General features: G+C 62.8%; 47 protein-coding genes and 1 tRNA gene. 20 read left to right on the forward strand and 28 right to left on the reverse strand.

Translation table 11 applies throughout. The annotated features are described in order from the left end of the window. Positions 1-780 precede the first annotated feature (780 nt). A complete protein-coding gene (locus BLT09_RS31735) occupies positions 781-1,209 on the forward strand; it encodes a CBS domain-containing protein (RefSeq protein WP_091600429.1) in 429 nt (142 codons plus the stop codon). A 205-nt stretch (positions 1,210-1,414) separates the two neighbouring features. On the opposite strand, the gene BLT09_RS31740 is transcribed toward BLT09_RS31735, so the two are convergent. Next, the gene (locus BLT09_RS31740; protein WP_091600430.1) at positions 1,415-2,194 is read right to left on the reverse strand and encodes an alpha/beta fold hydrolase; all 780 of its coding nucleotides are present in this window, start codon (positions 2,192-2,194) and stop codon (positions 1,415-1,417) included. A 134-nt stretch (positions 2,195-2,328) separates the two neighbouring features. On the opposite strand from BLT09_RS31740, the gene BLT09_RS31745 reads away from it, so the two are divergent. From BLT09_RS31745 to BLT09_RS31770, 5 genes are all read left to right on the forward strand, one after another. Next, entirely contained in the window at positions 2,329-3,258 is a 930-nt protein-coding gene (locus BLT09_RS31745; RefSeq protein ID WP_091600431.1) for a LysR family transcriptional regulator, read from the forward strand. Positions 3,259-3,515: 257 nt separating this feature from the next. Beyond that, positions 3,516-4,676 (forward strand): efflux RND transporter periplasmic adaptor subunit, encoded by a 1,161-nt coding sequence (locus BLT09_RS31750; RefSeq protein WP_091600432.1) that lies wholly within the window; start codon positions 3,516-3,518, stop codon positions 4,674-4,676. Continuing rightward, on the forward strand, positions 4,676-7,807 hold the full coding sequence (locus BLT09_RS31755; protein WP_091600433.1) for an efflux RND transporter permease subunit: 3,132 nt from the start codon (positions 4,676-4,678) through the stop codon (positions 7,805-7,807). Before BLT09_RS31750 ends, BLT09_RS31755 begins: the two co-directional genes overlap by 1 nt. Positions 7,808-8,153: 346 nt before the next feature. Beyond that, positions 8,154-8,969 carry an SDR family oxidoreductase gene (locus BLT09_RS31765; RefSeq protein ID WP_091600435.1) on the forward strand — a complete coding sequence of 272 codons (816 nt, stop codon included), beginning with the start codon at positions 8,154-8,156 and terminating at the stop codon, positions 8,967-8,969. 26 nt (positions 8,970-8,995) lie between these two features. Next, on the forward strand, positions 8,996-9,490 hold the full coding sequence (locus tag BLT09_RS31770) for a MaoC family dehydratase (RefSeq protein ID WP_268929563.1): 495 nt from the start codon (positions 8,996-8,998) through the stop codon (positions 9,488-9,490). A 5-nt stretch (positions 9,491-9,495) separates the two neighbouring features. Here BLT09_RS31770 and BLT09_RS31775 read toward each other — a convergent pair whose 3' ends face one another. After that, complete coding sequence (locus BLT09_RS31775; RefSeq protein WP_139172724.1) at positions 9,496-10,440, reverse strand: hypothetical protein; 945 nt, start codon at positions 10,438-10,440, stop codon at positions 9,496-9,498. Between BLT09_RS31775 and BLT09_RS31780 the strand changes: the two genes are divergently transcribed. Together BLT09_RS31780 and BLT09_RS31785 are read left to right on the forward strand one after the other, a co-directional pair. Beyond that, positions 10,405-11,049 (forward strand): TetR/AcrR family transcriptional regulator, encoded by a 645-nt coding sequence (locus BLT09_RS31780; protein WP_091600437.1) that lies wholly within the window; start codon positions 10,405-10,407, stop codon positions 11,047-11,049. The genes BLT09_RS31775 and BLT09_RS31780 overlap by 36 nt on opposite strands. A 239-nt stretch (positions 11,050-11,288) precedes the next feature. Further along, a complete protein-coding gene (locus BLT09_RS31785) occupies positions 11,289-11,534 on the forward strand; it encodes a DUF680 domain-containing protein (protein WP_091600438.1) in 246 nt (81 codons plus the stop codon). Between the two features lie 83 nt (positions 11,535-11,617). Here the strand turns inward: BLT09_RS31785 and BLT09_RS31790 are convergent, their stop codons facing one another. Genes BLT09_RS31790 through BLT09_RS31815 form a run of 6 tightly spaced genes read right to left on the reverse strand, consistent with a single transcriptional unit; the run spans position 11,618 to position 17,447 of the window. Next, entirely contained in the window at positions 11,618-11,848 is a 231-nt protein-coding gene (locus BLT09_RS31790; RefSeq protein ID WP_023797528.1) for a hypothetical protein, read from the reverse strand. A gap of 51 nt (positions 11,849-11,899) precedes the next feature. After that, on the reverse strand, positions 11,900-12,481 hold the full coding sequence (locus tag BLT09_RS31795) for a sarcosine oxidase subunit gamma (RefSeq protein ID WP_091600439.1): 582 nt from the start codon (positions 12,479-12,481) through the stop codon (positions 11,900-11,902). Continuing rightward, the gene (locus BLT09_RS31800; protein WP_091600440.1) at positions 12,474-15,482 is read right to left on the reverse strand and encodes a sarcosine oxidase subunit alpha; all 3,009 of its coding nucleotides are present in this window, start codon (positions 15,480-15,482) and stop codon (positions 12,474-12,476) included. The genes BLT09_RS31795 and BLT09_RS31800 overlap by 8 nt, the downstream gene beginning before the upstream one ends. Then, positions 15,479-15,775: a sarcosine oxidase subunit delta gene (locus BLT09_RS31805; protein ID WP_091600441.1), complete on the reverse strand. Its 297-nt coding sequence runs from the start codon at positions 15,773-15,775 to the stop codon at positions 15,479-15,481. The genes BLT09_RS31800 and BLT09_RS31805 overlap by 4 nt, the downstream gene beginning before the upstream one ends. Beyond that, positions 15,775-16,185, reverse strand: coding sequence for a hypothetical protein (locus BLT09_RS31810; RefSeq protein ID WP_091600442.1), 411 nt, complete (start codon positions 16,183-16,185; stop codon positions 15,775-15,777). Before BLT09_RS31810 ends, BLT09_RS31805 begins: the two co-directional genes overlap by 1 nt. 8 nt (positions 16,186-16,193) lie before the next feature. Further along, a complete protein-coding gene (locus BLT09_RS31815; RefSeq protein ID WP_091600443.1) occupies positions 16,194-17,447 on the reverse strand; it encodes a sarcosine oxidase subunit beta in 1,254 nt (417 codons plus the stop codon). Between the two features lie 260 nt (positions 17,448-17,707). On the opposite strand from BLT09_RS31815, the gene BLT09_RS31820 reads away from it, so the two are divergent. Further along, a complete protein-coding gene (locus tag BLT09_RS31820; RefSeq protein WP_091600470.1) occupies positions 17,708-18,466 on the forward strand; it encodes an SDR family oxidoreductase in 759 nt (252 codons plus the stop codon). Positions 18,467-18,575: 109 nt separating this feature from the next. After that, on the forward strand, positions 18,576-18,962 hold the full coding sequence (locus BLT09_RS31825; protein ID WP_091600444.1) for an SET domain-containing protein: 387 nt from the start codon (positions 18,576-18,578) through the stop codon (positions 18,960-18,962). A 62-nt stretch (positions 18,963-19,024) separates the two neighbouring features. Here the strand turns inward: BLT09_RS31825 and BLT09_RS31830 are convergent, their stop codons facing one another. Next, on the reverse strand, positions 19,025-19,432 hold the full coding sequence (locus BLT09_RS31830) for a DUF6766 family protein (protein ID WP_236473439.1): 408 nt from the start codon (positions 19,430-19,432) through the stop codon (positions 19,025-19,027). A 22-nt stretch (positions 19,433-19,454) separates the two neighbouring features. Then, positions 19,455-19,964, reverse strand: coding sequence for a YciE/YciF ferroxidase family protein (locus BLT09_RS31835; RefSeq protein ID WP_091600446.1), 510 nt, complete (start codon positions 19,962-19,964; stop codon positions 19,455-19,457). 405 nt (positions 19,965-20,369) lie between these two features. On the opposite strand from BLT09_RS31835, the gene rpsU reads away from it, so the two are divergent. The 4 genes from rpsU to BLT09_RS31855 all read left to right on the forward strand — a co-directional run bounded on the left by rpsU (position 20,370) and on the right by BLT09_RS31855 (position 23,984). Continuing rightward, positions 20,370-20,642: a 30S ribosomal protein S21 gene (gene rpsU / locus BLT09_RS31840; RefSeq protein ID WP_023675331.1), complete on the forward strand. Its 273-nt coding sequence runs from the start codon at positions 20,370-20,372 to the stop codon at positions 20,640-20,642. Between the two features lie 153 nt (positions 20,643-20,795). Then, positions 20,796-21,641: a tetratricopeptide repeat protein gene (locus BLT09_RS31845; protein ID WP_091600447.1), complete on the forward strand. Its 846-nt coding sequence runs from the start codon at positions 20,796-20,798 to the stop codon at positions 21,639-21,641. Between the two features lie 154 nt (positions 21,642-21,795). Beyond that, complete coding sequence (locus tag BLT09_RS31850) at positions 21,796-22,269, forward strand: DUF992 domain-containing protein (RefSeq protein WP_091600448.1); 474 nt, start codon at positions 21,796-21,798, stop codon at positions 22,267-22,269. A 278-nt stretch (positions 22,270-22,547) separates the two neighbouring features. Then, positions 22,548-23,984: an MFS transporter gene (locus BLT09_RS31855; protein WP_091600449.1), complete on the forward strand. Its 1,437-nt coding sequence runs from the start codon at positions 22,548-22,550 to the stop codon at positions 23,982-23,984. Between the two features lie 33 nt (positions 23,985-24,017). Here the strand turns inward: BLT09_RS31855 and BLT09_RS31860 are convergent, their stop codons facing one another. The 8 genes from BLT09_RS31860 to ubiE form a co-directional block, all read right to left on the reverse strand. Then, complete coding sequence (locus tag BLT09_RS31860) at positions 24,018-24,320, reverse strand: DUF6958 family protein (RefSeq protein ID WP_091600450.1); 303 nt, start codon at positions 24,318-24,320, stop codon at positions 24,018-24,020. Next, complete coding sequence (locus tag BLT09_RS31865) at positions 24,313-24,849, reverse strand: GFA family protein (protein WP_091600451.1); 537 nt, start codon at positions 24,847-24,849, stop codon at positions 24,313-24,315. The genes BLT09_RS31860 and BLT09_RS31865 overlap by 8 nt, the downstream gene beginning before the upstream one ends. Continuing rightward, positions 24,846-25,481: a TetR/AcrR family transcriptional regulator gene (locus BLT09_RS31870; protein WP_091600452.1), complete on the reverse strand. Its 636-nt coding sequence runs from the start codon at positions 25,479-25,481 to the stop codon at positions 24,846-24,848. Before BLT09_RS31870 ends, BLT09_RS31865 begins: the two co-directional genes overlap by 4 nt. A 182-nt stretch (positions 25,482-25,663) precedes the next feature. Continuing rightward, positions 25,664-26,881 carry a bifunctional phosphopantothenoylcysteine decarboxylase/phosphopantothenate--cysteine ligase CoaBC gene (coaBC, locus tag BLT09_RS31875; RefSeq protein WP_091600453.1) on the reverse strand — a complete coding sequence of 406 codons (1,218 nt, stop codon included), beginning with the start codon at positions 26,879-26,881 and terminating at the stop codon, positions 25,664-25,666. A 19-nt stretch (positions 26,882-26,900) separates the two neighbouring features. After that, positions 26,901-27,308 (reverse strand): type II toxin-antitoxin system VapC family toxin, encoded by a 408-nt coding sequence (locus tag BLT09_RS31880; RefSeq protein ID WP_236473441.1) that lies wholly within the window; start codon positions 27,306-27,308, stop codon positions 26,901-26,903. After that, the gene (locus tag BLT09_RS31885) at positions 27,305-27,565 is read right to left on the reverse strand and encodes a FitA-like ribbon-helix-helix domain-containing protein (RefSeq protein WP_091600454.1); all 261 of its coding nucleotides are present in this window, start codon (positions 27,563-27,565) and stop codon (positions 27,305-27,307) included. The genes BLT09_RS31880 and BLT09_RS31885 overlap by 4 nt, the downstream gene beginning before the upstream one ends. A 72-nt stretch (positions 27,566-27,637) precedes the next feature. Further along, the gene (gene ubiB / locus BLT09_RS31890) at positions 27,638-29,212 is read right to left on the reverse strand and encodes a 2-polyprenylphenol 6-hydroxylase (RefSeq protein ID WP_091600455.1); all 1,575 of its coding nucleotides are present in this window, start codon (positions 29,210-29,212) and stop codon (positions 27,638-27,640) included. A gap of 70 nt (positions 29,213-29,282) precedes the next feature. Beyond that, a complete protein-coding gene (gene ubiE, locus BLT09_RS31895; protein WP_091600456.1) occupies positions 29,283-30,059 on the reverse strand; it encodes a bifunctional demethylmenaquinone methyltransferase/2-methoxy-6-polyprenyl-1,4-benzoquinol methylase UbiE in 777 nt (258 codons plus the stop codon). A gap of 148 nt (positions 30,060-30,207) precedes the next feature. Between ubiE and BLT09_RS31900 the strand changes: the two genes are divergently transcribed. From BLT09_RS31900 to BLT09_RS31910, 3 genes are all read left to right on the forward strand, one after another. Next, positions 30,208-31,182: an adenosine deaminase gene (locus tag BLT09_RS31900; RefSeq protein ID WP_091600457.1), complete on the forward strand. Its 975-nt coding sequence runs from the start codon at positions 30,208-30,210 to the stop codon at positions 31,180-31,182. A gap of 163 nt (positions 31,183-31,345) precedes the next feature. Next, positions 31,346-31,975, forward strand: a complete 630-nt coding sequence (gene upp / locus BLT09_RS31905) for a uracil phosphoribosyltransferase (RefSeq protein ID WP_023797505.1) — start codon at positions 31,346-31,348, stop codon at positions 31,973-31,975. A gap of 109 nt (positions 31,976-32,084) precedes the next feature. Further along, positions 32,085-32,636 carry a TIGR02281 family clan AA aspartic protease gene (locus BLT09_RS31910; RefSeq protein ID WP_091600458.1) on the forward strand — a complete coding sequence of 184 codons (552 nt, stop codon included), beginning with the start codon at positions 32,085-32,087 and terminating at the stop codon, positions 32,634-32,636. Positions 32,637-32,697: 61 nt separating this feature from the next. Here BLT09_RS31910 and deoA read toward each other — a convergent pair whose 3' ends face one another. The 6 genes from deoA to BLT09_RS31940 form a co-directional block, all read right to left on the reverse strand. Continuing rightward, positions 32,698-34,017 (reverse strand): thymidine phosphorylase, encoded by a 1,320-nt coding sequence (gene deoA, locus BLT09_RS31915; protein ID WP_091600459.1) that lies wholly within the window; start codon positions 34,015-34,017, stop codon positions 32,698-32,700. Further along, positions 34,017-34,835: a purine-nucleoside phosphorylase gene (locus BLT09_RS31920; protein ID WP_091600460.1), complete on the reverse strand. Its 819-nt coding sequence runs from the start codon at positions 34,833-34,835 to the stop codon at positions 34,017-34,019. The genes deoA and BLT09_RS31920 overlap by 1 nt, the downstream gene beginning before the upstream one ends. A 31-nt stretch (positions 34,836-34,866) precedes the next feature. Beyond that, on the reverse strand, positions 34,867-35,259 hold the full coding sequence (gene cdd, locus BLT09_RS31925) for a cytidine deaminase (protein WP_091600461.1): 393 nt from the start codon (positions 35,257-35,259) through the stop codon (positions 34,867-34,869). Positions 35,260-35,337: 78 nt separating this feature from the next. After that, the gene (locus BLT09_RS31930; protein WP_091600462.1) at positions 35,338-36,309 is read right to left on the reverse strand and encodes an ABC transporter permease; all 972 of its coding nucleotides are present in this window, start codon (positions 36,307-36,309) and stop codon (positions 35,338-35,340) included. Position 36,310: 1 nt separating this feature from the next. Further along, on the reverse strand, positions 36,311-37,450 hold the full coding sequence (locus tag BLT09_RS31935) for an ABC transporter permease (RefSeq protein ID WP_027153023.1): 1,140 nt from the start codon (positions 37,448-37,450) through the stop codon (positions 36,311-36,313). Next, complete coding sequence (locus tag BLT09_RS31940; RefSeq protein WP_091600463.1) at positions 37,447-38,979, reverse strand: ABC transporter ATP-binding protein; 1,533 nt, start codon at positions 38,977-38,979, stop codon at positions 37,447-37,449. The genes BLT09_RS31935 and BLT09_RS31940 overlap by 4 nt, the downstream gene beginning before the upstream one ends. 163 nt (positions 38,980-39,142) lie before the next feature. Here BLT09_RS31940 and BLT09_RS31945 point away from each other — a divergent pair, with 163 nt between their 5' ends. Continuing rightward, positions 39,143-39,352 (forward strand): SlyX family protein, encoded by a 210-nt coding sequence (locus BLT09_RS31945; RefSeq protein WP_091600472.1) that lies wholly within the window; start codon positions 39,143-39,145, stop codon positions 39,350-39,352. A 318-nt stretch (positions 39,353-39,670) separates the two neighbouring features. Here BLT09_RS31945 and BLT09_RS31950 read toward each other — a convergent pair whose 3' ends face one another. From BLT09_RS31950 to BLT09_RS31960, 3 genes are all read right to left on the reverse strand, one after another. Continuing rightward, positions 39,671-40,660, reverse strand: coding sequence for a BMP family lipoprotein (locus BLT09_RS31950; RefSeq protein WP_091600464.1), 990 nt, complete (start codon positions 40,658-40,660; stop codon positions 39,671-39,673). A 186-nt stretch (positions 40,661-40,846) separates the two neighbouring features. Next, a complete protein-coding gene (gene msrA, locus BLT09_RS31955; RefSeq protein ID WP_091600465.1) occupies positions 40,847-41,509 on the reverse strand; it encodes a peptide-methionine (S)-S-oxide reductase MsrA in 663 nt (220 codons plus the stop codon). Between the two features lie 67 nt (positions 41,510-41,576). Beyond that, positions 41,577-41,894, reverse strand: a complete 318-nt coding sequence (locus BLT09_RS31960) for a hypothetical protein (RefSeq protein WP_091600466.1) — start codon at positions 41,892-41,894, stop codon at positions 41,577-41,579. Positions 41,895-42,311: 417 nt separating this feature from the next. On the opposite strand from BLT09_RS31960, the gene BLT09_RS31965 reads away from it, so the two are divergent. Further along, positions 42,312-42,401 (forward strand) — tRNA-Ser (locus BLT09_RS31965). A 1,742-nt stretch (positions 42,402-44,143) separates the two neighbouring features. Beyond that, positions 44,144-44,494, forward strand: coding sequence for a hypothetical protein (locus tag BLT09_RS31970; protein WP_091600467.1), 351 nt, complete (start codon positions 44,144-44,146; stop codon positions 44,492-44,494). A 417-nt stretch (positions 44,495-44,911) separates the two neighbouring features. On the opposite strand, the gene BLT09_RS34730 is transcribed toward BLT09_RS31970, so the two are convergent. Further along, the coding region (locus BLT09_RS34730) for a DUF1127 domain-containing protein (RefSeq protein ID WP_139172725.1) at positions 44,912-45,368 on the reverse strand (457 nt) is incomplete at its 5' end.

Raw genomic sequence — 45,368 nt, forward strand, 5'->3', positions numbered from 1 at the left:
GAACATTCACACCTGGACACTTTCATGCCCTGGTAGACTTATTCTCTCAAAACGTGTCCGCCAAAGTCTCGTTCGAACCCAACATCCCTGGCGGGATGAAAGGCTCAGCAGGACTCTGCCGCCCACGTTTCTCTTTCTTCAATATTCAATTATCAAAGAACAGACATCGCAGACGCGGTGTCGTGGCCCGTACGCTTGTGGCTCGGGGCCGTTCGAGTGTCGCTCACGCGGCTCTCTTGAATTTCGCAGAGGGCAGATCTAGAAGCGAACTTCTTCGTCGCCAGCGGCGCGCCGCCCTCGTTGGTGAGGCGTATATAGTCGGCGCCCATCCAAAGTGTCAACAACGATTTCAATCTTTTTTGCGGAGAACTGTTACGCTTTTGGCGTCTCAGTTCAGGGGCGCACTACACCATGTCTTAGGTGCGATTTGTTACCTATGTCTCCGCGCGGGACCCGGCGGAGGAACCGTCTCCCGTCCTTTCACCCTATATGGGAACAAAACGGGAAGCTTCAAGGGTCACGCCGCCCATGTCCGGTCTGCAAGGCGGTATTTACGGCAAACGGGACCGGAGCCCGATGGTTCCGGCGAATATCTATGGCGGCGCGGCCCAACGGCTGGAACCATTCGGCCCGGCTGTTAGTTCCATCAGCGAAGAACGAGGCCGCCGAGCGAGCGTCGCAGCGCGACAGGCCTGAGGCCCTCAATACGTCTTCCAGACCAATCTCGCTCGACGACTGCCGGCGTTGATGCCGTTCTGGGCGCGAACAGGGAGATTCACCATGAAAGTCGCTGAGATAATGACCCCCAACGTTCATCTCGCCAGTCCTGGCGAGTCGTTGCAGAAAATCGCGAAACGCATGGCGGTTGACGATGTCGGATTCCTGCCAGTTGGAGAAAACGACCGACTCGTCGGAACGATCACCGATCGTGACATCGTCGTGCGTGCGGTCGCCGAGGGCAAGGACGGCAATGCCACGGTCCGCGACGTGATGACCAAGGATGTCAAATACTGCTTCGAGGACGAAGATATCGAGCACGTCGCCCAGAATATGGGTGACATCCAGGTCAGGCGGTTGCCTGTCCTCAATCGCGACAAGCGCCTGGTGGGCGTGGTCTCGCTCGCGGACGCGGTGCTGAAGGAAGATCCGGCAACCGCCGGAATCGCGATGTCCGGTGTCGTCGTACCCGGCGGCGCACACGCGACGTAAAGCGCTCTGCCCGGCTGCGTGGTCAAACTGAGTTCAGCGGCGCATTAGCGCTGTCGCGTCTCAAAGCGACGGCTCTACCGAGCCGTAAATCAGGCCTTCCTGTCATAATGCCGGGGACGTCGATGACGCTCCCGGCTGCTCCAGTATCTTTGCACGTTTCCCACTTGCGCTCTTGGCCGTGGCTCAGAGCTACGTTTGGGCGATGTCAGTTCGGTGCCACCGCGGTATCGCCCGGCACTACACCCTTGGCAGCCTGTTCGATGACGTCGGCTACGGCCTGTGGCTGGGTAAGGAATACCACATGGCTGCCTTTGACCTCGGTGGTGACCGCCCCGATACGATCGGCGGTGCTCCGAAGCAGTTCGGGCGCAATAGCGCCGTCCTCAGTCGCGACAACGTACCAGCTTGGCTTGGTCTTCCACGCCGCCGTCGTCACCTTGGCCTCAAGCGCCTTCATAGCGATCGGCACTTGGGAGTCGCGCAGGAATGCGGCATCGGCATCCTTGGTATCCCCAGCAAAGCCGGCCTTAAACGTCTCAATCTTCAGGAACGCGAAGCCATCGGGCTGCACGTCAGGCTGAAAGTTCGGCGGCGGAGGAATTTCGGCATATTGGTCCAGCGTGGATTGACCGACATCTGGAGCGAAGGCAGCGACATAGACGAGGCCCGCAACATTGGCAGCGTTGCCGGCTTCTGTAATTACCGTGCCACCGTAGGAATGACCGACGAGGATGGCTGGCCCATCCTGCCGGGCGAGCACGCGACGCGTTGCGGCGACATCGTCTTCGAACGACGTGAGCGGATTCTGGACGATCGAGACTTTGTAGCCACGACTTGTTAGTTGGTCGTAGACGCCTCGCCATCCAGCTCCGTCGGCAAAGGCGCCGTGGACGAGAACGACGTTGCGGAGCGGCGCGCTTTGTGCGTCAGCAGCAGTTACCGAAAGCGTCAGCGCACCGACGGCGATCGCTAGGGATTTGATCATGGCAGTTCTCCAGTTGGTTTTGCTGTTGATAGGACAATCATGATCTACCCTGACGGACCTGACTTGATTACCGAGCGGATTAGGACATCAATGTCTCAAAATGAGAGACAATCCGAACTTGCTGGAGGACTCATATGCTGCGCGACTTCAGCGATACGGTCGCTTTTGTAAAGGTGGTGCAGGAAGGGAGCTTCACAGCGGCAGCGCGCGTGCTCAAGGTGCCGAAGACACGGGTCAGCCGGAAGGTGCAGGAGCTGGAATCCAGACTGCGGACACAACTGCTGAATCGGACAACGCGCAGCCTGAAGCTGACTGAAGCGGGCGCGGTATATTTCCAGCACTGCGAACGAGTGGTGAAGAATCTGGAGGATGCGGAGAACGCAGTGGCGGAGTTGCAGCAACATCCGCGCGGATGGCTTCGGATTGCAGCCTCGTACTGGCTGGCAACTCGCGTCCTCACTCCGCTGCTCACCGAGTTTCGCCGCTTCTATCCAGAGGTGTTACCGCAATTGCTTCTTGGGCACGAGGTCGTCGACCTTGTCGCCAAGGACATAGACATCGCTTTCCGGCTCCAGGAAGGCACCCTGCCCGATTCCACGCTAACGGCTCGGCGGCTCGGCGCATTGCCGATGGGCATCTATGGGGCCCCGACCTACCTGGAACGTGCGGGGACGCCACAGCATCCATCGGAGCTGACGGAACATGCCTGTCTGTTGACAGAGTTCTATTTCAATCGTCCGGCAGTAGAATGGCCCCTATCGAGCGGCGGCGAGCGGTCCCAGTTCAAAGTACGAGCAGTGGCCGTCGCCAGCGATCCAGAGGCTCTTCACGGGTTCCTGCTGGAGGGAGTTGGTCTGTTCATGACCAACCATGTGCGCGTCAAGTCGGACGTTGCCGCTGGGAGACTGGTTCGTGTCCTACCCGAGTGGGCAGGGCCCGAACCAACCCTCTATGCGATCCGGCCTGGAGGCGGCGTTCAGCCCCCCAAAGTTAAAGCATTTTTGGACTTTCTCATTCCGAGGCTCGATTTGAAGAGGATTGACAGCAAAGCGAGTCACATCTGAAGTCGATCCTGCCTACCATGCGCTTCTTCCACCGCAACGATTGTTTCAAACTGACCACTACTCCATTGGCTCAGCCGGCTGAGCCAGTTTGACTCAAGCGTAGGGCCCTATCAACGTTACACCGATTTAATGTGCAAGCGAGCGGGAGAATTGCCATAAAGCTTTGATATCGACGGGCCATCCCCTGTGTCGGAGGGTGCTGTCGCGTCTACTTCAGCTTGGGAAGCGTAGACGGGATCTTGCCAACCGGAGTGCCGATGGCCGCCTGGAAACAGATCGTTTTTTCACTTGTGATCCTCGTCGCGGCCGCGGCCGCCTGGGTTCGCTTTTTTCCAGGCGCGCCGGATGTGCTGGCGCGCTGGGGCATCGAATGGGCTGATGCCGCGACGCCTCCGACAGCGACGAGCGCCGTCGACAACGCCGGGCAAGCGGGCCGCCGCAGCGACGCCGGCCAACTGGCGACTATCGTCGCATTGCCGGCGGCCACGGCCGTCATCAATGATCGCCTGCGGGCAATCGGCACCGGCCGAGCCTACGCCTCGGTGACGGTCAATCCCTACAGTTCAGGCCGCCTGGTCGAATTTCTGGTCGAGTCCGGCGCCCATGTCGAAAAAGGACAGATCATTGCCACCCTCGATTCCGACACCGAGGTGATCGCACAGGACCGCGCAAAGGTTGCCTTGCAGGACGCGCAGGCCAAGCTCGACCGGGTCAAATCGTTGCGGGCTTCCAACGCTGCGACGGCGGTCTCCGTTGCCGATGCCGAGGTGGTGCTGGCCAATGCCAAGCTGGCGCTTCGCGATGCGGAACTGGCCTTGCAGCGCCGCTCGATCGTCGCGCCGATCGCCGGCGTCGTCGGCATCCTGCCGATATCAGCCGGCAACTATGTGACCAGCCAGTCGGCGGTCGCCACCCTTGACGACCGCTCCAGCATACTGGTCGAATTCTGGGTGCCGGAGCGCTTCGCCGCCGTCGTCAAAGTCGGCGCGCAATTGTCGGCGACGCCAATCGCCAACCCAAACAAAGCCTATACCGGCACGGTCTCCGCCATCGACAACCACATCGATGAAGCCAGCCGTACCCTTCTGGTCAAGGCAAAGATCGCCAATCCGGCCGATTCGCTGCGTGCCGGCATGTCCTTCCAGATCACCATGAAGTTCCCCGGCGACAGCTATCCTGCGGTCAGTCCGCTGGCGATACAATGGGGTTCGGACGGCGCCTATATCTGGACCATCGTGGACGGCAAGGCCAAGCGGGTTGCGGTGCGCATCATCCAGCGCAACACTGAGACCGTGCTGATCGATGCCCCAATCGTCAGCGGCGACATGGTGGTGACCGAGGGCACCCAGAATGTCAGCGAAGGCGGCGAGGTCCGCATCGCCGGCGAACAACTGCGCGCCGCGGACGCCGACGGCTGATGACCGCAACCAACAACGCAGCCAGCGACACAGGATTCACCGCGCTGTTCATCCGCAGGCCGGTGATGGCCTTCGTTTTGAACACGCTGATCGCGGTCGCCGGCCTTGCTGCCTTTTACGGTGTCGAAATCCGCGAACTGCCGGATGTCGATCGCGCCGTCGTCACCGTCAACACGACCTTTGAAGGCGCTGCAGCCGAGACCGTCGACCGCGAATTGACCGACGTGATTGAGGGCGCGGTCGCCCGCGTCTCTGGTGTGAAGTCGATCTCGTCCACCTCGTCCTTCGGCACAAGCCGCGTCACCATCGAATTCAACGACGGCGTCGACCTCGACGTCGCCGCCTCCGATGTGCGCGATGGCGTCGGCCGCGTCGCCGACCAGATGCCGGATACGGCGGATGCGCCTCGCATCGTCAAGGCCGATGCCAATTCCGAGCCGGTGATGCGGCTGGCTGTCACCTCCGACACCATGTCGGTGCAGGACATGACGGTGCTGGTCCAGGACCAGATCGAGGACGAGCTTGCCGCGGTGCCTGGCGTAGCCGACGTCCAGGTCTATGGCGACCGCGACAAGATATTTCGCATCGATGTCGATCAGAACAAGCTCGCCGGCCTGGGCTTCACCGTCGCCGACCTGAGGACAGCGCTGGCCTCGGTCGCTTTCGATTCGCCTGCCGGCTCGATCACCACGACCAACCAGGATCTGATCGTGCGTCCGACGGCGGACGTGACCACGCCGGAGGAGTTCGAAAACATCATCATCGGCGGCACGACCCGCATTCGCGACGTCGCCACCGTCACGCTCGGCCCCGACATCGGTCAGACCACATTGCGTTCGAACGGCAAGACCGGCATCGGTCTCGGCATCATCCGCCAGGCGGAATCGAACACGCTGGATATTTCGACCGGCGTCAGGGCCGCCGTCGCCGCGCTGCAGGCGGATCTGCCTCAGGGCATGTCGATCAAGGTCACCAGCGACGATGCGGTCTTCGTCAACGGCGCGGTGCATGAGGTCGAGATCGCACTCGGCCTGTCCGTCTCCATCGTGCTGATCGTCATCTATGTGTTTCTCCTCGACTGGCGCGCGACGCTCATTCCTGGGCTTGCGATGCCGGTCGCCATGATCGGGACGATCGCCGCCATCTATCTTGCCGGCTTCTCGGTCAACATATTGACGCTGCTGGCCCTGGTGCTGGCGACGGGCCTGGTCGTCGACGACGCCATCGTCGTTCTGGAAAACATCGTGCGACGCCGCAACGAAGGCATGGGGCCACGTGCCGCAGCCGTGCTTGGCGCTCAGGAAGTGTTTTTCGCCGTCATCGCCACGACGCTGACGCTGGTCGCCGTCTTCGTGCCGATCTCCTTCCTGCCCGGCCAGACCGGCGGCCTGTTCCGCGAATTCGGCTTCGTTCTCGCCATATCGGTGCTTCTGTCCGCCGTCGTGGCGCTGACCCTTTGTCCGATGCTTGCCTCGCGCATGCTGTCGGTTGCCCCGCTTCACTACGAAGGCGGCAGCGGCATCGGTGCCCGCATCGGCCGCGCACTGAACACGCTCTACCGGCGCTGCCTGCGCATCTGCCTCGACGCGCCGTGGATCGTGCTCCTGGTCGCGCTGCTGTTTGCAGCCACCGCCTTCACGCTGTTCGGCACGATTCGCCAGGAACTGACGCCGACCGAGGATCGTGCCGTCGTGCTCATGCGCGTCGACGCGCCGCAAGGCGTCAGCCTCGACTACACGACGCAGCAGATGCAGAAGATCGAAAAACTGATCGAGCCGCTGCGCGATTCCGGCGAAATCCGCAATACGTTCGAGAGCGCCGGCCGCAACGGCGCCTATAATGCCGGGTTCATGGTGATGACGCTGGCGCCATGGGACGAGCGCACCCGCAGCCAGCAGCAGATCATGGCCGACATCAGACGGCTCACCCGGCAGGTGCCGAGCGTGCGCGTCTTTCCGATGCAGCCCAACAGCCTCGGGATTCGCGGCGCCGGCAACGGCCTGCAGTTCGCGCTGGTCGGCAACAACCGTGCGGCGCTCGGCGACGCTGCGGTGAAGATCATCGCCGAGATGCAGAAGGACGCCCGCTTCCAGTCGCCCCGGCTCTCCGTCGACCCGACGCAGCCCCAGCTTTCCGTCGCCATCGACCGCGAGCGCGCTTCCGACCTCGGCATCGACATCACCAGGCTGGCCGATTCCTTCCAGGCCATGCTCGACGGCAATGATGTCGTCGATGTCTATATCGCCGACCGCAGCTACGGGGTGAAACTCGTCTCGACGACCAATCCGATCAACGATCCGACCGATCTGGAGAACATCTTCCTGAAGACGGCCGACGGCCGCTTCGTGCCGATGTCGACCATCGCCACTTTGACCGAGCGCGCCGTGCCGCCCTCGCTGACCCGCGAGCAGCAGCAGCCGTCGGTGGCGATCACCTCCAACCTCAGCGGTGATTTCGCGCTCGGCCAGGCGCTCGCCCGCGCCGAGGCAATCGCCACGCCGCTTCTGCCGTCGGGCAGCCGCATCGTCCCGTTGGCCGAGGCGGCGACACTGGGCGAGACCAACAGCGCCATGATCACCATCTTCGGTTTCTCGCTGGTCATCATCCTTTTGGTGCTCGCCGCCCAGTTCGAGAGTTTCGTCAGCGCGGTCATCATCATGGCGACGGTGCCGCTCGGCCTTGCCTGCGCGATCTTTGCCCTTTTGCTCAGCGGTACCAGCCTCAACGCCTACAGCCAGATCGGCCTGGTGCTCCTGGTCGGCGTCATGGCCAAGAACGGCATCCTGATCGTCGAGTTCGCCAATCAGTTGCGCGACCGCGGGCTCGGCGTGCGCGAGGCGATCGAGCAGGCCTCCACCATAAGGCTGCGGCCGGTGATGATGACAATGATCTGCACCGTGCTCGGCGGCGTGCCGCTGGTGCTGGCGAGCGGCGCCGGCGCCGAGGCGCGCATCGCGCTTGGCTGGGTGATCGTCGGCGGTCTGGGCCTGGCCACCGTCTCGACGCTGTTCCTGACACCGGTCGCCTATCTCCTGCTCGGCCGCTTCGTCACGCCGAAGGTGGAAGAGGCATCGCGGCTGAAACGCGAGCTCGAACAAGCCGCCTACACCAATGTCGAGCCGGCTGAGTAGGCAGGACAATCGCTTCAGCTTAGACCAGTGACCGCTCATTCCGAGCGTTTGCGTTGCCCCTCATCTGCCTGCCGGCATCCTCTGCCCGTATAGGGACGGGGAGAGGGCCTCTCGTCACCGGTTTCGCCAATCACCGGCGTCGCAAGAAGGGCGCCGGCGTTGCGATCAGCTCCTTCTCCCGTCACTATTGCGGGGAGAAGTGCCCGGCAGGGCGATAAGGGGCGGCGCCGACTTCAACAAGTTGATCTCCAATACAAATTGGGCACTATCATTTGCCTGAAGAGATTTGCGGCCCTGACCATGGCAGCCTTTCTTCTGGGCGAGGCACGGGCGCGGAGGAATTGCGATGAGCTATCTGGACGAGCTGTTTTCGGTGGCTGGCAAGACCGCGCTGGTGACCGGGGCTGCGACCGGCATCGGCCGCATGGCGGCGACCGCTTTGGTCAGGGCCGGCGCCACCGTGATGATCGCCTCGCGCAAGGGTGAGGACTGCATCAGGGTTGCCGATGACCTGAACGGCCTCGGCGGCACCGGCCGGGCCCAGGGCTTTGCCGGCGATGTCTCCAGCGAGGCTGGCATCGCGGCACTGGTCGACGAGGTCAAGGCGCGGACCGAGCGGCTGAACATCCTGGTCAACAATGCCGGCGTCTCCTGGGGGGCGCCGCTGGAAAGTTTTCCCTACCATGCCTGGGCCAGGGTGTTCGGCGTCAACGTCACTGCGGTCTTCCAACTGACGCGCGAGCTTCTGCCGCTGCTCGACGCCGCCGCCAGCGATGCCGATCCGGCCCGGGTGATCAATCTGGGTTCGGTGATGGGCACGCAGCCGCTGGCCGACGACGCTTACTCCTACTCTGCCTCAAAGGCTGCTGTTCACCATCTGACGCGCATCTTGGCGATCGAGTTCGCCGCCCGCCGCATCACCGTCAATGCCTTCGCCCCCGGCCCCTTCCAGAGCCGGATGACAGCTTTTGCCACCGCGAGCGAGGAACAGGCAAGACAAGTCGGCGGCCATGTTCCGCTTCGTCGCATCGGCGCGTCGGATGACATTGCCGGCGCAACGCTCTATTTGTGCAGCCGTGCCGGCAGCTATGTCACCGGCGCCATCCTGCCGATCGATGGCGGGCAGTCGGTGCAGCATGGGCTGACACTGTTCAAGGAATGAAGCCGCTCGCGCTCCGGACGGTTGAAATGGAGGACATCAGCGTGGAACCGATCAGTCTCGATGTGCTTCTGGCCAGCGTCGGCAAGGAGGTCGGCGTGTCGCCGTGGCGGGTGGTCTCGCAGCGCATGATCGACCAGTTCGCCGACGCCACCGACGACCACCAGTTCATCCATTGCGACCCGGAGCGCGCCAAGCGCGAGACGCCGTTCGGCGGCACCATCGCGCATGGTTTTCTGTCGCTTTCGCTTCTGTCGGCGATGACCTTCGAGACCATGCCGCCGCTCGAAAACAGCAAGATGGGCGTCAACCATGGTTTTGACTCGCTGCGCTTCCTGGCGCCGGTGAAGACCGGCGCGCGCATCCGCACCCGTTTCGTGCTGGCCGACGTCAAGGTCAGGCCGTCGGGGTGGGTGCAGACCGCGCATGACGTGACGATCGAGATCGAGGGCTCGAAAAAGCCGGCGCTGACCGCGCGCTGGCTGACGCTGACATTGATCGAGCGCGAGCCAGAAGCGGCCTGAACGGTTCAACGAACCTCGCCAGAGATCATCTTCATGTGCCGGCCGACCTGCAGGGCAATGTAGACGACCAGTGCGCAACCGATCGGAAACACGATCTCGTTGAGGCCGGTTGTGATCGCCCGCGGCAATTCAAGCGCAACGCCGTTCGCCGCGGCCGTCTCAATCGTCAGCACCGTGATTCCGCCGCCGAACACCGCGCCTATCGCGGTGCCTGCCAGCGCAAAATGGAGCGGACGGGGTTTTTCCTTCGACGCCAGCGAGGCCAGGATCCAGCCGAGCAGGCCATATTCGATCGCCCGCAGCACGCCCAGCGTGGTGAGCGAGAGGGTGGCCGGTTTTGTGGCCGCATCAAGAGCAGTTACCATGACCTTTTGCGACCCCTTGGCGATGGCCATCGCCAGTGGTGCCGAGATTGCAGCGATCAGGCCGCCGAGCGAGGCTCGTACCTTGGCGATCGCCGTGCCGAGGCTGAGACCGGCGCAGACGAAGAACGCCCACGTCACGCCTTGCGCCAATTCGATCAGGATCAGGGTGGTAGCCGGGTGAGAACCCGCTGCAAGCCTGACAGCCAGAGTAAGCGCCTCCATGGCGAATCCGAGCGCGATCGCCAACCATGCAACCATGACCACCCGCCTGAGGGCCAGCATGGCATCGTGAGAAAGTGGATCTGCGTTTGGCGCAACGGAAGAAAGCTCGGTCATGGTCATCTCGGCCCTAGCAACAAAATCTCTTGGCCGGGCTGCAGCTAACCTCTGGTTGTAACAGTCCGATGTCGCGTCGTTCTGCCCAGGTAACACGTGTGATCGATGTTTGGGCGAAAATGGCTGAGAAGGACGCCGATTTTTGACCGCGCCTTGTCCGATTCCGTACAGCGTATATAATTTAGCCAGCCACAAACAGAAGGCAGGCGAAAATTGCCGCTTAGCGTCCAGACACGCCGCGAGAAACAAAAGGCCGAACTGCGCTCCGAACTTGTCGACGCCGCGCACAAGCTCGTCCAGGAAGAAGGCTATGAAGGCCTCACCATCCGCAAGCTGGCCAAGCGTGTCGGCTATGCGCCGATGTCGGTATATTCCTATTTTGCCGACAAGCAGGACATCTTGTTCGCGTTGGCCGAGGACGCGTTCAAGACTCTGGCAAAGCGTATCGAGGATCACCCGGCCGACGATCCGATCGAGGCGCTGCAAGTGGTGATGACCGAATATGCGGCCTTCGGCCTTGGCAACCCCAACGAGTATCGCACGATATTCATGACCGAGAAGGTCAAGCCCCCGGAAGGCAGGACCTTCGCCGAGATGCAGGAGGGCAACCCGTTGATGAAGGTGCTGATCAAGAGGGTCGAAGCCTGCGTCGCAGCCGGCAGGCTGAAGGGCGATCCGCGCGCCATCGCCACCATGCTGTGGGCGGTCGGCCACGGCACGATCTCGCTGCTGATCACCTTTCCCTACTATCCGTTCGGCGACCAGCAGGCTTTCGTCAAGCGGATGTGCGACTTCACGCTTGCCGCGCTGGCCACGCAGGACGTGCCGCCGCTGACCGAGACGCCGGTCAACTGCTGAAGGGTTTTTGTTCGGTTTCGGATAGCTGACAGGCAAGCGAAACAGGGCGAAGGCCTGGGGAATCAATCTATGCGTGTAGGACCCTGGTGGCCTGGATCGCGACCCGGCGGGCTAGCGCCACGCTCGCCGTCAAAATTTCGTACATGTACAATTTCCGACTTGAACTTCATATTCGCCGGTCGTATATGTACGCTATGTCGTACATGTACAAATCCAGTCGTCCAGCCCGGAGACAGACCATGAAAAAGACAATCCTCACCGTCGCGGCAGTGCTTGCATTCTCGGGCGCTGCCTTCGCCGACCAGAGTCAGCCCGACAAACAGGCGCCGGCCGCGGCCTGCGCCGACACCGGCATCAAGCTCGATTGCGGCGCGACCGGATCGGTCGAGAAGGCAGGCGCGGCCACCCACAAGGGCTCAACGGAAAGCAAGGACCCGCGGCTCGGCATCGACATCGACCCGTGGATCGTGCCCAGCACGTTCTGACGTTCGAAACAAAAGCGACGACAGGAAATCCTGACCGCCTGCTCTCGTGGCCGGCGACCCGGCTCGCCGGAGCCTGATGAATGTTATTTCCTGCGCTTCTTCATTCCGGCCACGATCTTGGCCTTGCCAGGTCTTGCAGGAGCGCCGGGAATCGAAGTCCCGGTGATCGACACCGGATCGCTGGCCGGAAACGTGTCCTCGAGCCCTTCCTCGAGTTCCTCTTCAATGTTTGGTTCTTTGTGCTGCTCGTGTTCGAACGAGCGCACGGCCGGCGTCTTCTGAGCCGCTGGATTCGGCGCGGATTTCGACGGCATCGACATTCTCCCCGACTTGCTCCGGCAAACGGTCGAGCCCAGCGAACATTCCTAAGCCGCTGCGTCGCCGGCCGCCTCCGACAGGAAAGTAAAGACATAATCGGAAAAAGAGCGCCAGCATTCAACCCGGAACGCGTCGGCTGCGATGCGCAACAGCACGATCTCGGCCTTGCCCAGGATGGTGCGCGAAGCCGCGCCCACCGGCAAGACGTCCAGCGACAGATCCTGCGGACAGCCTGAATTGATCGTCGCCGCCGCCGCTGGACCGATGACCGAGATGGCGACGTTGCGATGCGAGATGCCGACCGCCGAATGCAGCACTGTGACCTCGGCGCAATCGGCGAGCGGGTCTTTTCCCACCTCGTCGATGACCAGCCATTCGTCCGGCCCAAGCCACAATGCCGTGCGCCCGGCCTTTGCCGCCGAGGTTTTGGGCTTCCGCGGCAGGTTCACTCCAAGCGCCTTCGAAAGCGCCGCGACCGAGGCGTCCGGCGCGCGCAGCGAAATACGCTGCGCCGGCGGCAACACAGCAAGCGTAACGCCGGTTACGGAAAGCTCCTGACCGGCGAGAGCCGGCCGGCGTTCGACCGACGGCGCAGCGGCGGCAGATTCCTTCGCGGCAGCCTTAGCCATTGAGGCGCTCCCCCTTGTCGTCAAAGAACACCATGCCGGTGACCTCCACCTCGATTGTCGCATTGGGCATCGGCACGTAGAGCGTCTCGCCCATCCGGTCGCGGCCGCCGGCAACCAGGGCCAGCGCAATCGAGCGGCCGCAATTTTCCGACCAGTAGCTCGAGGTGACATGGCCAATCATCGTCATCGGGATCGCCTGCTTCGGATCGCCGACGATCTGCGCGCCTTCTTCCAGCACGACTTTTGGGTCTTTGGTCTTCAGGCCGACAAGCTGCTTGCGCCCCTTGGCGACCAGGTCGGGCCGAGCCATGCCCCTGATACCGACGAAATCGGTCTTCTTCTTGCCGACCGCCCAGTCGAGCCCGGCATCGCCGGGCGTCACCGTGCCGTCGGTGTCCTGGCCGACGATGATGTAGCCTTTTTCGGCACGCAGCACGTGCATCGCCTCGGTACCGTAGGCACAGGCGCCGTGCTTCTGGCCCTCGGCCCACAGCGCTTCCCAGACGGCCTGGCCGTAGTCGGCCGGCACATTGACCTCGAAGCCGCGCTCGCCGGTGAACGACATCCGGAACAGCCTTGTCGGCACGCCGCAGATCCTGCCTTCGCGCACCGACATATGCGGCAGCGCCCCGTCCGACATGTCGATGCCCTCGACCAGCGGCGCGATGATCTCTCGCGACTTCGGTCCCTGCACGGCGATCACCGCCCACTGCTCGGTGGTCGAGGTCAACCATACGTTGAGATGCGGAAACTCGGTCTGGAGATAGTCCTCCATATGGTTCATGACGCGCGGCGCACCGCCCGTCGTCGTCGTCACGTGGAAACGGTCGGCTGCAAGCCTGCCAACGACACCGTCGTCATAGATGAAACCATCCTCGCGCAGCATGATGCCATAGCGGCAGCGGCCGGGCTCCAGTTTCTCCCACGGATTGGTATAGAGCAGCTCCATGAACTTCGCCGCATCCGGCCCGACCACCTCGATCTTGCCCAGCGTCGAGGCGTCGAACAGGCCGGCCGTCTTGCGCACCGTAACACACTCGCGATCGACCGCGGCGTGCATGTCCTCGCCTGCTTTGGGAAAATACCAGGCGCGCTTCCATTGGCCGACATCCTCGAACACCGCACCTTGAGCCTCGGCCCACGGATGGATCGCCGTCTTGCGGGTCGGGTCGAAGAGCGGACCCCGCGCGTGTCCGACGATCGAACCGAAGGTCACCGGCGTGTAAGGCGCCCGGAACGTCGTCAGGCCGACTTGCGGGATCGGCTTGCCCAGCGTCTCGGCGGCGATGGCCAGGCCGTGCATGTTCGAGGTCTTGCCCTGGTCGGTCGCCATGCCATTGGTGGTGAAGCGCTTGACGTGCTCGATCGAGCGCATGCCTTCATGCACCGCCTGGCGGATGTCCTTGGCGGTGACGTCGTTCTGGAAGTCGACGAAGGCTTTTACCGTCGTGTCCGGCCCGGCGCCGGGCGCCGCACCCAGCATGCCGCGCGACCAGCTCTCGCTGGCGTCGACCTTCGGCTTGGTGCCCTTGACGACGTTGGCCCCGGCATTCTTGACGCCCGCATCCTTCGCCGCTTTGGCGCCCGCCGCATAGGCCTCGTCGATCGTCGCCGACAGCCCGTCGGTGCCGTTGCAGGCGCCGACCGAGACGCAATCCTGGGCGTAGGTGCCGGGCACGAAACGCTTGGTCTCGTCGTTGAAGGCGACCTTGCCGCGCGATTGCGAGAACAGATGCACCGACGGCGTCCAGCCGGCCGACATCAGGATGGCGTCGACCGGGATGGTGCGCTCGCCGCCGCCATTCTTCGGCTGCACGGTCATCGACGAAACCCGCAATTTGCCGCCGGCGCGGATCACCGCGCGGCCGAAATTGACCTCGATGCCGAGCGCCCTCGCCTCGTCGATCACCGACCCGGTCGGGTTGTCGCGCAGGTCGACTATCGCCGCCACGCCGATGCCGGCCTTCTTCAGGTCAATCGCCGCCGCATAGGCGGAGTCATTGGCGGTATAGACGCCGACATTCCTGCCGACCGCGACGCCAAAATGGTTGAGATAGGTGCGCGCCGCCGACGCCAGCATGACCCCTGGCCTATCGTTGTCGGCAAACACCATGTGCCGTTCGATGGCACCGGTCGCCAGCACCACGCGTTTGGCGCGGACCTGCCACAGCCGCTCGCGCGGCAGTTCGCGGCCGAGGTTCTGCAGATGGTCGCTGACGCGCTCGACCAGCCCGACGAAATTCTGCGCGTAATAGCCGAAGGCCGTGGTGCGCGACAGCACGCGGACATTGTCCATGGCCCTGAGTGTCGCGACTGCGCCTTGCGCCCAGGCAAAACCGTCCTGGCCGTCGATCATGGCGCCGCTTTCGAAGCGCAGGCTGCCGCCGAAATCCACCTGCTCGTCGGCAAGGATGACGCGTACGCCGGTTTCGGCCGCGGCAAGTGCGGCGGCGATGCCGGCAGCACCGCCGCCCAGCACCAGCACATCGCAATGGGCAAAGCGCGCCGAATAATGGTCGGGATCCGGCTGGTCGGGAGCGACGCCAAGCCCTGCCGCAGCCCTGATCCTGGGCTCGTAAAAGTTTTTCCAGGCGAACTTCGGCCACATGAAGGTCTTGTAGTAAAAGCCCGCCGAAAGCAGCGGCGAGGCGATGTCGCCGAGCGCGCTGACGTCGAAGGCCAATGACGGCCAGCGGTTCTGCGACTGTGCCGTCAGCCCGTCATAGAGCTCCTGCACGGTGGCACGGACATTTGGCGTCCTCCTGGCCGAGTCGCGCTTGATCTCAACCAGCGCGTTGGGCTCTTCCGCCCCGGCGGACAGGAAGCCGCGCGGCCGGTGATATTTGAACGAACGGCCGACCAGATGGACGCCGTTGGCGAGCAGCGCCGAGGCCAGCGTTTCGCCTTCGACGCCGGCATAGGACTGGCCGTCGAAGCTGAACCGCGCGGTCTCTGCCTGCTTGAGGCGCCCGGCGCCGGGAATGCGGAACGTCGCGATCATTCGAAGGCTCCCGGCAGCTTCGCCGGCTTCGGCTCGCCGGCCTTGTAGGTCATCAGGAACCTGTCGCTGACGGTGTCACGCACGGCATTGAAGAACCGCGCGCAGCCATGCATGTGCCGCCAGCGCTCATAGATGATGCCTTTGGGATTCGAGCGGATGAAGAAGAACTTTTCGAAATCGTCGTCGCTTGTCGCGGCCATATCCGCCGAACGCGCGATATGTGCCTCGCCGGCGTTGCGGAATTCGAGTTCCGGACGCTCTTCCTCGCAATAGGGGCAGCGGATGAGAAGCATCAATCGACTTTCTTGGGTTTGATCGACTCACCGTGCGGAGAGGCGTCATGCTTGCCACGGTTTGTCACAACATTTTTTTCGTCAGGACCGTCTTCGATGAGTAGTCCTACTGACCGCAATTTCTCTCTGGCTCGATCGACGTCCACCTGCTTTCGCGGTCCAAAGAACCTAGGCCTTGGATAGGTGTCGTTCAGAAACATGTCCGCGAAAAATTTCGGTAGCATAGACGCCACCACGCAGCCAAAGGTAGGTACTCCGATTACGGCAAACATGGCCCCCATGACAGGATCGACCGTATTTGCCTCGTATCCAATTCGAACCAAAATCTCCCGAACCACCAGCAGTGCGAACAGCACCGTGCCCCCAACGAGGGCCAATCCGAAAAGCAAGGTGTGAGTCTTGCGCGTCATTGCGGTGCTCAGTGCGCCACCGCCGCCGCCGCCGCCTCGTCGATCAGGCGGCCGGTGCGGAAGCGCTCGATGGTGAAGGGCGCGTTGATCGGGTGCGGATCGTCCCTGGCGATGGTGTGGGCAAAGACATGGCCCGAGCCCGGCGTCGCCTTGAAGCCGCCCGTGCCCCAGCCGCAATTGACATAGAGGCCGGGCACCGGCGTCTTGGCCAGGATCGGCGAGCGGTCGGGCGTCACGTCGACGATGCCGCCCCACGAGCGCAGCATCTTCATGCGCGTGAACATCGGGAACATCTCGCAGATGGCGTCGAGCGTGTGCTGCAGGATGTGCAGGCCGCCGGTCTGCGAATAGGAGATATACTGGTCGGTACCGGCGCCGATGACCAGTTCGCCCTTGTCGGACTGCGAGATATAGGCGTGCACCGTGTTCGACATCACCACGCAGGGGAAGACCGGCTTGACCGGCTCGGAAACCAGCGCCTGCAGCGGATAGCTTTCCAGCGGCATCCGCACGCCGGCCATGTCCATGATGACGGACGAATGGCCGGCGGCAACGACGCCGACTTTTTTGGCGCCGATGAAGCCGCGCGTCGTCTCGACGCCGGTGACCGAACCGTTCGGCGCCCGCTTGACGCCGGTGACCTCGCAATTCTGGATGATGTGGACGCCGCGCGCCGAGGCACCGCGCGCATAGCCCCAGGCGACCGCATCGTGGCGGGCGGTGCCGCCGCGACGCTGCAGGGTCGCGCCCATCACCGGATAGCGGGCATCGCGCGAAATGTTGAGCGGCGGGCAGAATTCCTTGGCGGCTTCCGGCGTCAGCCATTCATTGTCGATGCCGTTCAGACGGTTGGCATGGACGTGGCGTTTCAAGACCTGGATGTCGTGCACATTGTGGGCCAGCATCATGACGCCGCGCGGCGAATACATGACGTTGTAGTTGAGCTCCTGGCTGAGCCCATCCCACAGCTTCAGCGCGTGGTCGTAGATGCCGGCGCTCTCGTCATAGAGATAGTTGGAGCGGATGATGGTGGTGTTGCGGCCGGTATTGCCGCCGCCGAGCCAGCCCTTTTCCAGCACCGCGACATTGGTGATGCCGTGCACCGTGGCGAGATAATAGGCGGTGGCCAGGCCATGGCCGCCGGCGCCGACGATGATGACGTCGTACTCCTTCTTCGGCTCTGGCGAGGACCACTGTTCCTCCCAGCCCTTGTGGCCGCGCATGGCCTCGCGGGCGATGGCGAATACCGAGTATTTCTTCAACGTTCCAGCCTCGCAGATAGCGGCCGGACATCCAATCGAGCCCCGGCGCGCGAGGTGTATCACTAGCGAAACAGCGCTGCCACCCTTGCGCTGTTTGCGACGGCGCTTGCCGTTTTGCGCCACGGCCAAAAAGACCTGTCGAGCAACGAGCCGAACGACGCATCCGGACGCCTTCAGGTATCGGGTGGCTCGTGCCGCCTCGATCTGCGACCAAGCATCCGATTGCCGGCGAAAGCTGGCGCGAAAGAAGGATGCAAAAAATGCTCGCACTCGCCAACAAGATCGCCATCGTCACCGGCGCCAGTTCCGGCATCGGCCGCGCCACGGCAAAACTCTTTGCCGAGGAAGGCGCCAAGCTGGTCGTCGCTGCCCGTCGCCAGGCAGAGCTGGACGCGCTCGTCGCGGAAATCGAGGAAGCCGACGGCACGGCGATCGCCCTTGCCGGCGACGTTCGCGACGAAGCTTATGCCAAAGCCCTTGTCGACTTGGCGGTCGAGAAATTCGGCGGGCTGGATATCGCCTTCAACAACGCCGGCTCGGTCGGCAAGACGGGCCCGATTTCGGAGCTGTCGCTGGAGGGATGGCGAGAAACGCTCGACACCAACCTGACCAGCGCCTTTCTCGGCGCGAAATACCAGGTGCCGGCCATGATCAATCGCGGCGGCGGTTCGCTGATCTTCACCTCTACCTTTGTCGGCCATACCGTCGGCATGCCCGGCATGACCAGCTATGCCGCAAGCAAGGCCGGGCTGATCGGATTGACGCAGGTGCTTGCCGCCGAATACGGCGCCAAAGGCGTGCGTGTCAACGCGCTGCTGCCGGGCGGCACCGACACGCCTTCGGCAACATTCAAGACACCCGAATCGCGAGCCTTCGTTGAAAACCTGCATGCCTTGAAGCGCGTCGCCGAGCCTGAGGAGATCGCCCACTCGGCGCTCTATCTGGCTTCTGACGCGTCGAGCTTCACCACCGGAACCGCGCTGTTTGCCGATGGCGGGGTTTCGATCAATCGGACGTGAGGCGTTTCCCGCATGGGCAAGCAAGCCGCTATGTCGCAAAAGCGGTCTTGCTTTCCAGTGCGATTTGGCGATTTCTTCGGACACTTTTGTTCGAAGACGGGCCTAAAACATGCTGCTGATCAGGACCTACATCGCTGCTAGCGCAATCCAGGGCGTCGGCGTGTTCGCCGCCGAGCCGATCAGGAAGGGAGCGTCGATCTGGCGGCTCGATCCGGATCTCGACCGGCTGATCCCGATCGAAAAATATAGGACGGCGCCGCCGCACCTCAGGGAATTGCTCGACAGATATGCCTATCCAAGCCCGGACCGGCCCGGATTCATCGTCTATGAGGTCGACAATGGCCGCTTCATGAACCATTCCGAAAGGCCGAACACTGATTTTTCTCGGTATGGCGGGGCAACCGCGATCCGCGCCATAGCGGCGGGCGAGGAAATAACCTGCGACTACGGCGAGTTCTTCGAGGATTTCGAGCGGCTTCATTTGACCGCGGCATAGAGGAAGCCCGCCGGCCCGAGCCGAAGTATGATCGGCTCCGGGCCACATTTCCAGCCCCCAGATCAGTTCCGATGGGCGTGCGGCTGGTCGGTGTGGCGGCCTTCATACTGCAGATCCAGCTCGCGAATCGCCTCCTTGCCCTTCTCCGAATCGACAAGCCTGAGAAGCGCGTCGATCTTGGCCTCCATACGGTCGGTACTCTCCTTCGATTGCGGCGATCCGACGAAGAGCAGGAACGCCAGGCCACCGACCTGCCAGAGCAGCTGCAGGAATTCCGACTGCCAGTTCTCGAGCGTGTCGCGGCTCATCTCGATCAGATAGCCGCCGAATTCGGGCGGTTGGCCAAGCGCTCGCTGCTCGTCGAGATAGGCGAACCAGCCGAAAACCCAGTGGCCGACAAGCGAGATGATGAAGAAGCCGAGGGTAATCCAGGCATAACTGTAAGCCCGCCAGACCGAAGGTCGCTTCACGTTGCTCGCCGGCCTGCTGTGGTCATCGCTTGGCATTGTCGCTGTCCGACGCCGAGCGAGCCAGGAACTGCTCCGTAGTCGCGGGCAGCTTGTTGTGCAGCCACTCGGCCATCGCCTCCTCTTCACGCAGATTTTGTTCGCAGGCCCGGGCGATCTCCGTTTCGCCGAGGGACTCGGCGGTTGCGATCAGGATCGTGTAGGATGCGATCTCCATGTGCTCGAAGGTGTAGCTCGCCAGTGAGCCTTTCATCACCTCGTCGCCGGCGAAGACGCCGCTTAGCGACTGCGCCATCGCCAGCAGCTTGCCGCCGGCGTCCTTCAGCGCGGACGTATCTTCGCCCAGTCTTTCCAGGCAGGTTCCGAGGCGCGCGGCGTGTCCCTTCGTCTCATCGAGGTGCAGCCTGATGCGCTTGCTGAGCTCGGGATAACTCTCCAGCCGATTGAGCTGGCCGTTCAGCATGGTTTCGGCCTGCTCCTCCATCGCATGCGCATCCTTGAGCCATTGGACGAGCCATTCACGGGTGCCTGACATCGGTTTTCCCCTGTGCTTGCTTCGCCGCAACAACCATTGGGGAACGAGGTTGGTTCCTTCGTTGATAGAGCCGGGCGGAGCGTTTTGCCGGGATGGGGCAGCCAAGAATTTATCGGTGTCGGAGAAAACGATCGCTCATCGGCGCGGAGAGCCCGCCCGAGCAGGCGAATATGCTACCAGAGGTCGCGTAATTCCTTGTTTTGTGACGGCAGTTATGCTATTGCTTTGCGCATGGTGTGATTTGCGCCGACGACCCGCCGCTGAGGCGGGTTTTTCGTTTCGGCAGTGGACAGAGCGGCATGATTCTGCTATCAGCCGCCACAATTCGTGGTGTAGACCGCCGCGGAGGCAAGCGACTATGGCCACTTGCCTGTTGTTAACAAAACCCGAAAGACAGGATTGCCCGTGCAGGTACTCGTCCGCGACAACAATGTTGATCAGGCGCTTCGCGCGCTCAAGAAAAAGATGCAGCGCGAAGGCATCTTCCGCGAAATGAAGATGCGCGGACATTATGAGAAGCCTTCCGAGAAGCGCGCCCGCGAAAAGGCGGAAGCCGTTCGCCGCGCCCGCAAGCTGGCACGCAAGCGCGCTCAGCGCGAAGGCCTGCTGCCGATGACGCCGCGCCCGGTGGCGGCTGGTGCCGCTGGTGCCGGCGCTCCGCGTCCGCCGCGGTTCTGACGCCAATTTTTCGTCCTTTTCGAAGGATACCCAAGGTGGCGCGATGCGAAATCGCCGCCACCTTTTTGTTTTGAATTCGACCAGCTCGCGGAGGGCCGGTTCGGAGAGGGAACAGACCTGACGGCGCGGGCGGGCAGTGAGGACAGAGCAGACATGAACGCAATTAGCGTGGAGCGCAGAACCGCAATGTGCGGCTTCGCCCTGACGGCAGCCCTGCTTTCTGGCTTGGCGCTCGCCGGCTGCCAGACAGCCCCGACCGGCGAATTCACCAACATCGACAAGGCACAAGGGTCGGCCGAGAACATCTCCTCGCTGTCGGCTGTCATCCAGCGCAGTCCCCAGGATCCGGAAGGCTACAATGTGCGTGGCTCGGCCTATGGCCGCGGCGGCCAGTATCAGGCGGCGCTCAAGGATTTCAACACCGCCATCCAGCTCAATCCGAATTTCTACCAGGCCTATTCGAACCGCGCTCTCATCCAGCGTTTCCTCGGCGATCAGGCGGCAGCGCTTGCCGACTACAACCGCTCGATCCAGATCAATCCCGACTATGACGCCGCCTATATCGGCCGCGGCAATCTCTACCGCAAAGCCAACCGCATCCAGGAAGCGTTCAACGATTTCCAGAAGGCGATCCAGCTCGACACGACAGACGCGCGCGCCTATCACAATCGCGGCCTGATCTATCAGAGCCAGGGCCAGCACGCTTTCGCCATCGAGGATTTCTCGACAGCCATCTCGCTGGCGCCGGACGCCGCCGATCCCTACAATGGCCGCGGCCTCTCCTATCTCGCCATGAACGACGAGGACAATGCCTTCGCCGACATCAACATGGCGATCAAGCTCGACGGCAAGAATGCCGAGGCCTGGTCCAACCAGGCGCTGATCTACGAGCGGCGCGGCGACAAGGCCAAGGCGGCAAAAGCCTACCGCGAGGCCGTGCGCCTCAGCCCCACCTACCAGCCGGCCAAGGACGGCCTGGCGCGCACCAGCGCCGTCTGACCGACGGCGGCGTTTCGGCCTGACATGGCAGGCCTGCCGTTTGGCATGGCTTCGAAACCTTCAACGACTGACGTCTTGATCGCGCCAAGTTCTCGGCGGAACGCTCGGGACGCTTAGCCGTTGTTCAAGGCTATTCGCGAAAAGGACCGCTCCCATGATCAAGAAACTCGCCTGTGCCGCCGCCCTCGCCGCTACGGTTCTCGCCGCCCCTGCCAGCGCAGGAAGGCTGCAGCTCGGTGTGCTCGACTGCACCATCGACGGCGGCACCGGCTATATCGTGACATCCAACAAAGGCGTGGCCTGCACCTTTCGCCCTCATCATGGCGGTCCCCCGGAAGCCTATACCGGGGTCATTTCCAAGCTTGGCGTCGACGTTGGCAGGACCCACCAGGGCGAATTGATTTGGGCGGTTCTGGCGGCCACCCGCAACCGTGATGCCGCCGATCTTGCCGGCAGCTATTATGGCGTCAACGCCGAGGCCAGCGTAGTGACCGGCGGCGGCGCCAACCTTCTGGTCGGCGGGCTGAACAGCGCCTTCTCGCTGCAGCCTCTCAACGTGCAGGCGCAGACCGGCGTCAACCTGGCAGTCGCCGTCACCTCACTGCAACTGATCCACTCTTTCAAATGAACGCCATAGCGTAGCTCTGCATGCGGCGCGGAACAGGATAGAACTGTTCGGCGCCGCACGACTTTTGGGGAACCGCCGTGCGAGGGAAGATCATCGCTGACGCCATGATCGCCAATCTTGACGTCCCGCCTTCATCAGCACCCTCAGCGCACCCACGAAAAACCGCTTGAGCTCAACTGCGGTTGAGGTTTTACAACCCATCCCCGAAGTGCCATTTGGAGACGAAGAGCGCTCCACCATTTCTTTAATCGGCGTATACGAAAGTTCGGGAGGGCGGGGTGATCGAAACCAGCACAAACAGGGTCGACTGGCGGGCGCTGTGGGCGAGCGGCGATCTGGCGCGCTTCTGCTTCATCAGCCTCGGCATCCTGCTGCACGCCACCAACGAAACCATGGTGGCAACGGTGATGCCGGCGATGGTCGGCGAACTCGCCGGGGTTCAGCTGGTCGGCTGGTCGCTGGCGATCTACGAGCTCGGCGCCATCGTCGCCGGCGCTGCCGCCGGACGGCTGGTGAGCTATGTCGCGTTGCGCACCAACATGGTGGTTGCCGCCCTGCTCTACGCGGCCGGCGCCCTGGTCTGCGCCATCGCGCCGTCCATGCCGCTGTTCCTGGCCGGGCGCCTGATCGAGGGTTTTGGCGGCGGCGCGCTGGTGTCGCTGGCCTTCGTCTCGGTCGAGCGGCTGTTTCCACGCGCCATCTGGCCGCAGCTTTTCGGCGTTATGTCGGCGATCTGGGGCGTCGCCGCCTTCAGCGGGCCGGTGCTCGGTGCGTTGATGACCGAATTGCTCTCCTGGCGCTGGGCTTTCGGCGTCTTCACGCTTGGCGGCACGGCCATGGCGTTGGCGAGCTTCATCGTGCTCGACACGCCCGAGGCAACCCGGCCGCGGTCGATCACTGGAACCGCGCCGCCCTTCCCCTTTGCCGCGCTCGGCTGCCTTGCCGTCAGCGTCGTGCTGATCGCCACGGCCGGTGTCGACATTGCCCTGCTGCGCTCGTCCCTGCTGCTCATCCTCGGCCTGATCGGGCTCGCGCTGTTCGTCCGCATCGACGCGCTGAAGCCGGGCTCGCGGCTGTTCCCGTCGCGGCTGTTCTCATGGCGCTCGCCGGTCGGCGCAGGCATGACCATGGTCGCCGCCTTTTCGGTGGCGACCTGCTCCTTCGCCGTCTACGGGCCGCTGCTTCTGACCAGCCTGCACGGCATTCCGATCCTGACCACCGGCTATATCATCGCCGCCGAATCGATCGCCTGGTCGATCCTGTCGATCCTCGTCGCCAATGCGCCGCCGGAGCGGGAAAGACTGATCATCACCGGCGGCGCGCTGATGATCGCGGCCGGCATCGCCGGTTTCGCCTATGCCGTGCCGGCCGGTTCGATTCCGGTGATCCTGTTTTGCGCCTTGCTGCAGGGCGGCGGCTTCGGCATTGCCTGGCCCTTCGTCACACGCGTGATCGTCGCGTCGGCCAGTGACGGCGAGCAGACGATCGCTTCCGCCGCCGTACCGACCATGCAGCGCATCGGCTATGCGGTCGGTGCCGCGTTGACCGGCATCGTCGCCAATGCCAGCGGTTTTTCCGAAGGCCTGAACCGTGAGGCGGCGGCGAATGTCGCCACCTGGCTGTTCCTCGCCTTCGTGCCGCTCGGGATTCTGGGCTGCCTCGCCGCGCTGAGGATCTCGGGGCCGGCAGCCCGGCCACAGGAAGCAACCGGCTAGACGCTTAGACGACTTGAGATTCAGGTAAGAGTTTTAGATTGGCCCACGCCTGTAGAGATGAACCGGCTTGTGAGGCGCGCGTTTGATGATGCCTTTTGCCTCGAGGTCGAGTTGGACGGCTTTCAACCACCATCCAGCCGTCTTGCCTTGCGGAAAGAGGTCGTCGTGAAGTAGGGGCAGAAGCGCCTCTTTCGCATCTGCGAGCTTCAGTCCAGGCGCCTTGCTCGGCAAGACGGTCAGAAGCGCATTGCGTATGGCCAAGTATTTCGCGCGATCAACCCGTTCGGTCCGCCCGGGGATGTTGACGTTCTCGATCTCGATCTTGTCGTCAGGCATCGATCTTCCCCACCACTTCGACTTTTGGATTCCGGAATCCCATGGCTGCCCACGCCGCCAGAAGCTTTGCGTAGAACGACACCGTATGGCTTTTCAGATTGGGGATGTCGCCCGGCAGGTTGGAAGCATCGGGCAGGTCGCCAGCCATCGTTCGCATTTCGGCTTTCGGCCGCGCCTCATCCGGCCAGAGGTGCAGATAGATACTCAGCCAGTGCGCGCCCTTCATTTCCAGGAAGACCGGCGTATTGCAGCAGGGCGCGACGACCCGGCGTGAGCCCGCATCAGCGGACAGCCGGAATTCACTCAAATGCTCTGCGCCGGACAGGACCCGGACCCGATCCTTGCGATATTCCGCACAAGGCGTCGCGCTGTAAGAGGTAAGGACATTTTTTGCGCCGGGGAGCGTCGCAAGACGATCTGCTGCAGCCCTGCAACTGTTGCACAGGCACTCGGTTACGGCGATCGGTTTCCCCTTTACCTCCAGGCGCACCCGTCCGCAGGCGCAACTGATCTCCTTGGCTTCGCTCATGTTTCGTCCTCCTCCGTGACGTGAAACAGGTGCCGGATGTATCGGTCCAGATGGTCAAGACTTTCCCGGGCAAGGTCGGGGCTGTTCCCCGCCTTTGCCAGGACGAAACCGCCCTGGATGACGGCTTGCGTGTGGCGTGCGAGGCTTTCGGCCGTCCAGTTGCCAGTAATGCCGTGATCCCGCCGCGCGGTCTCGATGTCGGCCTCCAGCGTGGCCGTATGGCCGAAGATGCTTCGTCCACAGGCATCGCGAATGTCAGGGGAGCTTGAGTAGACCTCCTGCGCCATGGTTCCGACCAGGCAGGTGAACTCGGGGAGGTCGCCCGCTATGATCGCCTTACGGAAGGCGACATAGGCGAGAACGCGCTCAAGAGCATCGGCCGGATCGTGATACGGCGCGGCGGCAAAGAAACCAGACGTCGTCTCTGCCCAGAATTCGGCCGCCGCGACTCCCAGCGCGTCCTTGCTGCCGAAATTGTGGAAAAACGCCCCTTTGGTGACGGCGGCGGCTTTGCAGAGGTCATCGACGGAGGTGGCGGCGAAGCCTTTGGCGCGGATGATGTCACGCGCGGCCTCAAGGAGCCTGATACGGGCGCCACCGCGTTCGGGGGATTGTATGGTTGGTCTGGACATGGCCAATACATACCATACGGTCGGTATATGTCAACGACCTGACCCACGCACTGCGCTTCAGAATAGCCCCATCGGCTCTACGTTCAGCCAGATCCCAGATTGCGGCCTAGCCATTCGCCGCATCGAGACGTCCGGAACTCGCAGCGATCGTAACGCCTGACCAAATCTGTGAGTGCCTAGCCCTAGACGATGGTCGTCTTCAGTCGTTCGGCAATCAGGGCGGCAAGCCGCGTCGCCACCTCGTCCTTGCTCATCTCGGGCCATTCGTCGACACCGGCCTTCGAGACGATCCGCACAGTGTTGCGGTCGCCGCCCATCACCCCGCTTTCGTGGGATACATCGTTGGCGACGATGAAATCGGCGCCCTTTTTCCTGAGCTTGGCCTCGGCGTTCCTGACCAGATCCTGCGTTTCGGCGGCGAAGCCGACGACCAGGCTGGGCCGCTTCCTGTGATGGCCGACGCCGGCAAGAATGTCAGGGTTTTCGATCATCTGCAGCGCCGGCGGCCCCTCGCCCGCCACCTTCTTGATCTTCTCGCCGGCCGAAGTCTCGCTGCGCCAGTCCGCAACCGCCGCGACGAATACCGCCGCGTCCGCCGGCAAAAGCTGTTCGACCGCGTCCTTCATCTGGTTTGCGGTTTCGACATGCAGCGTGGTGACGTCAGCCGGATCGGCAATGCCGACCGGACCGGAGACGAGGCGCACATCGGCGCCCAGCCTTGCCAGCGCCGCCGCGATGGCATGGCCCTGCTTGCCGGACGAACGGTTGGCGATATAGCGCACCGGATCGATCGGCTCATGCGTCGGCCCTGAGGTGACGATGATCTTTCTGCCTGCCAGCGGCTTCGGACTGATATCGAGCAGCGCCTCGATCGCAGCGACGATTTCCAGCGGCTCGGCCATGCGGCCTTCGCCCGCCTCGTTGCTCTCGGCCATTTCGCCCTTTGCCGGGCCGACGAATCCGACGCCGTCCTTCCGCAACGTCGCCCGGTTTCGCCGGGTCGCGGGATGCGACCACATTTTCGGGTTCATGGCGGGCGCCATCAGCACCGGCTTGTCGGTCGCAATGAGCACGGTCGAGGCAAGGTCGTTGGCATGGCCGTTGGCGAGCTTCGCCATCAGGTCGGCGGTAGCCGGCGCCACAACGACAAGATCGGCCTCGCGCGACAAGCGGATGTGGCCGACATCGTGCTCGTCATTGCGGTCGAACAAATCCGTGAAGACGTGGTCGGCCGACAGCGCCCCGGCCGACAGCGTCGTGACGAATTCCTGCGCCGCGGCAGTCATCACCACACGCACGGCGGCACCGCGCTCGCGCAGCCGGCGGATCAGGTCGAGCGCCTTGTAGGCGGCGATACCGCCGCCGATGATCAGCAGGATGCGCTTGCCGGAGAGGGTCATGCCCAGTTCTTGTCCGATGTCATGCCGGCTTCAGCGCCGGTTCGATGTCGGTATGGATGAAATCATTGCCCTTGAAAAGCAGCGGCAGGTTTCGTGACTTGGCCAAGGCGTAGGCGAAGCAATCGCCCATGTTGAGATCGGCACGATGGCGGGATCCACGACCAAAACGAGAATAAGCAAGCCGCGCGATCTCAAGCTGCGGCAAATCAAAGGGAACTACCGTCAGCTCAAGACGGTCGATGAGCATTTGGAACTCGCTAGCGTTGACGCTACCGCTTGATCGGCTCACTACGCAATGCGCCTCCAGCAGCGTCGCAGTACTGATCAGTGCAGCAGGTGAGGTTCCGAAAACATCGACGAACGCAGCCGCGTCCGGCTCTGCGCCAATAATTGCGATCAATGCCGACGTGTCGACTGCAATTGTCACAGAAGTCCCTCGTCCCACATGTGGTCAGTAAGTGCCTTGAGATCAAAAGGCCGTTCTAGCTTTCGTCCAAGCGCCAAGATTTCGTCACGCGACGCTTTTAGCCGCCAAGCCCCATTTTCAAGCTTGGTTTTTGGGATCGCCACCTCGCGCAAGGCGTCCCGCGCTTCCTGCTCCATCGAAACGCCACGCGCGGCAGCGCGCTCGCGAAGCACCTGCTTCACGCTTTCGTCAAGATTGCGGATTGTTATCGTGCTCATGCTCTTGCTCCTTGCCCCTTAACATAGGCGATAAGCAACATGACTGCAATGACAGCACTGCTGTCATTGCAGTCAGAGCAACTTCCAGGCGATAAAGACCAGCGTCAGCGCGATAACCCACAGCGCCAGCCGGCCGGAGCGGGTGTGGCGCGCCTCGGCCTTGCCGATGGCGTGCGCCGTCCTTTCGTCGAAACGCAGCCCGTGTTCGGCCATCAGATCGATCTCGCGCGACAGCCGCTCGGTGCGGGCGGCGAGGTCCGGCGCCTGGCGGGCCAGCGCCAGCAACGCGCTGGCCCCGTCGCGTGCGTCGGCCAGCAGGGCACGCGGGCCGAGATTGCCTGATATCCAGCCTCCGACCACCGGTTCTGACGTCTTCCACATGTTGAATGCCGGGTCGAGCGTGCGGGCAACGCCCTCGACCACCACCATGGTCTTTTGCAGCAGCACCAGTTCGGACCGCGTCGCCATGTCGAAGAGGTCGGTGACCTCGAACAGAAGCGCCAAGAGCTTGGCCATCGAGATGGTTTCGGCCGGCTGGCCGTGGATCGGCTCGCCGATGGCGCGGATCGCCTGGGCGAATGCCGCGACGTTATGCAGGCGCGGCACGTAGCCGGCCTCGAAATGCACTTCGGCGACGCGCAGATAGTCACGGGTGATGAAGCCGTAGAGGATTTCGGCGAGGAACCGGCGCTCCTTCTTGCCGAGCCGGCCGGCAATGCCGAGATCGACAGCGACGATGGTGCCATCGGGCTCGACGAACAGGTTTCCCGGATGCATGTCGGCGTGGAAGAAACCGTCGCGCAGCGTATGGCGCAGGAACGACTGGACCAGATTGGCGGCGATCGCCTTCAGATCGTGGCCGGCGGCAGTGAGGCCGGCAATGTCGTTCATCTTGATGCCGTCGACCCATTCCATGGTCAGCACGTCGCGGCCGGTGCGTTCCCAATCGACCGTCGGCACGCGAAAGCCGGGATCGTCCCTGGTGTTTTCGCCGAGCTCCGAAAGCGCTGCCGCCTCAAGCCTCAGATCCATCTCGATCTTGGTGGTCTGCGCCAGCGTCTGGGTCACCTCGACCGGCCGCAACCGGCGCGACGACGGGATGTATTTTTCCTGGAGACGGGCGGCGAGGAAATAGCTTTCGAGATCGCGGAAGAAACGGCGCCGCACGCCCGGCCGGATCACCTTCACCGCCACCCGCGAGCCGACGCCGTTCTGCAAGGTTTCGGCGGTATGGACCTGAGCGATCGAGGCCGCGGCGACCGCCTCGCCGAAACTGGCGTAGAGCTCGCCGACCTTGCGCCCGAGCGAGGCCTCTATCGCCGCAATGGCCTCGGCCTGCGGAAATGTCTGCATCTTGTCCTGCAGCATGGCGAGATCGAGCGCTATGTCGTTGCCGACGACATCGGGCCGTGTCGCCAGGAACTGGCCGAGCTTGACATAGGATGGGCCGAGCCGGACGACGGCCTTGGCCAGCCGATCGCCACGTTCATAGGCAAGCGCGCGGCGGCGGGTGAACAGCCGTGCCACCCGCCAGCCGAATTTCGGCAGGCCGAACAGCTCATCGCCCGGCAACGCCGCGACGACGCCTTCGCGGACCAGCACCCAGCCGGCCCGTACGAGCCTGAAACCAGCGCCGACATTGCTCATGACTGCGCTTGTCCTGCCGGTTTTCTAGACCGGCGAAGGGCAGGTCGCGTATAAAAAATACGGGCCTGCCTCAAAGCTTCCAGCCCGAATGAAGCGCAGCTATGCCGCCGGCATAATTGCGAAACGACACGCGGTCAAAACCGGCGCGGGAAATCATCGCGGCAAAATTCTGCTGATTGGGAAATTTGCGGATCGATTCGACCAGATAGGAATAGGGTTCGTTTTCGCCGGTCACCGCCTTGCCAATCCTGGGGATGGCGTTGAACGACCACGCCTCGTAGACCTTGTCGAGCAGCGGCATGTCGACCTCGGAAAATTCAAGGCAGAGAAAACGCCCGCCAGGCTTCAGCACGCGAAAGGCTTCGGCAAGCGCCACATCGATGCGCGGCACGTTGCGAATGCCGAAAGCGATCGTGTAGGCGTCGAAACTGGCCTCAGCGAAAGGCAGCTCCTCGGCATTGGCCTCGACGAAATCGGTATTTGCCGTGAGGCCCTTTTTCTCGGCCCGGTCGCGGCCGACGGCGAGCATCGAGCCGTTGATGTCGAGAACCGTGGCATGGGCGTTCCTGCCGCTCGCCTCGACGATGCGGAAGGCGATGTCGCCAGTGCCGCCGGCAACGTCGAGAACGCTCCAGCCCGGTCGTTTCGGTGGATTGAGCCATGTGACCATTGCGTCCTTCCACAGCCGATGCAGGCCGCCCGACATCAGGTCGTTCATCAGATCGTAGCGGTTCGCCACCTTGTGGAAAACGTCGTTGACCAGGGACTGCTTCTCGCCTGCCCCTACGCGCTTGAAACCATAGGAGGTTTCCATGCCGCCAACGGCCGTGGTTCTCTCAACCGACATTATTTTTGATCCGCCATAAAACCGGCGGGACCATAGCCGATCGATGATGCCGACGCTATTGTTTAAGGCGCGGTGTTCGGCCGCGCTTCCCGGTCGTGGGATCACGCTTATGGCTCCATGTCCTGGACTGACCTGACGGGATGATTGCATGCCTTTGAAAGCAGAACTGCACTGCCATATCGAAGGGGCAGCGGCGCCCGAACTCGTCATCCGTCAGGCGCAGAAATACGGCAAGGACACCTCGCCCTACATTCAGGACGGCTCCTTCGTCTGGCACGATTTCAGCTCCTTCCTCGCCGCCTATGACTTCTCCTCCGACCTGTTCCGCACAGAAGAGGACTATGCGCGGCTGGCCGATCATTATCTGACCAGCCTCGCCCGCGACGGCGCGATCTATTCCGAGATCTTCACCTCGACGGACCACGCCGGGAAGGCCGGCCTGTCGCCCAAGGCCTATACGGACGCGCTCGGCGAAGGCATGGCGCGCGCCAAGGCCAAGACCGGCATCGAAGGCCGCATGATCGTCACCGGCGTGCGCAATGCCGGCGTCGAATCGATCGAGCAGGCGGCGCGCTTCGCCGCCCGCTGCGGGCATCCGCTGGTCACCGGCTTCGGCGTCGCCGGCGACGAGCGGATGGGCGATCTGGAGGACTATGTCAGGGCCTTCGAAATCGCGCGAGAGGCCGGCCTTGGCATCACCGTCCATGCCGGCGAACTGATGGGCTGGGAGAGCGTCAAGGCCGCGCTCGACCACATTCGCCCCGCCCGCATCGGCCATGGCGTGCGTGCCATCGAAAACCCCGACCTTATCCGGCGCATCGCCGACGAAGGCGTCGTGCTCGAATGCTGTCCGAGTTCCAACATCGCGCTGAGGGTGTTCGACAGTTTCGCCGATCACCCTTTTCCGGCACTGCAGGCGGCTGGCTGCAAGGTGACGCTAAATTCCGATGATCCGCCCTATTTCCGGACGTCGCTGAAGCGCGAATACGACATTGCCGCCGAGCATTTTTCGATGAACGACAAGGCGCTCGCCGCCGTCACCAGAACCGCCATCGACGCCGCCTTCGTCGACAGGAAGACCAAGGCAATGCTGCTGGGCCGGCTCGACGTCAAGGGCAGGTGAATGGGTGAATGGTGAATGGTGAATGGTGAATGGTGAATGGTCCACCCGGCGCTTCGGTCCGTCAACCGCGAGTTTTCCGCTGAACCAAGGACTCGCAAACCTGTTCACTATTCACTATTCACCATTCACTACTCACTTTCACCTGCGCAGCTAGGAGACCACCATGCAGGGCGTCACCGTCGTCGACCATCCGCTTGTCCAGCACAAGCTGACCATCATGCGCAAGAAGGAAACCTCGACGGCCGGCTTCCGGCGGCTGCTGCGCGAGATCTCGCTGCTGCTCGGCTACGAGGTCACCCGCAACCTCGAACTGACGACGACGACGATCGAAACGCCGATCGAGACGATGGAAGCGCCGACGCTGGAGGGCAAGAAGCTGGTTTTCGCCTCAGTACTGCGCGCCGGCAACGGCCTGCTCGAAGGCCTGCTCGACCTGGTGCCGGCGGCGCGCGTCGCCCATATCGGTCTCTACCGCGACCACGAAACGCTGGAAGCGGTCGAATATTTCTTCAAGGCGCCGAGCGATCTCGCCGACCGGCTGGTGATCGTCGTCGATCCGATGCTGGCGACCGCCAATTCGGCGATCGCCGCGATCGACAAGTTGAAGGGACGCGGCGCCACCAACATTCGCTTCCTCTGCCTGCTGGCGGCGCCAGAAGGCCTCGATCGCTTCATCAAGGCGCATCCCGATGTCCCGGTCTTCACCGCTTCCATCGACCGCCAGCTCAACGAGAAGGGCTACATCATGCCCGGCCTCGGCGATGCTGGCGACCGCATGTACGGGACCAAATGACCGTGGCGCCGCTCGTTTACCGATCGTTTACGCAAACGACCGCTTTCTGCATCTGTTAAAGCGGCAAACACCATGCCGCGATAAGCAGGGTCTTCACGAAGGCCGGTCCATGCTGCGCAATCTTCTCATCCTTGGCGTGCTCGCCGTAGCATCGGCGTCGTTCCCGATGCTCTACCAGTCGAATCTGCAGATGTTCGAAGGCCTGCTGAAATCGGCGGTCGGGGCCAGGCCGGCGGTCGAAACGGACCTGAATCTGGCCACGGTTCCCGGCAGGCCGGCGCAGCCGCTCGGCCGCAAGGTCGTGATCCCGGCTGACGCGCGCGGGCATTTCACGTCGGCGTTCAAGCTTAACGGTCGAACGGTCGACGGCATGATCGACACCGGCGCAACGCTGGTCGCCATCAACAGTTCGACGGCGCGCAGGATCGGCGTTTCGCTGAACGCGTCGGATTTCAAGCACCAGGTCAACACCGCCAACGGCGCGATCAAGGCTGCCTTGGTGACCGTCGATCGGCTGCAGATCGGCAAGATCACGCTCGACGGTGTCCAGGCGGTGGTGCTCGACGACAAGGCGCTGCGCACCAATTTGATCGGTCTGAGCTTTCTCCAGCGGCTGGAAAAATACCAGGTCGAGAACGGCTCGCTGCTGCTCGTCCAGTGAACCATGATCCCGAAAAGTGGAAACCGGTTTTCGGAAAGATCATGGTCCAATTAAAAAAACTTCATCCGCGCGGCAGGATCCGCCGGATGACGGTTTTTTCCGCGGGCGGCTTCGAAGCGCCGATCGTATAGGCCGAAAGCACGGCGGCGGCGGCCGCCTCGGCATCCCCGGCATTGCGGGCATGGACCAGCGCCAGCGCCTCGCCGCCCCGCACCTCCGCGCCGACAGGCAGCAGCCGGGTGACGCCGACGGCATGGTCGATCCTGTCGTCCGGCCGGATGCGCCCGCCGCCAAGCCCGACGACGGCAAGCCCGATGTCGCGGGTGGAGATACCGGTGACGAAGCCGTTTTCGGCGGCCTTGACCGCAAATTCCGTCGCCGCCCTCGGCAGGTGTTTTTCCGGGTTCTCGACGAAGTCGGCCGGACCGCCGAGCGCCGCCACCATGCGCGCGAAGACGGCCGCGGCACCGCCGCCGGCAAGCGTCTCGGCGGCGCGCCGCATGCCGTCCTGGTTGGACGAGACCAGCCCGGCCGACTGCAGCATGTCTGCGGCCAATGCCACCGTCACATCCTCCAGGCGCCGGTCGCGGAAGCGGCCGGTGAGGAAATCGACGGCATTGCGCACCTCGACCGCGTTGCCGGCTGCCGAGGCCAGCGGCTCGTTCATGCCGGTGACCAGCGCCGAGGTCTTCAGGCCGGCGCCATTGGCGACTTCGACCAGGCTGTTCGCCAGTGTCGTTGCGTCGCGCGACTTTTCCATGAAGGCGCCGTTGCCGACCTTTACGTCGAGCACCAGCGACTGCAGGCCGGCCGCCAGCTTCTTCGAGAGGATCGAGGCGGTGATCAGCGGCACCGATTCGACGGTTCCCGTCACGTCGCGGATCGCATAGAGCCGGCGGTCGGCGGGCGCGAGATCGGCGGTCTGGCCGATGATGGCGCAGCCGGCTTCGAGCACTGCCTTGCGGAATCCCGCGACATCCGGCTGGCTGGTATAGCCCGGGATGGCGTCCATCTTGTCCAGAGTGCCGCCGGTATGGCCGAGGCCGCGGCCGGAAATCATCGGCACATAAGCGCCGCAGGCAGCGACGATCGGCGCCACCAACAGCGAGACATTGTCGCCGACGCCGCCTGTCGAATGCTTGTCGGTGACCGGGCCCGGCAGGTCCGACCAATCGAGCACGTCGCCGGAATCGCGCATCGCCAGGGTCAGCGCCACCGCCTCGTCGCGGCTCATGCCGTTGAAGAACACCGCCATGGCGAAGGCCCCGACCTGCCCGTCCGAGACGGTGCCGGCGGTGAGGCCTTCGATGAAGCTGGCGATCTCCTGCGTCGACAGCTTGTGGCCGTCGCGCTTGCTGCGGATGATTTCCTGGGGAAGCATCAGGCCGGGACCTTACGCTCCGGCAACCCATGCTGGAACACACGCTGGAGGATCGTCGCCAGCCGCGCGCCGCCAATCGGCGCCATGTCCTTGGTCTCCTGGTGCGAAAGCTCCGCCCCTGTCATCCCTGCGGCGAGATTGGTGATGACCGAGCAGGCGGCGACGCGCAGGCCGAGGAAACGGGCGAGAATGACCTCCGGCACGGTCGACATGCCGACGGCATTGGCGCCCATGACGCGCGCCATGCGGATCTCGGCGGGCGTCTCGAAGCACGGCCCGGAAAACCACATATAGACGCCCTTGTGCAGCGCGGTGTCCGTCGCCTTCGCGGCCGTCTCGATCGCTGAGCGAAGACCGGCATCATAGGCTTCGGTCAGGCCGACGAAGCGGCGGTCGCTCGGCTCGCCGATCAGCGGATTGGAACCCGAGAAATTGATGTGGTCGGTGATCAGCATCACCGAGCCCGGCCCCATGCCCGGATCGACCGAGCCGGCGGCATTGGTGAGGATCAGTTGCGAGATGCCGAGGCCGGCAAGCACTTCAAGCGCCGGCCGCATCGCCGCCGCGTTGCCGTGTTCATAGTAGTGAGCGCGGCCGGACAGCATCAGCACAGGCGTGCCGGCAAAATGTCCCGCCACCACCTCTCCGGCATGGCCGGTGACGCCGCTTCTGGGAAAGCCCGGCAATTCGCCATAGGAAATGCGGACAGGATCCTCGACTTGGTCGACAAGCCCGCCAAGGCCCGAACCCAGCACCAGCGCGGTGGCGGGCGCCAGCCCGTCCAGCCTTTCGACCAGACGATCAAGCGCTTCCTTCATGTCAACCAGCTCTTCATTTCAACCAAGCTCTTCATTTCAACATATCGCCCTGAAAGCCGTAGGGCAGCATCTCGCCCATGGTCACGGTTTCGACCACGCCGGCATTGTCGCAAAGATAGAGTTTGGTGTCCGGCCGGCAGAATTCGGCCAGCCGCTGCCGGCAGCCGCCGCAGGGCGAGCATTTAGCCATGCGCTTTGCGATGACAGCGATCTCCGTTACCCTGCCGCCGCCGGCCATGATGAAGTGGCCGAGCGCGGTGGTTTCGGCGCACCAACCTTCCGGATAGGACGCGACCTCGACGTTGGCGCCGGTAAAGACGCGGCCGTCCTCGGTGCGCAGTGCCGCCCCGACCGGGAATTTCGAATAGGGCGCATAGGCCTTGGCCATGGCGGCCTTGGCCGCTTCGAACAGATCATGCGACATTGTTTTTCCATTGCATGATCCTGTCCGAAAGCCGGCTTCCACTTTTCGCTGACGCGGACCTGCGGTTCGAAATCACGCTTAGCGTTCCTTGACATAGGGCACGCCGCCGGCGCGCGGCGGAATTGCCTTGCCGATGAAGCCGGCGAGCAGGATGACGGTGAGGATATAGGGCAGCGCCTGCATGAGCTGCACCGGCACCTTGCCGATCAGCGGCAGCGGCGTGCCCTGCAGGCGGATCGACAGCGCGTCGAGGAAGCCGAACAACAGGCAGGCGAACATGGCGTTGACCGGCTTCCACTTGGCGAAGATCAGCGCGGCCAGGGCGATGTAGCCCTTGCCGGCAGTCATGTCCTTGACGAAGCCGCCATTCTGCACCATCGACAGATAGGCGCCGGCAATACCGGTGAGCACGCCGGTGCAGATCAGCGCCCGGTAGCGCAGCCAGGCGACCGAGATACCGGCGGTGTCGACCGCGGCCGGGTTCTCGCCGACCGCGCGCATGCGCAAGCCGAAACGGGTGCGGAACAGCACCCACCAGGTGAACGGCACGGCGAGGAACGCGACATAGACCAGCACGGAATGGCCGGAGACCAGTTCCGAATATATCGGTCCGAGGATCGGCACGCCCCTGAGCGCGTCCGCACCGGGCCAGACGATCGCCCCGAACCGCTCGTCCGATGCCAGAGCTGGCGTACGTCCACCTTGCTGGAACCAGGCCTGGCCGAGCATGATCGTCGATCCGGCGGCGATGAAATTGATCGCCACGCCGGAGACGATCTGGTTGCCGCGATGGGTGATCGAGGCAAAGCCGTGGACCAGCGCAAAAGCGACCGAGATGAGGATGGCCATGCCGAGGCCGATATAGGCGGAATGGAAGACGGAGGCGGAGGCGGCACCGGCGAAGGCGCCGACCAGCATCTTGCCCTCGAGCCCGATGTCGAAAATGCCGGCCCGCTCCGAATAGAGACCGGCGAGGCAGGCGAGCAGCAGCGGCACCGACAGGCGGATGGTCGAGTCCAGAACCTGGATGATGGCGTTGAACAGATCCATCTCAGGCACCCTTCCCCTTGATCGCTTCGATGCCGACAGATCTCGGGCTGAGCGAGGCGAACAGCGCCTGGACATAGGGCCGGAACATATGCTCGAGCGCGCCGGCGAACAGGATGACCAGGCCCTGGATGATGACGATCATGTCGCGGCTGATCGCCGGCATTTCGAAGGCGAGCTCGGCGCCGCCCTGGTACAGCATGCCGAACAATATTGCGGCGAGCACGATGCCGACCGGGTGCAGGCGCCCCATCAGCGCTACTGCGATGCCGACGAAACCGGCGCCCGAAACGAATTCGAGCGCGACATTGTGCTGGTCGCCCATCGTCGGGTTGAGCGCCATCATGCCGGCCAGCGCGCCCGAAATCATCATGGCGACGATGATGATGCGGGTTTCCGAAATGCCGGCATAGCGCGCCGCTTTCGCGCTGTGGCCGTAGGTGCGCATCTCGTAACCGAGCCTGGTGCGCCAGATCAGCACCCAGACCAGAAACGCCATGGCCAGCGCCAGCAGGAAGCTGATGTTGAACGGCGCCGAGCGGATCTTGGCGCCGAACAATTCGATGACCCAGTTGAGCTTCGGCAGTTGCGCGCCGTCGAGGAAGGTGCGTGTCTGCGGCGCCATCGAATTGGCCGGCTTCAAGAATCCGACCAGCGCGTAGACCATGACGCTGGCGGCGATGAAATTGAACATGATGGTGGTGATGACGATGTGCGAGCCGCGCCTGGCCTGCAGATAGGCCGGGATCAGTGCCCACAGCGCCCCCATCGCCGCAGCGGCAATGATCGCCAGCGGAAAGGTGAGCCACCATGGCAGCACGCTGTCGAAGGCGAGGCAAACGATGCCGATGCCGAGACCGGCGATATAGCCCTGGCCCTCGCCACCGATGTTGAACAGGCCGCAATGCGCCGCAACCGCCACCGACAGCCCGCTGAAGATGAAGGTGGTGGCGTAGAACAGCGTGAACGCAATGCCTTGCCCACGGCCGAAAGCGCCCTCGACCAGGACGGCGGCAGCGCGGAACGGATTTTCGCCGACCAGAAGCACGACGAGGCCGGCGACGACGAAGGCAACGGCGAGATTGATCACCGGGATCAGCCCGTAATCCGCCCAGGCCGGCAGCTTGGCGTAAGGCGTGCTCATTCCGCCGCCTCCCGGTGCTCGACGCCGGCCATCAGCAGGCCGAGCTCGCCTTCGCTCGCCTCGGGGCCGCGCTCGCCGACGATGCGGCCGGCAAACATCACCAGGATGCGGTCGGAGAGCGAACGGATCTCGTCGAGCTCGACCGACACCACCAGCACCGCCTTGCCCTGGTCGCGCATGGCGATCAGCCGCTTGTGGATGAATTCGATGGCGCCGACATCGACGCCGCGCGTCGGCTGGCCGACGATCAGCACGCCCGGGTCCTGTTCCATTTCCCGCGCCAGCACGATCTTCTGCTGGTTGCCGCCGGAGAAATTCGCGGTCTTGAGCCGGCAGTCCGCCGGGCGGATGTCGTATTTGCTGATCTTGTCCCTCGCGTCGTCGCGGATGGCGTCGATGTCGAGGAACGGCCCTTTCAAATAGCGCGGATCGTCGTGATAGCCGAGGATCGAATTCTCGTTCTCCTCGAAGGCCAGCACCAGCCCGACATGATGACGGTCTTCCGGGACATGGGCGAGGCCGCGGTCGCGCAGTTCGCCGGGATCGGCGGCCCCGGTCAGGTCGATCGGCCTGCCGTCGAGCATGACGGAGCCCGAGACGGCGCGCCTGATGCCGGAAATCGCCTCGAGCATTTCGGATTGCCCGTTGCCGGCGACGCCGGCGATGCCAACGATCTCGCCGGCGCGCACATCGAAGGAGACGTCGTCGACCATGGTGACGCCACGAGAATCCTTCACCGTCAGGTTCTTCACCGCAAGCTTGACCCCGCCGGCTTCCGCCTCGCCCTTCTCGACCCTGAGCAGCACGCGGCGCCCGACCATCAGCTCGGCCAGTTCCCCGACCGTGGTCTTCGTGGTCTGCCTGGTCGCCACCATCGTGCCCTGGCGCATGACCGAGACCGTGTCGGTGATCGCCATGATCTCGCGCAGCTTATGGGTGATCAGCACGATCGTTTTGCCCTGCTCCTTCAACTGCCTGAGGATGCGGAACAGATGGTCGGCTTCTGCGGGCGTCAGCACGCCCGTCGGCTCGTCGAGAATCAGGATCTCGGCGCCGCGATACAGCGCCTTGAGGATTTCGACACGCTGCTGCAGGCCGACCGGCAACTCCTCGATGATCGCATCGGGATCGACCTCCAGCCCATATTCGCGCTCGAGCCGTTCCAGCTCGGACCGCGCCTTGGCGATGCTCTTCTTCAGCAGCGCATCGCTTTCAGCGCCGAGAATGACGTTTTCCAGCACCGTGAAATTGTCGACCAGCATGAAATGCTGATGCACCATGCCGATGCCGAGCGCGATGGCATCGTTGGGCGATTTGATCGACGCCGGCTTGCCACCGACGCGGATCTCGCCGCTGTCGGCCTGATAGAAACCATAAAGGATCGACATCAGCGTCGACTTGCCAGCGCCGTTCTCGCCGACAATGCCGTGGATGGTGCCGCGCGCGATCTCCAGATTGATGTCGCGATTGGCGCGCACGGCGCCAAAACTCTTGTTGATGCCGATCAGCTCGATTGCGGCTTGCGCCATGCAGCCTTTCCCATCGTATTTTTATCGCTTGGTCAAAACGCCTAGCATGACGCCCCGCCTGTGCCAATTGCCGGAGCAGCGTTCACTCTCGACAAATCCCCGCGCGCTTGTCAATTTCGAACGTGGCCGCAGCCTGCACAATCGCCTGGATCGAGGATTTCAAATGACCATGCCCGACGACCGGCTGACGACGCTGGAAATCCGCGCCGCCGAGCAGGAGAAGACCATCGAGGAACTGTCCGGCCAGATCGCCGAGCAGTGGAAGGTGATCGAGCGCATGCAGCGCAAACTCGACGCGCTGGCCGACCGCTTCCTGGCGCTGGAGGAACAGGCCGCGCCCGACGTGCCGGTGACCAAGCCGCCGCACTGGTGAGCTTGCTGATAAGCAAGAAACCGCCGGGTTTTCACCGGCGGCTTCGAGCGGATCGGCAAGGTCGCGATCAATAGCTGGGCTACGCTGTGGAAAGCCGACGCTTTCGCTCTACGATTTACCCCCACCCCTAACCCCTCCCCACAGGGGGGAGGGAGACTTCCGTTGGCGCTGACCTCGGCAAATTGGCTCGCGGCAGCGTTCCCTCCCCCTTGTGGGGAGGGTTAGGGTGGGGGTCCCTCTTCGCAAGAATCCGGTGGAGGTCCTCTTCGCAAGAATCCGGTCCACCTTCGCAAGACACCAAATGCGATTGCCCTGCGATCAATAAGGGCAGGAATTGTCCGACATGTAATCATGCACCTTGATGGTGCCGGCAATGATGTCGGCCTTGGCCTTTTCGACCGCTGCCTTCATCGCGTCGTCGACAAGCGCCTTGTTGTTTTCGTCCATGGCGTAGTCGACGCCGCCCTCCTTGAGGCCGAGATCGTTGATGCCGCCGGTGAACTTGTCGTTCTTGGCATCCATGAAGGTGTTGTAGACGGCAACATCGACGCGCTTGACCATCGAGGTCAGCACCTTGCCGGGCTGCAGTCCATTCTGGTTGGAATCGACGCCGATGCCGAGCTTGCCGCCGTCGGCCGCTGCCTGCAGCACGCCAACACCGGTTCCGCCTGCCGCTGCGTAGATCACGTCGGCGCCCTGGTCGATCTGCGTCTTCGCGATCTCGCCGCCCTTGGCCGGATCGTTCCAGGCTGCCGGCGTGTCGCCGGTCATGTTCTGGATGACATCGGTCGCGCCGGCCGCCTTGGCGCCACCGACATAACCGCAGCCGAATCGGCGGATCAGCGGAATGTCCATGCCGCCGATGAAGCCGACCTTTTTGGTCTTCGAGGCCATCGCTGCCATCACGCCGACGAGATAGGAGCCTTCCTGCTCCTTGTAGACGACGGAGCGGACGTTGGGCTTGTCGACGACCATGTCGATGATGGCGAATTTGGTCTCGGGAAACTCGACGGCGATCTTCTCCAGCGCATCTGCCCAGGAGAAGCCCGCCATGGCGATTGGATTGCGGCCATCCTCGGCGAAACGGCGCAGCGCCTGCTCGCGCTGGGTGGCGTTCGAGACCTCGAATTCCACATAGGCGATGCCGGTTTCGGCCTTGAACTTTTCGGCGCCGTTGTAGGACGCTTCGTTGAATGACTTGTCGAACTTGCCGCCGAGATCGTAGAGAAGTGCTGGCTGGATGTCCGCGGCGAAGGCCGGAAGAACCATCGCAGTTGCGGCCAGGAGGCCGAGAACGATACGTTTCATGTGATCCACACCCTGTCGGTTATTTTTCCGTTATGCACCGCCTGCCTGCCCGGTTCTCCGGCAGGCATGCGACATCAGACAGGAGTGTCTTCCTCCCGCTTCGGGCCAATCTGGCACGGCCCGAAGCAAAATTCACGCGGAATTTTGACCTGTTGGAAAAGCCGGTATCATCGTCCCGCCAAGGCCTCAGGCGGAGCCGGCAGCCGGGATGGCGCAGGTGACGCCGGTGCCCTGCAGATTGCAATAGCCGTAGGGATTCTTCGCCAGATATTGCTGGTGGTCTTCCTCGGCGAAGTAGAATTCCGGTGCCGGAGCGATCTCGGTGGTGATCTTGCCGCGGCCGGCGCCGTGCAACGAGGCCTCGTAGGCGTCGCGCGAGGCGATCGCCGCCTGGTATTGCGCATCACCGAAGGTGTAGATCGTCGAGCGGTATGTGGTGCCGACGTCGTTGCCCTGGCGCATGCCTTGCGTCGGATCGTGGCTTTCCCAGAACAGCTTCAGAAGCTGTGCATAGGACACGATTTTTGGGTCGTAGACGACCAGCACGACTTCGGCATGGCCGGTCAAACCGGTGCAGGTTTCCTGGTAGGTCGGATTGGGGGTGACGCCACCGGCATAGCCGACGGCCGTGACCCATACGCCCTCGATCTGCCAGAACATGCGTTCCGCGCCCCAGAAGCAGCCCAGCCCGAACATCGCCTTCTCCAGCCCGTCGGGATAGGGGCCCTTCAGCGGCCGCTTCGAGACAAAATGATTGGATGCCGTCGGGATAGGATTGGCGCGACCCGGCAGCGCCTCGGCAGGTTTTGGCAGGTTGAGCTTCTTGTTCAGCATGTCGCTGAGGAACATGTGCAGTCTCCCTTTCTCTTTGTTGGCGGCTTTCTCTTTGTTTGGGGACGCTGGAGAATTATCAAGTCTAGGCGAACCGCCCGGTCGGCCGTTCCCGCCGGTAGCCGATCATGTAGAGAATGAAGGCAAGCCCCGCGAACACCGCGAAACCAGGCTGGTTGAGCACCCAGGCGATGGCGCCGTCCCACAGCAGCGGACCCAGCCTGTCGCGGACGAAGCTCTCGAAGGCGCTTCGCGTATCCGGCGAGACGGCGAGCCAACTGGTGTTGAGCGGTGTCATGACCAGGGCGGAGGCCGCCACCGAGCGCGTCGCGTCGACCACCGCCATGATGACCGAAACCGAAAGCGCAAGCATTGCGGCAAGACGGAAGACGAAGCGGAACATCCTACCTCCCCGCAAGCTTTTCAGAAATATCTGTATCGGCCTGATAGATAGGGTCTGCGCGCTTTATCCGCAATCGCGACACGCGAAGTTGAACCGACGCCGCCGGTTTTCGCCGCTGAGCGTCGGTCGGCCAAGACGACGCCGCCGATCGCGGCGATCGGCTTGCCAAGCAGTGCTGGCGGCATGGACAGAGCATCCCTATCCGACCAAGCGAATAGAGTGCTGTTATGTCTTGGCATTCGGCACCGGATCGACTAGATGAGCCCCGCACCTGTTGCTTTGACGGCTCAGGTGTGGGGAAAAGGTGTCCGCTGGTTGACGGCGCCTACGGTGCGGAGTTCCGGACCGGGAATCCCCAAGGAGACGGCATCTCCCCAACCCGCGCGGCGAAACCGGCCGTAGCGAAAATGCCAGGACGGAGAGGTGGCCGAGTGGTTGAAGGCGCACGCCTGGAAAGTGTGTTTACGGGAGACCGTAACGCGGGTTCGAATCCCGCTCTCTCCGCCAGCCCATTTCGGTCCCCAAATTGCTAATGATTTCAAGGGCATACTGTCTCTCCGCCAAGATGCGGTCCCCCATGCCGGTCACCCGGCGGGCCATAGAGGGCCACTGTGGGGCGGCCTGCGTAGGCGGGGATTGGCCCTCCCATCATCCCTTGCCAACTGTAGGGGCTTCCCTGTGTCACTGTGGGGCCATCGCGAAGCTGACCCGTGGCGCGGCCCATCCGGTGGCTAGCGCAGGGGCCACGATAAGCAACCGCCCTAATGGCGAACTCCTTGAGCCTGAATAGCGGGCTGGTCGCCCTCAATAGGCTCTTGGCGGCCCTCTGCTTGAGTCCAGCGGCTATCAATTCCTCCGTTGGACACTATAATGGCGGCACAGCGGGGGGGGCGCACATGTCGTTAGCTGACAGCAACAAGGCACTGGTCACACTTGGGGTCATATGCGTTGCTATTGCGTACGTCTTCGGCCTCTCATCCGGTGACATCAGTGGTAGACAGAAAGCGCGGCCTTGGATGGCCAACCTGATCCAATCCCAATGTCAACAGACTGGGCTTGCCGGCAAAACCGTCTACATCTGCCCATCTAGCATAACCGAGTGGCCAGTCGATCCGTGAGGCAGTCGGTGGCAGACCACCATCTACTCTCTCACCCATTGAAAAGCCAAGGTACGCTAGGAGAGCACCCGCCCAAGCCATGCCGCTGCACGGGCTTCCCTCAGACGCGTGACCTTAGTCTCGGCGGTCTGGGATACCTGGTCGGCCTCAGCACGGGTTGCGGCTCTCAGCAGTGCAGTAAGCGGAGCGGTTTTGTTCGGCCCCATTGGCTTCCTCCTCGGGTGGCTAATGCCTGAGAAGGGGAGCGCACCGGAATCGCCAGGGGTCACGCCCACCGCCCAATGGCTGTGGCCCAACGATTACGGTCAACTCATGGCTCGAATTGCATTGGGGCGCCACCGATGTCGGCATCTGCGCGGCCGATAGGCAGCGAAGCACTTCTGGACCGGATTGCCGAGCAAACCGGAAAAAGGATTGGGAGGCGGCAGGCGAGGGAAGAAGTAGTGCATTGTCACCGTAATTGCGGCTCGATTTGAAGAGGCCAAAGACGACGCACATGAAGACGCAAAAGGGCACGCTGCCAACGTTCAGTATAGCTTTTTTAAGCACCTTTTCAGGCAATCTCGACTGGCCTTCGTGATCTTAAACCGGCGGTAAGGTCAATCTCATATCCCGGCTTCTGCAAAGGGCAGTAATAATTGGGGTGCTGGAATATGAGAGCTATTAATTTACTGGCTGTTGGGTCAGTATTCGCCATCGCAGGGTGTCAGACTGCTACCTACACGCAGTACATGGCGGGACCGCCGCTGGAATATGCGCAAGCCAAGTGCAATATGCTCGCACCCAGCGTCCATCAAGGATACATCGCAATCGGGTCGCCGAGTTATGTTGCCGGCGCGGCGCTTGGCAATGCGTTAGATAATGCCATTGCCGAACAGCGATTCATCAAAAACTGCATGACGTTGCAGGGTTGGCGACAGGATGCCCCCGGCGCAAAGAAGTCTTCAACGTCGCTGGCATCATCGCAACCACCGCACCAACGGACAGCAAAAAGGCGGCCGACGGCGCAAGAGCTTGGCGTTCCAGGGCAAGTCGTGGCGGGACAGTAACTTGCACGGCTGCTAACACCAAACGTGTCGCGCCAGCGGCCTCTGTGGATCGCCGCCAAGCCGATTTATCAGGAGTCCGACAATGCTTAAGTTTTTCGCCGGTCTTGTCGTTGGTTTCTTGGCCGGCCTTTGCGCCTTGCCTGTCATCATGCTGATAGGGATGAACGGTCTCGCAGACCGCGTCAACGCAGCAATTGATCAGCCGGCTCGATCAAAGCCGGCTGGCGACGCAATGGCGAGCTATCGCGATTGCGTCAAAGGCTATTTCACAGAGCGCGGCGGCAATCCCGTGGAAGCGATTACATCTTGTGAATGGGAATTGGACGCGTGGAAGGCCTCGCCAACGTTTGCTGCCGAATGGCGCAAGCTTGTCGAGACCGATCCCGACATGCGCGCCATTGTAGAAGGCTATCACCTCGCCATGGCCGATTGACTCTCTGTTAGTCGCGCCGAGGGCAACGGCTATTCGACAAGGGGCGGCGATATTTAACCCTATTCAAGCGGCGTCACACCTCAGCGAAACGCGAGATTGCGAGCCAACTTTTGCTCTGGTTTCGGATCCGGCTCCTGCTCTGGCAAAACAGCTAAGTAGTTGAAATTATTATTATAAAATCTGGCGATGGCGGTCGCTCTCTCCGCCACATTTCCCTACTAACTCATCCAGATCGTGTTGCGCGAATGGCTGAAAACCAACGCTTATCTGCCGGTCCGGGCGATCGACGAGGAAAGCGAGACGGACGGCAGCGCGTAGGCGGGGCGCGACCCGTATGCAGAAGACCCGCCGCTACATTTGCGAAGCGACGGGCCTCCACCCCACCCCATATCTTACCAGGCAAGTACGGTGCCAGACTTATTGACCCATTGCGGGGCGTAAGGGGTGACAGCCTGGCTCTGTGATTGTGGCCCCGTGCGTAAACCAGTGCGTGCCGGACTCGGCCGGCTTGAGTTCATTCCGCCAATGATGGCCCTGCTCCGCAATTTCAAAATGACCCACTACCGCAGCTTCTGGGCTCTCGCCCGGAATGGCGTCATTCTCTCTTCGGGGAGAGCGGGCGTGGGCAAAGGCCTCCGCAGGGCGGGTGGCGCGGCTTCGCAAAGCGCACATGATTTCGTCACGAGAGATGCCGATGTCGCCAAGGACGCCATCGGGTAAACGGCTCAACTGGTCCGTTGCCGATAACAGAGCCTTTCGCTCGGCGTGCGTGCCCGCATGGCGGGCGGTGGCTGGCCCCGGGCCACGCATATAATAAAGCTCCGGCCGGTAGCGCCGCGCGGCGAATTTGCGAAACGCCGCAGCAAGTTTTGTG

Origin of the sequence: Mesorhizobium muleiense (genome assembly GCF_900099905.1) — a bacterium.
In the GTDB taxonomy this organism is placed as follows: Bacteria; Pseudomonadota; Alphaproteobacteria; order Rhizobiales; family Rhizobiaceae; genus Mesorhizobium; species Mesorhizobium muleiense.

Bases quoted from the DNA above. Each gene is read 5' to 3' on its own strand.
- BLT09_RS31735 (WP_091600429.1), top strand. From the start codon at position 781: ATGAAAGTCGCTGAGATAATGACCCCCAACGTTCATCTCGCCAGTCCT.
- BLT09_RS31740 (WP_091600430.1), bottom strand. From the start codon at position 2,194: ATGATCAAATCCCTAGCGATCGCCGTCGGTGCGCTGACGCTTTCGGTA.
- BLT09_RS31745 (WP_091600431.1), top strand. From the start codon at position 2,329: ATGCTGCGCGACTTCAGCGATACGGTCGCTTTTGTAAAGGTGGTGCAG.
- BLT09_RS31750 (WP_091600432.1), top strand. From the start codon at position 3,516: ATGGCCGCCTGGAAACAGATCGTTTTTTCACTTGTGATCCTCGTCGCG.
- BLT09_RS31755 (WP_091600433.1), top strand. From the start codon at position 4,676: ATGACCGCAACCAACAACGCAGCCAGCGACACAGGATTCACCGCGCTG.
- BLT09_RS31765 (WP_091600435.1), top strand. From the start codon at position 8,154: ATGAGCTATCTGGACGAGCTGTTTTCGGTGGCTGGCAAGACCGCGCTG.
- BLT09_RS31770 (WP_268929563.1), top strand. From the start codon at position 8,996: ATGGAGGACATCAGCGTGGAACCGATCAGTCTCGATGTGCTTCTGGCC.
- BLT09_RS31785 (WP_091600438.1), top strand. From the start codon at position 11,289: ATGAAAAAGACAATCCTCACCGTCGCGGCAGTGCTTGCATTCTCGGGC.
- BLT09_RS31790 (WP_023797528.1), bottom strand. From the start codon at position 11,848: ATGCCGTCGAAATCCGCGCCGAATCCAGCGGCTCAGAAGACGCCGGCC.
- BLT09_RS31795 (WP_091600439.1), bottom strand. From the start codon at position 12,481: ATGGCTAAGGCTGCCGCGAAGGAATCTGCCGCCGCTGCGCCGTCGGTC.
- BLT09_RS31800 (WP_091600440.1), bottom strand. From the start codon at position 15,482: ATGATCGCGACGTTCCGCATTCCCGGCGCCGGGCGCCTCAAGCAGGCA.
- BLT09_RS31805 (WP_091600441.1), bottom strand. From the start codon at position 15,775: ATGCTTCTCATCCGCTGCCCCTATTGCGAGGAAGAGCGTCCGGAACTC.
- BLT09_RS31810 (WP_091600442.1), bottom strand. From the start codon at position 16,185: ATGACGCGCAAGACTCACACCTTGCTTTTCGGATTGGCCCTCGTTGGG.
- BLT09_RS31820 (WP_091600470.1), top strand. From the start codon at position 17,708: ATGCTCGCACTCGCCAACAAGATCGCCATCGTCACCGGCGCCAGTTCC.
- BLT09_RS31825 (WP_091600444.1), top strand. From the start codon at position 18,576: ATGCTGCTGATCAGGACCTACATCGCTGCTAGCGCAATCCAGGGCGTC.
- BLT09_RS31835 (WP_091600446.1), bottom strand. From the start codon at position 19,964: ATGTCAGGCACCCGTGAATGGCTCGTCCAATGGCTCAAGGATGCGCAT.
- BLT09_RS31845 (WP_091600447.1), top strand. From the start codon at position 20,796: ATGAACGCAATTAGCGTGGAGCGCAGAACCGCAATGTGCGGCTTCGCC.
- BLT09_RS31850 (WP_091600448.1), top strand. From the start codon at position 21,796: ATGATCAAGAAACTCGCCTGTGCCGCCGCCCTCGCCGCTACGGTTCTC.
- BLT09_RS31860 (WP_091600450.1), bottom strand. From the start codon at position 24,320: ATGCCTGACGACAAGATCGAGATCGAGAACGTCAACATCCCCGGGCGG.
- BLT09_RS31865 (WP_091600451.1), bottom strand. From the start codon at position 24,849: ATGAGCGAAGCCAAGGAGATCAGTTGCGCCTGCGGACGGGTGCGCCTG.
- BLT09_RS31870 (WP_091600452.1), bottom strand. From the start codon at position 25,481: ATGTCCAGACCAACCATACAATCCCCCGAACGCGGTGGCGCCCGTATC.
- coaBC (WP_091600453.1), bottom strand. From the start codon at position 26,881: ATGACCCTCTCCGGCAAGCGCATCCTGCTGATCATCGGCGGCGGTATC.
- BLT09_RS31885 (WP_091600454.1), bottom strand. From the start codon at position 27,565: ATGAGCACGATAACAATCCGCAATCTTGACGAAAGCGTGAAGCAGGTG.
- ubiB (WP_091600455.1), bottom strand. From the start codon at position 29,212: ATGAGCAATGTCGGCGCTGGTTTCAGGCTCGTACGGGCCGGCTGGGTG.
- ubiE (WP_091600456.1), bottom strand. From the start codon at position 30,059: ATGTCGGTTGAGAGAACCACGGCCGTTGGCGGCATGGAAACCTCCTAT.
- BLT09_RS31900 (WP_091600457.1), top strand. From the start codon at position 30,208: ATGCCTTTGAAAGCAGAACTGCACTGCCATATCGAAGGGGCAGCGGCG.
- upp (WP_023797505.1), top strand. From the start codon at position 31,346: ATGCAGGGCGTCACCGTCGTCGACCATCCGCTTGTCCAGCACAAGCTG.
- BLT09_RS31910 (WP_091600458.1), top strand. From the start codon at position 32,085: ATGCTGCGCAATCTTCTCATCCTTGGCGTGCTCGCCGTAGCATCGGCG.
- deoA (WP_091600459.1), bottom strand. From the start codon at position 34,017: ATGCTTCCCCAGGAAATCATCCGCAGCAAGCGCGACGGCCACAAGCTG.
- BLT09_RS31920 (WP_091600460.1), bottom strand. From the start codon at position 34,835: ATGAAGGAAGCGCTTGATCGTCTGGTCGAAAGGCTGGACGGGCTGGCG.
- cdd (WP_091600461.1), bottom strand. From the start codon at position 35,259: ATGTCGCATGATCTGTTCGAAGCGGCCAAGGCCGCCATGGCCAAGGCC.
- BLT09_RS31930 (WP_091600462.1), bottom strand. From the start codon at position 36,309: ATGGATCTGTTCAACGCCATCATCCAGGTTCTGGACTCGACCATCCGC.
- BLT09_RS31935 (WP_027153023.1), bottom strand. From the start codon at position 37,450: ATGAGCACGCCTTACGCCAAGCTGCCGGCCTGGGCGGATTACGGGCTG.
- BLT09_RS31940 (WP_091600463.1), bottom strand. From the start codon at position 38,979: ATGGCGCAAGCCGCAATCGAGCTGATCGGCATCAACAAGAGTTTTGGC.
- BLT09_RS31945 (WP_091600472.1), top strand. From the start codon at position 39,143: ATGACCATGCCCGACGACCGGCTGACGACGCTGGAAATCCGCGCCGCC.
- BLT09_RS31950 (WP_091600464.1), bottom strand. From the start codon at position 40,660: ATGAAACGTATCGTTCTCGGCCTCCTGGCCGCAACTGCGATGGTTCTT.
- msrA (WP_091600465.1), bottom strand. From the start codon at position 41,509: ATGTTCCTCAGCGACATGCTGAACAAGAAGCTCAACCTGCCAAAACCT.
- BLT09_RS31960 (WP_091600466.1), bottom strand. From the start codon at position 41,894: ATGTTCCGCTTCGTCTTCCGTCTTGCCGCAATGCTTGCGCTTTCGGTT.
- BLT09_RS31970 (WP_091600467.1), top strand. From the start codon at position 44,144: ATGCTTAAGTTTTTCGCCGGTCTTGTCGTTGGTTTCTTGGCCGGCCTT.